51 protein-coding genes, 1 tRNA gene and 6 pseudogenes (1 of these 58 only partly in view) are annotated in these 55,395 nt (G+C 71.2%); 30 read left to right on the forward strand and 28 right to left on the reverse strand.

The genetic code is table 11. The annotated features are described in order from the left end of the window. Positions 1-91: 91 nt before the first annotated feature. Positions 92-887, reverse strand: a pseudogene (locus tag ACWC5O_RS14170) (methyltransferase domain-containing protein). 185 nt (positions 888-1,072) lie between these two features. Here ACWC5O_RS14170 and corA point away from each other — a divergent pair. Then, complete coding sequence (gene corA / locus ACWC5O_RS14175; RefSeq protein ID WP_450587446.1) at positions 1,073-2,200, forward strand: magnesium/cobalt transporter CorA; 1,128 nt, start codon at positions 1,073-1,075, stop codon at positions 2,198-2,200. 4 nt (positions 2,201-2,204) lie between these two features. On the opposite strand, the gene ACWC5O_RS14180 is transcribed toward corA, so the two are convergent. Further along, entirely contained in the window at positions 2,205-2,510 is a 306-nt protein-coding gene (locus tag ACWC5O_RS14180) for a PPOX class F420-dependent oxidoreductase (protein WP_450587445.1), read from the reverse strand. A 57-nt stretch (positions 2,511-2,567) separates the two neighbouring features. Beyond that, on the reverse strand, positions 2,568-3,200 hold the full coding sequence (locus ACWC5O_RS14185) for a uridine kinase (RefSeq protein WP_450587443.1): 633 nt from the start codon (positions 3,198-3,200) through the stop codon (positions 2,568-2,570). 503 nt (positions 3,201-3,703) lie between these two features. Here ACWC5O_RS14185 and ACWC5O_RS14190 point away from each other — a divergent pair. From ACWC5O_RS14190 to ACWC5O_RS14200, 3 genes are all read left to right on the forward strand, one after another. Continuing rightward, positions 3,704-4,396, forward strand: a complete 693-nt coding sequence (locus ACWC5O_RS14190; RefSeq protein ID WP_450587442.1) for a DUF2293 domain-containing protein — start codon at positions 3,704-3,706, stop codon at positions 4,394-4,396. A gap of 147 nt (positions 4,397-4,543) precedes the next feature. Beyond that, complete coding sequence (locus tag ACWC5O_RS14195) at positions 4,544-5,023, forward strand: anthrone oxygenase family protein (RefSeq protein ID WP_450587457.1); 480 nt, start codon at positions 4,544-4,546, stop codon at positions 5,021-5,023. A 185-nt stretch (positions 5,024-5,208) separates the two neighbouring features. Next, a complete protein-coding gene (locus ACWC5O_RS14200) occupies positions 5,209-6,696 on the forward strand; it encodes a glutamate synthase subunit beta (protein ID WP_450587456.1) in 1,488 nt (495 codons plus the stop codon). Positions 6,697-6,837: 141 nt separating this feature from the next. Here ACWC5O_RS14200 and ACWC5O_RS14205 read toward each other — a convergent pair. Further along, positions 6,838-6,989, reverse strand: a pseudogene (locus ACWC5O_RS14205) (carboxymuconolactone decarboxylase family protein); the annotation flags it as partial. Between the two features lie 30 nt (positions 6,990-7,019). On the opposite strand from ACWC5O_RS14205, the pseudogene ACWC5O_RS14210 reads away from it, so the two are divergent. After that, positions 7,020-7,175, forward strand: a pseudogene (locus tag ACWC5O_RS14210) (PLP-dependent aminotransferase family protein); the annotation flags it as partial. Positions 7,176-7,219: 44 nt separating this feature from the next. Here the strand turns inward: ACWC5O_RS14210 and ACWC5O_RS14215 are convergent. Then, positions 7,220-7,474, reverse strand: coding sequence for a DUF397 domain-containing protein (locus ACWC5O_RS14215; protein WP_145875008.1), 255 nt, complete (start codon positions 7,472-7,474; stop codon positions 7,220-7,222). Beyond that, the gene (locus ACWC5O_RS14220) at positions 7,475-8,335 is read right to left on the reverse strand and encodes a helix-turn-helix domain-containing protein (protein WP_450587440.1); all 861 of its coding nucleotides are present in this window, start codon (positions 8,333-8,335) and stop codon (positions 7,475-7,477) included. 221 nt (positions 8,336-8,556) lie between these two features. Between ACWC5O_RS14220 and ACWC5O_RS14225 the strand changes: the two genes are divergently transcribed. From ACWC5O_RS14225 to ACWC5O_RS14235, 3 genes and pseudogenes are all read left to right on the forward strand, one after another. After that, positions 8,557-9,195 carry an ATP-binding protein gene (locus tag ACWC5O_RS14225; RefSeq protein WP_450587438.1) on the forward strand — a complete coding sequence of 213 codons (639 nt, stop codon included), beginning with the start codon at positions 8,557-8,559 and terminating at the stop codon, positions 9,193-9,195. Further along, positions 9,192-9,620, forward strand: a complete 429-nt coding sequence (locus tag ACWC5O_RS14230) for a hypothetical protein (RefSeq protein ID WP_450587436.1) — start codon at positions 9,192-9,194, stop codon at positions 9,618-9,620. The genes ACWC5O_RS14225 and ACWC5O_RS14230 overlap by 4 nt, the downstream gene beginning before the upstream one ends. 263 nt (positions 9,621-9,883) lie before the next feature. Next, positions 9,884-10,279 (forward strand): annotated as a pseudogene (locus ACWC5O_RS14235) (ABC transporter ATP-binding protein); the annotation flags it as partial. A gap of 181 nt (positions 10,280-10,460) precedes the next feature. On the opposite strand, the gene ACWC5O_RS14240 reads toward ACWC5O_RS14235, so the two are convergent. The 4 genes from ACWC5O_RS14240 to ACWC5O_RS14255 form a co-directional block, all read right to left on the reverse strand. Continuing rightward, positions 10,461-10,634 carry a hypothetical protein gene (locus ACWC5O_RS14240; RefSeq protein WP_450587434.1) on the reverse strand — a complete coding sequence of 58 codons (174 nt, stop codon included), beginning with the start codon at positions 10,632-10,634 and terminating at the stop codon, positions 10,461-10,463. Positions 10,635-10,809: 175 nt separating this feature from the next. Continuing rightward, positions 10,810-11,454: a DUF899 domain-containing protein gene (locus ACWC5O_RS14245; RefSeq protein ID WP_450587432.1), complete on the reverse strand. Its 645-nt coding sequence runs from the start codon at positions 11,452-11,454 to the stop codon at positions 10,810-10,812. 121 nt (positions 11,455-11,575) lie between these two features. Then, positions 11,576-12,928, reverse strand: coding sequence for an amidohydrolase (locus ACWC5O_RS14250; protein ID WP_450587430.1), 1,353 nt, complete (start codon positions 12,926-12,928; stop codon positions 11,576-11,578). Between the two features lie 56 nt (positions 12,929-12,984). Beyond that, the gene (locus ACWC5O_RS14255; protein WP_450587428.1) at positions 12,985-14,853 is read right to left on the reverse strand and encodes an FUSC family protein; all 1,869 of its coding nucleotides are present in this window, start codon (positions 14,851-14,853) and stop codon (positions 12,985-12,987) included. A 510-nt stretch (positions 14,854-15,363) separates the two neighbouring features. Between ACWC5O_RS14255 and ACWC5O_RS14260 the strand changes: the two are divergent. Together ACWC5O_RS14260 and ACWC5O_RS14265 are read left to right on the forward strand one after the other, a co-directional pair. After that, positions 15,364-15,816 (forward strand): annotated as a pseudogene (locus ACWC5O_RS14260) (MFS transporter); the annotation flags it as partial. 37 nt (positions 15,817-15,853) lie between these two features. Then, positions 15,854-16,093 carry a hypothetical protein gene (locus ACWC5O_RS14265; RefSeq protein ID WP_450587458.1) on the forward strand — a complete coding sequence of 80 codons (240 nt, stop codon included), beginning with the start codon at positions 15,854-15,856 and terminating at the stop codon, positions 16,091-16,093. 20 nt (positions 16,094-16,113) lie between these two features. Here the strand turns inward: ACWC5O_RS14265 and ACWC5O_RS14270 are convergent. After that, a pseudogene (locus ACWC5O_RS14270) lies at positions 16,114-16,215 on the reverse strand (nucleotidyltransferase domain-containing protein); the annotation flags it as partial. Between the two features lie 543 nt (positions 16,216-16,758). Here ACWC5O_RS14270 and ACWC5O_RS14275 point away from each other — a divergent pair. Together ACWC5O_RS14275 and ACWC5O_RS14280 are read left to right on the forward strand one after the other, a co-directional pair. Next, positions 16,759-17,175: a RidA family protein gene (locus ACWC5O_RS14275; RefSeq protein WP_450587426.1), complete on the forward strand. Its 417-nt coding sequence runs from the start codon at positions 16,759-16,761 to the stop codon at positions 17,173-17,175. Continuing rightward, a complete protein-coding gene (locus tag ACWC5O_RS14280) occupies positions 17,172-17,627 on the forward strand; it encodes a GNAT family N-acetyltransferase (protein ID WP_450587424.1) in 456 nt (151 codons plus the stop codon). Before ACWC5O_RS14275 ends, ACWC5O_RS14280 begins: the two co-directional genes overlap by 4 nt. 25 nt (positions 17,628-17,652) lie before the next feature. Here the strand turns inward: ACWC5O_RS14280 and ACWC5O_RS14285 are convergent, their stop codons facing one another. Next, positions 17,653-18,378 carry an aspartate/glutamate racemase family protein gene (locus ACWC5O_RS14285; protein WP_450587422.1) on the reverse strand — a complete coding sequence of 242 codons (726 nt, stop codon included), beginning with the start codon at positions 18,376-18,378 and terminating at the stop codon, positions 17,653-17,655. 5 nt (positions 18,379-18,383) lie between these two features. Continuing rightward, entirely contained in the window at positions 18,384-19,847 is a 1,464-nt protein-coding gene (locus ACWC5O_RS14290; protein ID WP_450587420.1) for an NCS1 family nucleobase:cation symporter-1, read from the reverse strand. A gap of 187 nt (positions 19,848-20,034) precedes the next feature. Between ACWC5O_RS14290 and ACWC5O_RS14295 the strand changes: the two genes are divergently transcribed. Then, positions 20,035-20,709, forward strand: a complete 675-nt coding sequence (locus ACWC5O_RS14295) for a GntR family transcriptional regulator (RefSeq protein ID WP_450587419.1) — start codon at positions 20,035-20,037, stop codon at positions 20,707-20,709. A gap of 4 nt (positions 20,710-20,713) precedes the next feature. On the opposite strand, the gene ACWC5O_RS14300 is transcribed toward ACWC5O_RS14295, so the two are convergent. After that, positions 20,714-21,412 (reverse strand): uracil-DNA glycosylase, encoded by a 699-nt coding sequence (locus tag ACWC5O_RS14300; protein ID WP_450587418.1) that lies wholly within the window; start codon positions 21,410-21,412, stop codon positions 20,714-20,716. Positions 21,413-21,721: 309 nt separating this feature from the next. Between ACWC5O_RS14300 and ACWC5O_RS14305 the strand changes: the two genes are divergently transcribed. Further along, a complete protein-coding gene (locus ACWC5O_RS14305; RefSeq protein ID WP_450587417.1) occupies positions 21,722-22,378 on the forward strand; it encodes an RNA-binding S4 domain-containing protein in 657 nt (218 codons plus the stop codon). Between the two features lie 120 nt (positions 22,379-22,498). On the opposite strand, the gene ACWC5O_RS14310 is transcribed toward ACWC5O_RS14305, so the two are convergent. Together ACWC5O_RS14310 and ACWC5O_RS14315 are read right to left on the reverse strand one after the other, a co-directional pair. Continuing rightward, on the reverse strand, positions 22,499-22,951 hold the full coding sequence (locus ACWC5O_RS14310; RefSeq protein WP_450587415.1) for a DoxX family protein: 453 nt from the start codon (positions 22,949-22,951) through the stop codon (positions 22,499-22,501). Positions 22,952-23,026: 75 nt separating this feature from the next. Further along, a complete protein-coding gene (locus tag ACWC5O_RS14315; protein WP_450587414.1) occupies positions 23,027-23,707 on the reverse strand; it encodes a class I SAM-dependent methyltransferase in 681 nt (226 codons plus the stop codon). 572 nt (positions 23,708-24,279) lie between these two features. Between ACWC5O_RS14315 and ACWC5O_RS14320 the strand changes: the two genes are divergently transcribed. Continuing rightward, positions 24,280-24,600: a DUF6343 family protein gene (locus ACWC5O_RS14320; RefSeq protein ID WP_450587412.1), complete on the forward strand. Its 321-nt coding sequence runs from the start codon at positions 24,280-24,282 to the stop codon at positions 24,598-24,600. A gap of 96 nt (positions 24,601-24,696) precedes the next feature. Here ACWC5O_RS14320 and ACWC5O_RS14325 read toward each other — a convergent pair whose 3' ends face one another. From ACWC5O_RS14325 to ACWC5O_RS14335, 3 genes are all read right to left on the reverse strand, one after another. Next, positions 24,697-25,077, reverse strand: coding sequence for a tetratricopeptide repeat protein (locus ACWC5O_RS14325; protein WP_450587410.1), 381 nt, complete (start codon positions 25,075-25,077; stop codon positions 24,697-24,699). A 49-nt stretch (positions 25,078-25,126) separates the two neighbouring features. Next, positions 25,127-25,774 carry a dephospho-CoA kinase gene (gene coaE, locus ACWC5O_RS14330; protein WP_450587409.1) on the reverse strand — a complete coding sequence of 216 codons (648 nt, stop codon included), beginning with the start codon at positions 25,772-25,774 and terminating at the stop codon, positions 25,127-25,129. A gap of 75 nt (positions 25,775-25,849) precedes the next feature. After that, positions 25,850-26,788, reverse strand: coding sequence for a PAC2 family protein (locus ACWC5O_RS14335; RefSeq protein ID WP_450587407.1), 939 nt, complete (start codon positions 26,786-26,788; stop codon positions 25,850-25,852). Between the two features lie 204 nt (positions 26,789-26,992). Between ACWC5O_RS14335 and ACWC5O_RS14340 the strand changes: the two genes are divergently transcribed. After that, positions 26,993-27,952 carry a right-handed parallel beta-helix repeat-containing protein gene (locus ACWC5O_RS14340; RefSeq protein ID WP_450587405.1) on the forward strand — a complete coding sequence of 320 codons (960 nt, stop codon included), beginning with the start codon at positions 26,993-26,995 and terminating at the stop codon, positions 27,950-27,952. A 156-nt stretch (positions 27,953-28,108) separates the two neighbouring features. Here the strand turns inward: ACWC5O_RS14340 and rpsA are convergent, their stop codons facing one another. Beyond that, a complete protein-coding gene (gene rpsA / locus ACWC5O_RS14345) occupies positions 28,109-29,599 on the reverse strand; it encodes a 30S ribosomal protein S1 (protein WP_097255253.1) in 1,491 nt (496 codons plus the stop codon). 370 nt (positions 29,600-29,969) lie between these two features. Between rpsA and ACWC5O_RS14350 the strand changes: the two genes are divergently transcribed. After that, positions 29,970-30,797 (forward strand): class I SAM-dependent methyltransferase, encoded by an 828-nt coding sequence (locus ACWC5O_RS14350; protein ID WP_450587454.1) that lies wholly within the window; start codon positions 29,970-29,972, stop codon positions 30,795-30,797. A gap of 71 nt (positions 30,798-30,868) precedes the next feature. Then, positions 30,869-33,394, forward strand: coding sequence for an ATP-dependent helicase HrpB (gene hrpB, locus ACWC5O_RS14355; protein ID WP_450587403.1), 2,526 nt, complete (start codon positions 30,869-30,871; stop codon positions 33,392-33,394). Here the strand turns inward: hrpB and ACWC5O_RS14360 are convergent. From ACWC5O_RS14360 to ACWC5O_RS14370, 3 genes are all read right to left on the reverse strand, one after another. Further along, complete coding sequence (locus ACWC5O_RS14360; protein WP_450587401.1) at positions 33,384-34,376, reverse strand: DUF3068 domain-containing protein; 993 nt, start codon at positions 34,374-34,376, stop codon at positions 33,384-33,386. The genes hrpB and ACWC5O_RS14360 overlap by 11 nt on opposite strands. A gap of 27 nt (positions 34,377-34,403) precedes the next feature. Then, the gene (locus ACWC5O_RS14365; RefSeq protein WP_316753571.1) at positions 34,404-34,538 is read right to left on the reverse strand and encodes an SPW_0924 family protein; all 135 of its coding nucleotides are present in this window, start codon (positions 34,536-34,538) and stop codon (positions 34,404-34,406) included. A gap of 155 nt (positions 34,539-34,693) precedes the next feature. Further along, the gene (locus ACWC5O_RS14370) at positions 34,694-36,400 is read right to left on the reverse strand and encodes a lytic murein transglycosylase (protein WP_450587399.1); all 1,707 of its coding nucleotides are present in this window, start codon (positions 36,398-36,400) and stop codon (positions 34,694-34,696) included. A 320-nt stretch (positions 36,401-36,720) separates the two neighbouring features. Here ACWC5O_RS14370 and ACWC5O_RS14375 point away from each other — a divergent pair, with 320 nt between their 5' ends. After that, complete coding sequence (locus ACWC5O_RS14375; protein WP_450587397.1) at positions 36,721-37,578, forward strand: DUF4184 family protein; 858 nt, start codon at positions 36,721-36,723, stop codon at positions 37,576-37,578. Here the strand turns inward: ACWC5O_RS14375 and ACWC5O_RS14380 are convergent. Together ACWC5O_RS14380 and polA are read right to left on the reverse strand one after the other, a co-directional pair. After that, positions 37,496-37,903 carry a hypothetical protein gene (locus ACWC5O_RS14380; RefSeq protein ID WP_450587395.1) on the reverse strand — a complete coding sequence of 136 codons (408 nt, stop codon included), beginning with the start codon at positions 37,901-37,903 and terminating at the stop codon, positions 37,496-37,498. The two genes, ACWC5O_RS14375 and ACWC5O_RS14380, sit on opposite strands and share 83 nt — an antisense overlap. Positions 37,904-38,175: 272 nt before the next feature. Next, complete coding sequence (gene polA, locus ACWC5O_RS14385) at positions 38,176-40,902, reverse strand: DNA polymerase I (RefSeq protein WP_450587393.1); 2,727 nt, start codon at positions 40,900-40,902, stop codon at positions 38,176-38,178. Between the two features lie 211 nt (positions 40,903-41,113). On the opposite strand from polA, the gene ACWC5O_RS14390 reads away from it, so the two are divergent. The 9 genes from ACWC5O_RS14390 to ACWC5O_RS14430 all read left to right on the forward strand — a co-directional run bounded on the left by ACWC5O_RS14390 (position 41,114) and on the right by ACWC5O_RS14430 (position 51,133). Then, positions 41,114-43,474: an FdhF/YdeP family oxidoreductase gene (locus tag ACWC5O_RS14390; RefSeq protein ID WP_450587391.1), complete on the forward strand. Its 2,361-nt coding sequence runs from the start codon at positions 41,114-41,116 to the stop codon at positions 43,472-43,474. A gap of 48 nt (positions 43,475-43,522) precedes the next feature. Continuing rightward, positions 43,523-44,014 carry a hotdog fold thioesterase gene (locus ACWC5O_RS14395; RefSeq protein WP_450587390.1) on the forward strand — a complete coding sequence of 164 codons (492 nt, stop codon included), beginning with the start codon at positions 43,523-43,525 and terminating at the stop codon, positions 44,012-44,014. A 55-nt stretch (positions 44,015-44,069) separates the two neighbouring features. Beyond that, entirely contained in the window at positions 44,070-44,498 is a 429-nt protein-coding gene (locus ACWC5O_RS14400) for a hypothetical protein (RefSeq protein ID WP_450587389.1), read from the forward strand. Then, complete coding sequence (locus ACWC5O_RS14405) at positions 44,495-45,103, forward strand: Tat pathway signal sequence domain protein (protein ID WP_450587387.1); 609 nt, start codon at positions 44,495-44,497, stop codon at positions 45,101-45,103. Before ACWC5O_RS14400 ends, ACWC5O_RS14405 begins: the two co-directional genes overlap by 4 nt. A 291-nt stretch (positions 45,104-45,394) precedes the next feature. Beyond that, entirely contained in the window at positions 45,395-46,633 is a 1,239-nt protein-coding gene (locus tag ACWC5O_RS14410; protein WP_450587385.1) for a branched-chain amino acid ABC transporter substrate-binding protein, read from the forward strand. 108 nt (positions 46,634-46,741) lie between these two features. Then, positions 46,742-47,674: a branched-chain amino acid ABC transporter permease gene (locus tag ACWC5O_RS14415; RefSeq protein WP_145875065.1), complete on the forward strand. Its 933-nt coding sequence runs from the start codon at positions 46,742-46,744 to the stop codon at positions 47,672-47,674. 5 nt (positions 47,675-47,679) lie between these two features. Continuing rightward, positions 47,680-49,503, forward strand: a complete 1,824-nt coding sequence (locus tag ACWC5O_RS14420) for a branched-chain amino acid ABC transporter permease (RefSeq protein WP_450587383.1) — start codon at positions 47,680-47,682, stop codon at positions 49,501-49,503. Between the two features lie 5 nt (positions 49,504-49,508). Then, positions 49,509-50,420 (forward strand): ABC transporter ATP-binding protein, encoded by a 912-nt coding sequence (locus ACWC5O_RS14425; RefSeq protein WP_145875068.1) that lies wholly within the window; start codon positions 49,509-49,511, stop codon positions 50,418-50,420. Further along, positions 50,417-51,133, forward strand: a complete 717-nt coding sequence (locus ACWC5O_RS14430) for an ABC transporter ATP-binding protein (RefSeq protein WP_393466651.1) — start codon at positions 50,417-50,419, stop codon at positions 51,131-51,133. Before ACWC5O_RS14425 ends, ACWC5O_RS14430 begins: the two co-directional genes overlap by 4 nt. A gap of 69 nt (positions 51,134-51,202) precedes the next feature. Here the strand turns inward: ACWC5O_RS14430 and ACWC5O_RS14435 are convergent, their stop codons facing one another. Continuing rightward, the gene (locus tag ACWC5O_RS14435) at positions 51,203-51,859 is read right to left on the reverse strand and encodes an ANTAR domain-containing response regulator (RefSeq protein ID WP_450587380.1); all 657 of its coding nucleotides are present in this window, start codon (positions 51,857-51,859) and stop codon (positions 51,203-51,205) included. Between the two features lie 100 nt (positions 51,860-51,959). On the opposite strand from ACWC5O_RS14435, the gene ACWC5O_RS14440 reads away from it, so the two are divergent. Beyond that, positions 51,960-52,034 (forward strand) — tRNA-Leu (locus tag ACWC5O_RS14440). Between the two features lie 86 nt (positions 52,035-52,120). On the opposite strand, the gene pyk is transcribed toward ACWC5O_RS14440, so the two are convergent. Beyond that, complete coding sequence (gene pyk / locus ACWC5O_RS14445) at positions 52,121-53,557, reverse strand: pyruvate kinase (RefSeq protein ID WP_450587378.1); 1,437 nt, start codon at positions 53,555-53,557, stop codon at positions 52,121-52,123. A gap of 154 nt (positions 53,558-53,711) precedes the next feature. Further along, a complete protein-coding gene (locus ACWC5O_RS14450) occupies positions 53,712-54,407 on the reverse strand; it encodes an SIMPL domain-containing protein (RefSeq protein WP_450587377.1) in 696 nt (231 codons plus the stop codon). 149 nt (positions 54,408-54,556) lie between these two features. Here ACWC5O_RS14450 and ACWC5O_RS14455 point away from each other — a divergent pair, with 149 nt between their 5' ends. Further along, on the forward strand, positions 54,557-55,395 hold the start of the coding sequence (locus ACWC5O_RS14455; RefSeq protein WP_450587376.1) for a bifunctional metallophosphatase/5'-nucleotidase. The gene runs 967 nt beyond the window's last position; 839 of the gene's 1,806 nt are visible here — the first part of the coding sequence; its start codon is at positions 54,557-54,559; its stop codon lies off the right edge, out of view.

The raw sequence follows: 55,395 nt of genomic DNA on the forward strand, positions 1-55,395 counted from the left end.
CCGCTACGAGAAGACCGCGACCATCTACCTGGCCGGGCTCCACATCGCGGGCATCTTCCTCTGGTCCGCTCGATGATCCAAACGAAAGCGCCTAGCCCTTGCGTCCCCACGCGGAGATCATCGGCGCGGTGGCCAGGTCCATGCCACCCGCCTCCACGTTGGCCAGGTGGCGGTCGATGTCCTCGTCGGTGGCGAGGCCCGCGGCGACGAGCCGGCCGCGGACCTGGCGGACCGTGGCGGACTCCAGGGCGGCGCAGGCGGGCGAGGTGACGGGGAAGTACGCGTCGGCAGCCACGTCGTGCAGTCCGGCCTCGCGGAGCAGGCGCGGGAGCTTGCGGCCGTAGGACAGGTCGGCGCCGCGGTCGGCGAGCAGCTTGCGGAAGCCCTGCCGCAGGCGGTTGGCGAGCCGCTGCTCGGGGCCGTGTTCGTCGGGGCAGATCAGGGGCTGAAGGGCCGGGTCTGCGTCCTCGATCAGCAGCGTTCCGCCGGGCCGCAGTGCCCTGATCATGGAGTGCAACGCCCTTTCCCGGTCCGGGACATGGACGAGGACCAACCGGGCGTGCACCAGGTCGAAGCCGTCCCCCGGCGGCTCCTGCGCGCCCACGTCATGGGTGCGCACCTCGACCGGAGGGCGGGTCACCGCGGCGAGCCGCGAGGTGTCGATGTCGGTCGCCACGACCTGGCCGGTGGGTCCGACCTGCCGGGCGAGCCAGGTCACCACGGAGGTGCCGCCGGCCCCTACTTCCCAGCAGCGGCTGCCGGGCCCGAGCCCGAGTCCTTCGAGGTGCCGGAACGTCACCGGATCGAAAGAGGGAGGCGAAGGCGTCGAAGCGCTCTCCCGCCTCGTTCTGCCGGTTGTTCAGGAGGTACCCGTCGGATGGCGTCATGCCGCGATCATCCCAGTCGCCATGCTCGCCCGAACCGGTTGAACCGGCCGACGCTCCGTCCACAGGCGGGAACAAAGCGGAACGGGCTGTTCCCACAGGCTTACCCGCACTTTGCACCGGGCTGGCACACTTGCCGGGCAAGGCGCGAAAGCGATGTGCGAGGAGATCCACGCGAGGAGATCCAGATGTCCATGGCAGGGAATCTGCGGAAGGTCACGGGGCTGGGCAGGGTCGGCAGCCTGCGCAAGGTGGCGCGGCTGGCCCGGCGGCGGCCGCGCGTGGACCTGAGCCACCCCGCCCGGTCACCGCTGGGTTCCTCCGTGGTGAACTGCGTGACGTACCAGGACGGCGCCCGCGTGCCGGGGTGCACCGACCTGGTGAATGCCGTGGAGATGGTGCGCAAGAGCGGCGAGGGGTTCGTCTGGCTGGGGCTGCACGAGCCGACGGACAGCGAGTTCGCGGGCATCGCCGAGCTGTTCGACCTGCACCCGCTGGCGGTGGAGGACGCGGTGGAGGCCCATCAGCGCCCGAAGCTGGAGCGGTACGGGGAAACGCTCTTCGCCGTGTTCAAGACCGTCTGCTACGTGGAGCACGAGCAGTTGACGGCAACGAGCGAGGTGGTCGACACCGGCGAGATCATGGTGTTCGTCGGCGAGGACTTCGTCATCACGGTACGGCACGGTCGGCACGGCTCACTCGGCCCGCTGCGCGAGGAGTTGGAGACGGATCCACAGCAGCTCGCCAAGGGACCGGCGGCGGTGCTGCACGCGATCGCCGACCACGTCGTGGACGACTATCTGACCGTCACGGACGCGGTGCAGGCCGACATCGACCAGGTCGAGACGGACGTGTTCTCGGAGAACGGCGCACGGGCCGACCCGGGGCGCATCTACCAGCTGAAGCGTGAACTCCTCGAGTTGAAGCGCGCGGTGGTGCCGCTCGGCCGCCCGGTGGAGGACCTGGCGACCCGGCCGATCCGGGTGATCGACCCGGAGATACAGGCGTACTTCAGGGACGTGTTCGACCATCTGATGCGGGCCAAGGAGCAGATAGCCGCGTTCGACGAGCTGCTCAACTCCATCCTGCAGGCGCACCTCGCGCAGGTGACGGTCGCGCAGAACGAGGACATGCGGAAGATCACGGCCTGGGCGGCGGTGATCGCCGTACCGACGATGGTGTGCGGGGTCTACGGCATGAACTTCGACCACATGCCGGAGCTGCACTGGCGGTTCGGCTATCCGCTGGTGATGGGTGTGATGGCGGCGGCCTGCCTCGTGCTGTACCGGGGATTCAGGCGCAACGGCTGGCTGTGACCTCTCACGCCGAGAAGGCCACGACCTTCCGCGGGACGACCTTGATGATCACGCGGACCTCGTTGTCCTTCTCGGCCGGCGAGTCGACGCCGAGATACTTGCGCGACAGCTCGCGCGGGAGCCGTTTGCCCTCGTCCGGCACGATCTCGGCGGACTGGTAGGCGGTGTCGCCCTCGCGCTTGATCCAGACCACCGAGTTCTGCGGGGCGCCGCCGGGGCCGAGGGTGGCGACGCCGGCGAATTCCTTGCCGTCGAGAAGGGCGCGGACGGAGTCGCCGAAGGCGACGGGAGCGCCGGAGCAGATGGTCATGGCGCCACCCCAGTTACATGCATGCACATATAAAAGGGGGCGGCCGAACCGCTTGGATCATCCACTCCAGGCTGGGTGGCGAGGATCGTCGGCGCGTACGAGGACGTCGGCCGTGCCGGCCGGGTCGGTCTCGCCTTCGTAGCGCTCGAAGGCGGGGAGCGTCCAGTGGTCGGCCTCGGGGGTACGGCGGCGCAGGGCGCCCTGGGAAAGGAGGACGTGGACGGTCAGGTCGAAGGGGAACCAGTGCCGCAGGAGAAGGGGGCCATGGAGCAACAGGATCCCGCCGGGCGGGAGTTGGACGTAAGGGCTGCGGGTGGCACGGTCGGTGACCGGGTCCCACAGATCGGGCAGGACACGGCCGCTGCCACCGGGGTCGAGCGGGCCGAAGACCTCGCGCCACAGTGCGCCCGTGTCGAACCAGCCGCCGTAGTACGACTCCGCGTCCCGGCGCCCGTGTTCCAGACGGAGAGACGCAGGGCGCAGAAAGCCCTCGGCGCCGATGACGAGCGAGGGCCGGCCGCGCACACGCAGCGCCTCGGCGACGCGCTCGGCGAGGTCCGCCGGATGTGCGGCCGGCGCCCCGTCGAAGCCGACGCGCGGCCAGGCACCCCCGTCGGCCGGCTCGAGCTCGAGCAGCCGGTCGGCGAGCAGCTCGGCGAGCCGGTCCCAGGTGATCGCTTCGAGTCGCACAGCCCCATGATGCCGGGAGAGGTCGGCGGGCGAGGGCGGCAGGGTGGGCGGCGACCACCGGGACGGCCGCCCGGCCCCACACCCGGGCCGCACGCGCACACCACCGATCTCCACCGGCTGCCGGAACGCGGTGGCGAAGCCGACAGAGTCGGCGACGACCACCAGGACAGCCGCCCGGCCCCACACCCGGGCCGCACGCGCACACCACCGATCTCCACCGGCTGCCGGAACGCGGTGGCGGGACCTCGACCCGGCGCTGCGCGCGCCCCGCCGGGCACGTGGGCCACGGCGGGGCGCGAACCGGCCGGTACCGCGTGGGCCGAGAGCGGATCCCGGGCGGCGAGTCCGGCTGTCGTACGCGGACCCCGCGGTGGCCGTGGTGGAAGAGGTCGCCACACCGGTAGGCACCGTACGCGGGTGTCGGTGTTCAGCTTCCGGGAGAAGGCGAGGGTGCGGCAGGCGGGGCGTGGGAGCGGTGGGCGGAGACGGGGAAAGAAGCGCGTATGGCACCTTCTTCAACTCCCCGGGTCCCCAGCGGACTTGTCGCCGTCCAGCCGCTGCGGGGCAAGCGCTGCGCCGGGTGCCGGCGTGGGCCGCTCTCGCTGCTCGTGCTGGAGGACGGGGCGCCGCGCTGCCTCCACTGCGCCGACCTGGGGCATCTGGTGTTCCTGCCACGCGGCGACACCGCGTTGACCCGCCGGGCGCGGGAGGAGAGCACGCTGTCGGTGGTGGTCGTGCGGTTCAACCGGCGCAAGAGCCGGTACGAACGGCAGGGCATTCTCGTGGAGGAGGCGGCGCTGGCCCGGGCCGAGGCACGGTGCCTGGCGGACGCGGAGGCGCGGCGCCGGCGGCGGGCCCGGGACGCCCGGCGCAGGGCAGCGGAGGACGAGCGGTTCGCGGCGGCGTTCGCGGCGGAGATCCTGCGGCTGTTTCCGGGGTGCCCGGCCGAGCGGGCCCGGGCGATCGCGGCGCACGCGTCGGTGCGGGGCAGCGGGCGGGTCGGGCGCAGTGCGGCCGGGCGGGCGCTGTCGGAGGGGGCGGTGATCTCGGCGGTCGTGGCGGCCGTACGGCACGTGGACACGCCGTACGACCAGCTGCTGATGAGCGGGGTGTCGAGGGTCGAGGCGCGGCGGCGGATCCTCGCGGCGGTGGAGAGCGTGCTGCGGGGGTGGGCCGAGGAGGCCGACGTCGGCTGAGGACGCCGGCGGAAGGGCAGGGAGCTGGACGCTCGCGTATGCCCCCGCGTCCTTCGGCCATGGTCGCCTCGGGGTCCTGCGCCTTCACTGGAAGGGAGCGCTGAAGCCGGGTCTCGGCCCGGGACGGGCTGGAAGTGGGGTGTGACCGTGATCGATGGGCCGTTCTTCGTGCTGGCCGTGCTGGGTGCGCTGGGCACCGGACTGGTGGCCGGGGTGTTCTGCGGGTTCTCGACCTTCGTGATGCGCGGGCTGGCCGCGCTGCCTCCCGCACAGGGCGTCGCCGCGATGAAGGCGATCAACGTGGCCGCCGTGCGGCCCGCCTTCATGCTGGTGTTCATCGGCTCGGCGGCGCTGTGCGCGATGACCGCGGTGGTGACGTTCGTGGTGTGGCCGGACGAGGGGAAGGTGAAGCTGCTGCTGGGCAGCGCGCTGTACCTGTTCGGCTCCTTCGGTCTGACCATGGTCGCGAACGTGCCCCGCAACGACAGGCTGGCCGGGACGGCCCCGGGCAGCCCCGAGGCCACGGCGTACTGGCCGCAATACGTGCGCGAGTGGACGTACTGGAACCACGTCCGCACGGTCGCCTCAGCCGCGGCCGCCGTCGTGTACCTGCTGGCCCTGGCCTGAGCCTTCCCTGCGCGGGATCGGGGAGCCGGCGGCCCGGGCGCTGAGGGAATCTCTTCAGAAAGCGCTGTCCGCGACTCTGCGTGAGTGTCGGGGTGGACGTATCGTGGCCGAAAGAGTGCCGCCCGATGACGCACGGCCCGTCGTACATCGAGTACCTCCGGTACACGTACGCGAGGAAGACGACCATGGCCGATCCCAAGGGGTTCATGACCACGCCGCGCCAGGAGTGGCCGCGGCGGCCCGTCGAGGAACGGGTCCGGGACTGGGACGAGGTCTACGTCCCGGGAGCGCTGCTGCCGATCATCAGCAAGCAGGCGGACCGCTGCATGGACTGCGGCATCCCGTTCTGCCATGACGCCTGCCCGCTGGGCAATCTGATCCCCGAGTGGAACGACCTGGTCTCCCGCGAGGACTGGCGCGCGGCGAGCGACCGGCTGCACGCGACGAACAACTTCCCCGAGTTCACCGGGAGGCTGTGTCCGGCGCCCTGCGAGGCCGGGTGCGTGCTGGCGATCAACCAGCCGGCCGTCACCATCAAGAACGTCGAGTGCGCGATCGCCGACCGGGCGTGGGAGGAGGGTTTCACCCCGCCGCGGCCTCCGGACCGGCTGTCCGGGAAGACCGTCGCGGTGATCGGCTCCGGGCCGACCGGGCTCGCCGCGGCGCAGCAGCTGACCCGGGCCGGGCACACCGTCGCCGTGTACGAGCGGGACGACCGGATCGGCGGGCTGATGCGGTACGGCATCCCCGAGTTCAAGATGGAGAAGCGGCATCTGGACCGGCGGCTCGCGCAGATGCGGGCCGAGGGAACGAGGTTCCGCACGTCGACGGTGGTCGGGCGGGATGTCCCGGCGGACCATCTGCGGACCCGCTACGACGCGGTGGTGGTGGCCACGGGAGCGACGGCATGGCGGGAACTTCCGGTGCCGGGCCGGGAGTTGACCGGGGTACACCAGGCGATGGAGTACCTGCCGCTGGCCAACCGGGTGTGCGAGGGGGATCTGGAGGCCTCGCCGCTGTCCGCGGCCGGAAAGCATGTGGTGATCGTGGGGGGCGGCGACACCGGGGCGGACTGTCTGGGGACCGCGGTGCGCGAGGGGGCCGCGTCGGTGACCCAGCTGGACATCTACGCGCAGCCGGGTACCGAGCGCGACGAGGAGTCCGAGCCGTGGCCGACGTACCCGAAGCTCTACCGGCTGTCCGCCGCGCACGAGGAGGCGCGGGACCTGCGGACGGCTCCGGCGGCGGACGCGGACGCGCGGCTGTTCGCGGCGTCCACGCTCCGCTTCGTCGGGGACGACAGCGGGCACGTGCGGTCGCTGCACCTGGTCGAGGTGGATGAGCGGCGGCGGCCGGTGCAGGGCACCGGCCGGACGCTGCCCGCCGACCTGGTGCTGCTGGCCCTCGGCTTCTCCGGGCCCGACCGGGAGGACGGGCTGGTCGACCAGCTGGGGCTGATGATGGAGCCACGAGGCACGATCGTCCGCGACGGCGGCTTCGCGACCAACGTCGCCGGCGTGTTCGCCGCCGGGGACGCGGCGCGTGGGCAGTCGCTCATCGTGTGGGCGATCGCGGAGGGGCGGGCGGTGGCGGCAGCCGTGGACCGATACCTGACGGGGAGTTCACGGCTGCCGGCGCCGATATCTGCGCATGACCGGCCGATGGCCGTGTGACAAAGCGGGAGTTGCGGTTCGTTCGGCACCGCTGGCTGCCGCCGTCGCGGTGACGCGCCGTTGCGGCGGGGTCAAGTGGGTGATGGCTCGAGGGAGCCTCGGCGCCGGAGGCACGTCGCCGAGGCCACCGGCGGCAGGGCGTCAGCGGCGCCTCTCGTCCGTCCCCGCCACCTCCCGGTCGCCGGCGCCACCCGGTTCCACGTGTTGACGGTGAGGATCAGGGCCAGGACCTGGGCCGGTTCCGCCTCGTCGAACTGGGCGGCCGCCTGGGCGCAGACCTCGTCGGGGACGCCGGGTCGTACGACCGTCACGTACGGCGCATGCGGCAGGGGGTCGCTCCGGACGGACCGGCCGCGTTCCGGCACCCACGGACGCGGATGACGACGGCCGACGGCTTGGTGGTCGGGTACGCCACGACTCCGGAACACGCCTGCGGCGCGGCGCTGGAGGCGTTGTGCGGGGCGATGCCACCAGGGTGAGAGTCATGGGCAGGTTGAGCAAGAAGCAATAAACATCAGGCAGTTCAGGAGAGCAGGAAGTCGGCCTCCCCCGCCTTGGCGCCCTCGATGAACGCGGTCATCTCGTCCGTGGTGTAGATCAGCGCCGGTCCGTCGGGGTCGGTCGACTGCCGTACGGCGATCCGGCCGTCGGCGAGCTTCATCGCCTCCAGGCAGTTTCCACCGTTGCCGCCGCTCCAGGGCTTGTGCCACCCCTCGCTGCCCAACTCCCGCGCGGGCATGCCGTTGTAGACGCGAGTGCGCGGCTCTATGTGATCCATTCACAGCTCCTTGCGGAGATCCTGGAGGATCTCCTTCGTGCGTTGTGCCGTGGCGGCCTGCGCCGCCATGCGGTCCATGACCTCCAGGTGGGTCGCCACCTCGGAGCGCGCGTCCAGGTACACCGCGCCGGTCAGGTACTCGCTGTAGACCATGTCCGGGAGTTCCGGCATGGCGAATCGGAACAGGACGAAGGGTCCGTACGTCCCCGGGTGGGGGCCGTTGGCGAACGGGGCTACCTGGAGCGTCACATTCGGCAGTGTCGTGGCCTCGAGCAACTTCTCGATCTGCGTACGCATCACCTCCGGGCCGCCGACCGGGCGGCGCAGGGCCGTCTCGTCCATCACCGCCCAGAAACGGGGGGCGCCGGTACGAGTGAGCAGTTCCTGGCGTTGCATGCGCAGCGCGACATGGCGCTCGATGTCGTCGGGGCTCGTCTGGCCGATGGCGCCGGACTTCAGCACGCCGCGCGCGTAGTCCTCGGTCTGCAGCAGGCCGGGGACGAAGTGCGGCTCGTAGGAGCGGATGAGGCCGGCCGCGCCCTCCAGGCTGACGTACATCGAGAACCAGCCCGGCAGGATGTCGTGGAACCGCTGCCACCAGCCGGGCTTGTTGGCCTCCTCGGCCAGTTGGACGAAGACGTCGGCCTCGGCGTCGGGAACTCCGTAGGCCTTCAGCAGCAGTTGCAGGTACGGGACCTTGAGGGCGACCTCGGCCATCTCCATACGGCGGATGGTGGCGGGGGCGACGCGGAGCACACGGGCGGCCTCCTCGCGCTTCAACCCGGCGCGCTCCCGCAGGTCCAGCAGGCGTCGGCCGAGGACCACCTGGCCCACGGTCGGCGCGGACCGCGGCTCGCTCACGCTCCCACCTCCGACACAAGAGTCCGCTCCGGCAAAAGAATCCCGACAGCCCTGCGGCGCCGTTCGAAGACTCATTCGAAGATCCGGCCGGATCGACGACGGTCCCAATTGGCGCCGCTCGAGGTGCTGTTGCGAGCAGTGTGCCACGGTCGTTGACCGAGTCACACAGCACTCTGCAATTTTCAGAGTGACACTTGCCAAGTGTCCACGCCGGGGAGATAGTGGCAAGCGTGATTCCGTCCGCGCCCTTAGGAACAGACGCCGCCGCAGACCGTCTTGGTCCAGGTACGGCAACGGGAGCAGCCCCTGGTGGGGGCGCTGCCGAGCGCCGGTTCCGCTTCGAGCTGGCCGCACATCCGGGTTCCCCCGCCCAGGCGAGACGCCTGACGCGCGCCCGGCTGACCGGCTGGTCGGTGTGCGCGGACACCTGCGACAACGCGGCCCTCGTCATATCCGAGCTGGTCACCAACGCCATCGTGCACACCGCGAGCAGTCGCGTGGTGTGCGAGCTGCACGACCACGACGACATGGTGCGCATAGCCGTGCGGGACGAGGGTTGTGCGCCCGGCGAGCCACACCCGTCCCCGCAGCGCCCCGATGAGGAGCACGGGAGGGGGTTGCTCCTCGTCGACGCCCTGTGCCAGGCCTGGGGTGCGCAGGAGCACGGGCCGGGACTGCTGGTCTGGGCCGAGCTGGCCCGCCAGACCGACGCGGCCCGCGGCACCGTGGAGCCGTGCAACGACCTGGGCTGGGGCGCCCGCCCCAAGCCGGGCGGCCCGCCGCCCGGTCCGGGCGAGGAGGAAGAGGCACAGGCCCGGCACCGGGCCCCGGAGCAGCGGCGCGCGTGGGAGGAGCCGTGAGCGGCGCCGACGAGTCCGGCCGCCCGCTGGGCCTGGACACCCTGGTCCGCCTCGGACGCCGTCGGCACCCGTCGGCCACGGTCCGTCGCCTGCCGGTTCCGGAGGGCATGACGTCACCGCTGGGCTGTGACGCCGTGGCCGTACCCGACCGCCTCGGACCGCTGATCATCCCGCGGCTGCCGCGGGTGGGCTGCGTGTACGCCGACGGCGCGCACTGGTGGTGGATCGTTCCGTCGGAATCCGACTACGCCCTTCCCTGGCCGGCCCCCGCCCAGTACGTCCCCGGCGCTCTGGTCCCCGCCACCGCCCGCCTGATCCACCGCCCCGAGGGCACGGTCCCCTACACCCCGCCGATCCCCCTGTACCTGGCCCTGTGCCGGGTGACGGGGACCACGCCGGACTGGTCCCGAGCCGTCTCGGCGTGAGGCTGCGCCGGCTTCGGCCGGTGGGGTGGGCCGAGCTGCGGAACTCTTGACCGGCGCCTCCTCGCTCGGCGGACGCCGCAGCCGTGGGCCCTCCTCACTTGCCCGGGGCAACAGCCCCACGTCCCGGCCCGACGGCCCACGCCCGCCACCCCTCCACCGCCGCACCCCCATCGCGCCCCCGGTACTCCCGCTCGCGCCCTGCCCCACCGCCGGCCCGCCCGCGATAGTGGCCGTTCGGTCATGGGCCGGGGTGGAGGGGCGCGGTGGGAGAGAAGCGCGAGGCGGGCGGGTCCGAGGTCTCGGGGTCGGAGCGGCCGCTGTTCGGGGGGCCGCTGCGGTACGACATGGGGTGGAACGAGCATGCGGACGCCTTTCTGGAGCTGAGCTTCCGGGCGATGGTGGTCCGGTTGCCCGGCATGCTGGCGTCCAGCCTGCGGCTGGCCCGGCAGGCGGACCCGCGGGCGGCACGGATCGTGCTGGCCACCGAGGTGGGCCGGGGCGCGGCCCAGGCGGTGAGCCTGCTGGCCGTGAACAGCGCGCTCGGGAAGCTGCTCACCGGACCCGACATCGCGCAGCGGCTGCGCGCGGCAGCCCCCGCCCTGGCCGTCGTGGCCGTCGTGATGCTGGTCGCGGCGCTGCTGCGGGCCGCGTCGACCTATCGTTCTGATCACCCACCGGCTGGCCTCGGTCCGCCACGCCGATCTGGAGCACGGGCGGCTGGTGGAGTCAGGCACCCCGGAGGAACTCCTGGCCAGGGGCGGTGTCTACGCGGAGCTTTACGCGCTGCAGGCGCAGCAGTTCACGGCGAAGGTGCCGGCCCCGAAGCCGGCCTGAGCCGTCTCAGTCCGTGGCGTCGCCGCGCACGATGACCAGGAAGGTGTCCGTCGCGAGGTCCATGACGACCTCGGCGGGCAGCCCTTCGAGCCGCCGGGCGTGCGCGAACTCCTCCGCCGGCCACGATCCCCGCGGACCACCTGCGGGAAAGCGCTCGAGCACGGTTCGCCCGTTCACCATCTCGCACCTCCAGAAAAGCGTCGTACTTCTTGGAGTTAACGCCCTGGAGAAGGCCAACGGCTCGCTCGGTGACGGGACTGAGACATTGTTGACACTCGGTCAGCGCGGACCGTGAGGATCCGTTCACTTTCCGACAGGAACGGTACATTCAGCCACGGTCCTGTCACGTTCTGTGTCACTCCTCGTACTCGTCGTGGTACCGGAGCCGGTCGCTGCCCTCCGGGTTACGGCCGAGCGCGGTGAGGTCGAGCAGGCCGGTGGCGGCGCCGAGGCCGTCCAGGCCGTCGTCGTGGACCGAGTAGGTGTGGAAGACCTGGTCGCGCTCGCGCAGGAAGCAGCTGAGGCCGGGGCGCTCGACCGGCTCCCCGTCCCGCTCCACGGTCGCCTCGAAGTCCCGGTTGAAGTCGCTGTGGCGGGACGAGTACCACGGCACCGCCCAGCCCATCCGTGCCTTGAACGGCAGGAGCCGGGTGAACGGTGCCCGGGACACGGCCGCGAACGAGGTGTTCCGGGCGCGCAGATGGGCGAGGTGGCCGACCTGGTCGAGGAAGGCCGCGCAGCACGGGCAGCCCGCCTCCCACTCCGGCGCGAACATGAAGTGGTGGACGACGAGTTGGGTCCGGCCCTCGAAGAGGTCGAGGAGGGTGGCCTTGCCGTCGCCGCCCTCGAAGACGTACTCCGGGTCGACCTCGACCATGGGCAGCCGCCGCCGCTCGGCGCTCAGGACGTCCCGCGCCCTGCTGACCGCCTCCTCCTTGCGCAACAACTCCTCGCGCGCCGCGCGCCACTGCTCGCGCGAGACGATCTCCGGAAGCGACATGAGCCCTCCTGTGCACCGGTCGGTTCGAGGTGGTGACCGCCCGCGGGAGCGGAACTCATCGGAGTACGGCGCCGCATTCCAAGATTTTTCCGGCGCCGCTCAGGCGTGCCCCGGAGCGGACTCAGGTGTCGTACTCCTGGATGCGCCGCCCGTGACCCCGGTCGACCAGGGCGGGCAGCCGCTGGTCCAACTCCCGTACGACGGCGGGCACGTCGAGCGTGAGCAGCTCGCGGTCCCGCATCAGGACGCGGCCGTCCACGATGGTGGTGCGGACGTCGGCGGCGCGGGCGCTGTGCACGAGGGTGGCGGCGAGGTCGTGGACGGGCTGGGTGTGCGGGCCGGTGAGGTCGACCAGGATGAGGTCGGCGCGCCGGCCTGGGGCGAGGGTTCCGACGCTGCCGCCGAGACCGACCGCGCGGGCGCTCTGCAGGGTGGCGTGATGCAGGGCCTGACGGGAGGTCAGCCAACGCGGGTCGCGCTCGGTGGACTTCTGGATCAGAGACGTCAGCGCCATCGACTCCCACACGTCGAGGGAGTTGTTGGAGGCGGCACCGTCCGTGGCGAGGCCGACGGGGACGCCGATCGCGCGCAGGGCCCGTACCGGGGTGGTGTCGGGCCAGGCGAACTTGAGGTAGCCGCGGGGTGCGGTCGCCACCGCCGTACGGCCGCCCGTGCGGGCGAGGAGCGGGAGGTCGGTCTCGATGATGCCGGTGCCGTGGGCGATGAGCAGGTCGGTGTCGAGGAGTCCGGTGCGGTCGAGGACCTCGACGGGGGTGACGCCGTGCCGGGCGAGGCTGGTGTCGGTCTGTTCGCGGTTCTCGGCGGCGTGGAGGTGGACGGGCAGGCCGTGCGCGCGGGCGAGTTCGGCGGTGGCGGTGAGGTCGGCGTCCGTGACGGTGTAAGGGGCGTGCGGGGCGAGGGCGGTGGTGATCCGCCCGCCGGCGGTGCCCCGCCGACGCAGCGCGAACTCCAGGGACCTCTCGCGCCCTTGGGGGCCCTGCGAGGAGAAGTAGGCCTCGCCGAGGTGGGCCCGCATCCCGCACTCGGTGACGACGTCGGCGACCACGTCCATGTGGAAGTAGTGGTCGGCGAAGCAGGTGACCCCGCCGCGGATCATCTCGGCACAGGCGAGCCGCGCGCCCAGTTCCACGTCCCTCTCCGTCAGGTTGGACTCGACGGGCCAGACGACGTCGTTGAACCACTCCTGGGTCGGCAGGTCCTCCGCGAGCCCGCGCAGGGCGACCATCGGCGCGTGCGTGTGGCAGTTGACGAGTCCGGGCATCGCGACCTGCCCCCGCGCCTCGATCCGCTCCACGGCCGCCAGGTCCGCCGCGGCGGCCGCGGTGGTCACCGCTTCGATCACGCCTTCGCGTACGACGATCGCGGCGCCCTCGCGGAAGGCGATCCGCTCCTCCTCGTCGTGCACGAGGACGGTGCAGCCGGTGACGACCAGGTCGGCGGGAGAGGCGCTCATGGGCCCAACGTACGACGGTCCCGTACCGCGAGGTGAGCGGAACCACCCATCCGGCGCTATGCGGCGGCAGGCGGCCGGACCCACTCCTGGCCGTGCTCCAACTCGTCGAGCAGTTCCTGTAGTTGACGGGTGTGCCGTGGGGTGAGGCGGGCGGTGTCGTCGAGGTGCACGGCGCAGGCCGTGGTGGTGTCGACGAGGCGTTCCAGGACGGCCGCGACGGCGTCCGTGCCCTCCGTGTGCCGGGCGAGGGCAGGCAGTTCGGCGGCGGCGAGCGCGATCGCGGTACGGGCCTCGGCGAGGGTGCGGTAGGCCTCGCGGCGCAGCGCCCACCGCTCGGTACGGTCGCCGGACTCGCTCAGGACGTGCACGAGATAGGCGTGCGCGGCGCTCGCGGCGGCGGCGAGCCGGGCCCGTACTCCGCCGCCTCGCTCCCCCGGCATCGGGAGATGCCCGACGATCAGCACGATCACGCAGGCCAGCAGGGTCTCGCCGATCCGGCTGACGGAGGCCTGCGGCTCACCGCCGACCATCACCAGGGCCAGGACGAGGACGGTGACGACGGTGGTCAGGGCGCCGAAGTTCCGGGTGGCGACGGGGACGAGCGCCCCGCACACCGCCACCAGCACGATCAGCCCCTCCGGGCGCGGCAGCAGTGCGGCGAGCCCGGCGAACACCAGCGCGCCGAGCACGGTCCCGGCGGCCCGGCTCAGCACGCGGGAGGCGAGCGGCCCGAGGTCCGGCTTGACGAGGAAGACGGCGGTGGCGGGCAGCCAGTACCAGTGCTGGTGCTGCCCGTACCAACGGGTGTGGTGCAGGGCCTGGGCGACGGCGGCGCTGGCCCCGAAGCAGAGGGCGACGCGCAGCCCGTACTCCCGCCCGCCGGTGCCGAGCGCGGCTCGGACGGCGTCGCCGGGGCTGCGCCGCCGGGCGAGCGGCCTGTGTGCGCCATCCGCGGTCCGGTCGAAGGTCTCCGCGGCGCGCAGCAGGGCGTCGTCGAGGGCGCGCAGGGCGGGCGCGGACCTGCTGGGGGCGGGCAGCGGGCCGGTGCCGGTGTTGCCGCGGACGGCGGCGGCGAGCCGCCGGGGCCCTTCCGCCGCGCGCGCGGAGACGGGCTCGCCCGCCCAGGCGAGGGCGGTGGCGGCCTCGGCCAGGGGCAGTGCGGCGGCGTACTGGGTGTGCAGCCTGCGCTCGGCGGCGGAGCCGGCGTACCGGCGCAACCGGGGTCCGGCGAGGGCGTCCTGGGCGTGGTCGAGGGCGGCGGTGAGCGCGGCCCGGCGGGCGGTGGCGGTGTCACCGCCCACGGCGTCGAGCAGCGCGGCTACGGCGTCGTACACGTCGGCGACCGCCTCCCGTTCACCGTCGAACCGGAAGTCCCCGGCGAGCGAACCCGGCGTGGGCAGCGCCAGCCGCAGCAGGAGCAGCCAGCCGGCGCCCGCGAGGAAGGCGAGGGCTCGTTGCCAGCCGCTCTCGGCCGCCGGCATCCCGGCGCCGATGGCGGCGGCGACGAGCAGCTGGGTACCGGAGGCGGAGGCGACGGGCCCGACGGCGCTCATCCCTCCGGCGGCCAGCCCGAGCACGGTGAGGAGCAGGGTCAGCGGTACGGCGGACAGCAGCTGCCCGGTGCACGTCCCCACGAGCAGCCCGAGTGCCCCGGCCAGCGCGGGCACCCCGAGCCGCCGGACGGAGGCCCGTCTGCTGCCGGGCCGGTCGTTGATGCCGGCGAGCATCGCGGCGATGGCGGCGATGACACCGTCGGCGACCCGGCCGCCGAGCACACCGACGAGCAGCAACGGCCCGGCGGCGAGGGCACCCCGCGTCACCGCGCTCCAGGGGACAGGGCCGCGCTGGGTGCGCAGGGCGTGGGCGAGCCAGGGGGGCAAGGCTGGTGAGGGTGCGGCGGAACGCGGCACAGGGCTCCTGTTCATACGAGGGCGGGGTGGGCCTTCGGACGACGGTGGCCGGGCTGTGGGGGGTACCTCCCAGGGTAGATCACGTTCCCCGGGCAAACGGGACGATCACGTTTCGGGGAGGTGAAAGGCGCCGGGACGGGCCGTTTCTTTATGAACGCAATTCCTGCGGTCGTCGGTTGACAGTCGCCGTCCTGCGGTGGCCGTCCGCCGCCGTCCCGGGGCCCTCCGATGACGGTGCGACGGCCACGGTACGCAGACGTCGAGTGCGCCATACGGCGCATCCCGGCAAAGCCGCCGTGCGCGACGCGTGCATCCTGGACGACAAGGGAGACAGGCACGTGAGCCGGCTGGGTCCAAGGCCAACTGCCTCGCGGAGAACACCGGGTCACAGGGCGGGTCGTGGGACGGCGGAACAGAGCACGGCGCTTCGACGGGCCGCACGGGGACGGACACGGACCGGACGTCGGCGCGCTGTTCCTCCCCCTCGCCCTGCAGAACGTCGTGATGACGTACACCTCGACCGCCATGAACGTGGCGCTGTCGGCCATCGTCCGTGATCTGCACACCACGCTGACCGGCGTGCAGTCGGCGATCTCGCTGTACGCCCTGGTGGTGGCCGCCTTCCTGATCACCGCCAGCAAGCTCGGGGCACGCCACGGGTACCGGCGTACCTTTGTCTTCGGCGCGCGGGTCTTCGTACTGGGCTCACTGATCACCGCCCTGGGACCGAGCCTGGTGTTCATGCTGGTCGGCTGGTCGCTGCTGGAGGGAATCGGCGTGGCGCTGATGCTCCCGGCAATGCTTTCCCTGCTCACCGAGACTCTCACGGGGGCCACCCGGACGAGGGCCCTGTCCGCGCTGGGAGCGCTCGGGGGGATCGGCGCGGCGGCCGGCCCTCTCCTGGGCGGCGTGATCACCCACTACCTGAGCTGGCGGGTGTCGTTCCTCCTGGGAACCGTGGTCACGGTGGCCGTGGTGCTGCTCATGCGGCGGGTTCCGGACTCCGAGACCCGGCGTGCGCGCCCCCAAACAGCGCTTCGACGTCCTGGGGGCGGTGCTGTCCGCCGCCGGATTCGGACTGCTGGTCGTCGCGACCCTGCTCGCGGGGCGGTACGGCCACGTACGGATCAACGCCCGGGCCAGGGAGCAGGCACTGACTGTCGCGGTCACCGGTATGGCCCTCCTCGCGTTCGGCGGGTACCTGCTGGCCCGGCGGCTTCCCCGGGTCACTGCGGGTGGCCGGCGTCCGACGTAGGTCCACCGCCGGCGTTCGGGGGCGCGGATCAAGTAGGTCGGGATCCCGGCGAGACGGAACAGCGGTGGCTCCACCCGGAACCGCCCTGCTTCCGCCTCCGCCAGCTCGTGCTCGACCCCGTCGCGGCAGGGGCCGGGCGTGCGGCGACCCGATTGTCAGTGGGGCGCGTTATCAAGGAAGTCGTCACTCATTGTCACGACGAGGGAGGTCATGGTGACGGCTCGGGAGAACAGCGCGCAGGAGCGCCGCGCCCATGTGTCGTCGGCCGGGCTGCTTGCTCGGGGGTGGACCGTGGAGCTGGTGCGCCGGTTGCTGGGCCGGCCCGATCTGCTGCGCGTCAATCCGTACTCGGCGTCGGCCCCGCGGACGCGGCTCTACCGCGTCGAACGGGTCGCAGCGGCGGAGCAGAGCGCCGAGTTCAGAGCCGTAGCTGCGGCCGCTGTGCGGCGGTCCATCGCAGTAAGGGCCACCGTACGGCGCAGGCGGCGGGAGGTGCGGGCGCGAGTCGCGGAGGCGCGGCGAGTCGCGGAGGCGCGGCGGGCTGCGGGGGACGGCCTGCCCGGTCGGTCTTCCCGGGTCGCCGGGGACCCGGAAATTCGGGTGCGTAAGCCCGGGCGGACCGCCGATGATCAGGAGGTTGCCCGTCCATCGGACCAGGAGCCCCCATGATCCGACGCGTGACCACCCCCGCGCTCTTCCCACCGCCCACCTACTCGCACGCCTCCGTCGTCGAGGCCGGCACGAAGCTGGCGTTTCTCGCGGGAGCCGTGCCGCTCGACGAGAAGGGGGAGGTGGTGGGAGTGGGGGATCCCGTGCGGCAGGCGGAGCAGGTGGTCGCCAACCTTCGGGAGCAACTGAGCGCGGTGGGCAGCGACTTGGAGCATGTCGTCTCGACCGACGTGTACGTCGTGAGCGGCGAGCCGTCCGTGCTGTCCGCGGTGTGGGAGGTCGTCGAGGCCTCGGGGCTGAGCCGGGGGCCGCACTCGTCCACGCTGCTCGGTGTCGCCTGCCTCGGATACACCGGGCAGCTGGTGGAGATCACGGCGACGGCCGTGGTGCCGGAGCGGGAGGAGGGCCGGTGACGGCCGAGGTCGTGCTTCGCCGGGCGGTGGCGGCGGACGCCCGTGCCGTCGCCGACGTGTGGCTGCGGTCCTACACCGCCGCGCTGCCCACGGTCGTGCGGGCGCACTCCGACGACGAAGTGCGCGACTACTTCCGGGAGGTCGTGGTGCCGTCGCGGGAGACCTGGGTCGCCGCGACGGGAGACGGCGGCATCGTGGGCATGATGGTGCTCGCCGGGGACGAGCTGTCCCAGCTGTACCTCGACCCCGGCTGGCGCGGCAGGGGCATCGGCGACCGGTTCGTCGCGCTGGCCAAGGAGCGCAGCCCGGGCGGGCTCGGCCTGTGGACCTTCCAGGTCAACAAGCCCGCCCACCGCTTCTACGAGCGGCACGGATTCGTCGCCGTCGAATACACGGACGGCGGCGGCAACGAGGAGCGGGAGCCGGACGTGCGGTACGTGTGGCGGTCCTGAAGGACGTCCACGTGAAGGGCGTCCCTCACCTCCTCGGGCGCCCTCCCCACGTCCTGCCCTTCGGCAGTGGTTTCGCATAGGTGCCCGCCCGGCTCGTCGTCAGCCCCAGCGACACCAGCGACTCCGCCAGCTTCACCGCCGCTCCGACCCCGTCGACCACCGGAAGCCCGAGCTTCTCCCCCACCGCCCGCTGCAGTCCCGTCATCCCGGCGCAGCCGAGCACCAGGACCTCGGCGCCGGCCTCGCGGGCCCGTTCGGCCGCGGCGAGGAAGGCGGCCTCGGTGCGGGCCGGGTAGTCGGCGAGGTCGAGGACGCCCAGGCCCGTGCCGATCACGGCGGCGCAGTTGCGGGCCACGCCGGCGGTCTCCAGGCTGTCCTCGATCTGGCCGCGGGACCGGTCGAGGGTGGTGACGACGCCGTACCGCCGCCCGAGGAGGCAGGCGAGGTGGGCCGCGGCCTCGGTGATGTCCACGACGGGCACGTCCACCAGCTCCCGTACGCCCTCCCGGCCGTGCTCCCCGAACCCGGCCAGCACGACGGCGTCGTACGACGGGCCGTCGTAGGTGCGCAGTGCGTCGAGGACGGCCGCGGCCGAGAGGTAGCTGTCGAGCCAGCCCTCGGCCGACTCGGGGCCCCACGCGGGGGTCAGCCCGGTCACGGTGGTGCCCGGGCCTGCGGCGGCCCGGGCACCTCGGACGATCTCCTCGGTCATCTCCTGCGTGGTGTTGCAGTTGGTGACGACGATCCGCACGTCCGTCAGACCTCCGCCCCGGCCGTCCGGGCCCGCTCGCCACGGCACAGCACCGCGTACAGCCCGGCGGCCAGCGCCGTGCCGATGAACCAGGAGTACGGCGCCACGTCGCTGAAGGACTTGCCCAGCGCCAGCACCGCGGCGACGGCGGCCGAGGGCAGGAACGCCCACAGCGCCTTGGGGTTGACGCCCTTGCGGTAGTAGTAGCGGGAGCCGGGCGTGGCGTCGAAGAGTCGGTCCACGTCGACCCGGCCGCGCTTGACCGCGTAGTAGTCGACCATGATCACGCCGAACAGCGGGCCCAGGAAGGCACCGAGGCCGCCGAGGAAGTAGTTGACCACGGTCGGGTTGGAGAAGAGGTTCCAGGGGGTGACGATAAGGGCGGCCACCGTGCTGATCAGACCGCCGACCTTGAAGGTGATCTTCTGCGGCCAGACGTTGGCCAGGTCGTACGCCGGTGAGACGAAGTTGGCGACGATGTTGACGCCCATGGTGGCAATGGCGAAGGTCAGCGCGGCCAGCACCAGCACCCAGGTGTTGCCGACCTTGGCGACCAGCTCCGCCGGGTCCGTGATGGCCTCGCCCCAGACCTCCAGCGAACCCGCCGTGACGATGACGGAGACGACGACGAAGGCGGTGGAGTTGATGGGCAGGCCCCAGAAGTTGCCGCGCCGGACCGTCCTGTAGTCGGGTGCGAAGCGGGAGAAGTCGCAGAAGTTGAGCATCAGCGTGCCGTAGGTGGCGAGGATCAGGCCGATCGCGCCGAACCACTGCCGCCACTGCTCACCGACGGAGACCGGGTGCGGGGTGGAGGTGAGCGAGATGCTCCAGTGGGCCTTGGCCAGGACCCAGACCGCCAGCGCGATCATCACCAGCCAGATCGCCGGGCCGCAGAAGTCCTGGAACTTCCGTACCGATTCCATGCCCTGACTGATGATCAGCGCCTGGATCAGCCAGAGGGAGACGAAGGAGATCCAGCCGAGGGCGTCCAGGCCGAGGAAGGAGCTGCGGGTGAGGGACTCCAGGCCCGGCCAGGCCGCCAGCAGCATCACGTTGACGGCGACGGAGGCCAGATAGGTCTGGATGCCGTACCACATGATGGCGATCACGGCCCGGATCAGGGCCGGGATGTTGGCGCCCCAGACGCCGAAGCTGATGCGGCTGACGACGGGGAAGGGGACGCCGTGGCGCTGGCCGATCCTCCCCATCCAGTTCATGCCGACGTAGATGAGCACGAACCCGACGAGCAGGGAGGTGAAGACCTGCCAGACGTTCATGCCGAGGACCAGCAGGCCGGCGGCGAAGGTGTAGTTGCCGAGGTTGTGGACGTCGGACATCCACATGGCGAACAGGTCGAAGACCTTCCAGTTCCGCTGCTCGGCGGGGGCGAGGTCCTCGTTGGTGAGGCGGGGGTCGGGGACGAACGCTGGAGCGGCGCCGGTGGCTTCGGCGCGGTCGGCGAGGGACACGGGGCCTCCATGGGCGAGGGGACGGAGGAGGAGGGCTGCATTGTCCGGAGTACCGGACTGTGGGGGGTGCCGAGCGCCTCGTTTGGTATACCAAACTGCCGTCATGGTCCCGCCGTCAAGCGTTCGGACCGATGTCGTCGCTGTTACTTCTCCGTAAAAGCACCGCCGGGTCGGCGAAGATGGCCCCATGAGCCCCACGACGACGAAGACCGAACCCCTGGGCGCGGTGCGCGAACGGGTCCTCGCGACCCTGCGGCAGGACATCATCGCGGGGCGTCTCGGGCCCGGTGAACGGCTCGTCGAACGGGAGCTGGCCGAGCGCTTCGGCGTCTCGCGGGTGCCGGTGCGGGAGGCGATCCGCGCCCTGGTCGCCGAGGGCTTCGTCCTGTTCGAGTCGGCGCGCCGTACAGTCGTACGCCGGTTGACCCCGACCGATGTGAAGGAACTCTTCGAGCTGCGCGAGGCGTTGGAGGTGTACGTGGCGGGACTGGCCGCGGCACGGGCGACGCCCGAGGCGCTGGCGGAGTTGCGCGGGCTGCTGGCCGAGGCCGCGGCGGCGACGCAGGAGGGGGACGGCGAGTCGATCACGGACATCAACACCCGCTTCCACGACCGCATCCTGGCCATGGCCGGCAACAGCCTGCTGATCTCCGTCATGGAACCGGTCGACGGCCGGCTGCGCTGGCTCACCCGGCAGAACGAGGAGTGGCCCCAACTCCTCGACGAACACCGCGAGTTGTACGAGGCCATCGCCTCCGGCAACCCGGACCGCGCCCGCGCCCACGCACTCGGCCACGTCCGCGCCAACTACCGCTCGACGGTACGGCACCTGTTCGGGACCGAGCCCGCCGAAGCCGGCTGAGGCATCACTGCGGCAGTCCGGCCGCGTCGGCCGCCGTGCGCAGCACCTCGCGCAGCATCAGGGGGGTGAGCCGACCGGTGAAGGTGTTGCGCTGACTGACATGGAAGCAGCCGAAGACGTCCAGGCCGTCGAGGGTGACTCGGGTGCCGTGGGCGAAGACGGGGCGGGGCCGGGGCACGGGCCAGCCCGCCTCGGCGAACGCGGGCAGCGCCGCCTGCCAGCCGAAGGCGCCGAGCACCACGGCCGCCCGGAGCGTCGGGCGCAGCAGCTTCAGCTCCTGGACCAGCCAGGGGCGGCAGGTGTCGCGTTCCCCGGGGGTGGGCTTGTTGGCGGGCGGGGCGCAGTGCACGGGCGCGGTGACGCGCACGCCGTACAGCTCCAGGTCGTCGTCGGCACGCACGGAGGTGGGCTGCGAGGCAAGCCCCACGTCGTACAACGCCTGGTACAGCACGTCTCCCGAGCGGTCCCCGGTGAACATACGACCCGTGCGGTTGCCCCCGTGCGCGGCGGGGGCCAGCCCGATGATCACGAGGCGGGCGTCGGCCGGACCGAAGCCGGGCACCGGCCGCCCCCAGTACGTCCAGTCGGCGAACCCGGCCCGCTTGGTCCGGGCCACCTCCTCGCGCCACTCGACCAGCCGCGGACAGGCCCGGCACTCCGTGACGCGCCGGTCAAGCCGAGCAAGGGCGCAGCTGTCGTCCATAAGGTCACCGTATGCCCAGTCCGGGACAGCGCCTCCGGCTCGCCTGGCGCGTGAGGCCGCGTTTCCCGGGTGGGGCCGCCTGCGGTGAGGGCGGGCAGCGGGCGACGGGAGCTTCCGGGCCGACGAGGTCTCGGGGGCGGGCGTCCTTCGACGCTCTCCGAGCCCGGGGCCCGGAAAACGCCCCGACTCGCCCGGCCCGACTCATCCGGCCCGCCGGGTTCCGATGGCGCGCTTCGGCACTTCCCCGAGGACGGGCGCCCCCCGGAAAACGCCTCCGGACCGCCCAGCCCGCCGGGTTAAGGTCAGGACATGGCTTCCGAGGATGCGGACGAGAACGTGCAGCGTGACTCCGGCGGATCGGGCGACGTGGCCTCCGTCCAGGACGCCGAGGGTTCTGGAGCCGCCGGTGCCCAGCCGGTCGACCCGAAGATCGCCGCAGCGGTGGCTGCCGCCGAGGCCGCCGGGCCGGCGAGCGGCGAGACCGTGCGGATCGACAGCTGGATCTGGGCCGTCCGCCTGATCAAGACCCGCTCCCTGGGCGCGACCGCCTGCCGTGGCGGGCACGTCCACGTCAACGGCGAGCGGGTGAAGCCCGCCTACTCCGTGCGCGTCGGTGACGAGGTGCGCCTGCGGCACGAGGGCCGGGAGCGGGTCGTGATCGTCAAGCGGCTGATCCGCAAGCGCGTCGGCGCCCCGGTGGCCGCCCAGTGCTACGTCGACAACTCCCCTCCTCCCCCGCCCCGCGAGGCCGTGGCCCCCGTCGGCCTCCGCGACCGCGGCGCCGGCCGCCCCACCAAGCGGGACCGCCGCGAGATGGAACGACTGCGCGCACTGGGCGGCATGGGTGGACTCGGCGGGCCGAGCGGGCCGACCGGGCTGGGTCGCCCGGGCGGGTCAGGCGGGACAGGCGGGTCAGGGAAGGCACCAGGACCTGGCGGGCAGGGCGGGCGGCCGCGGGGGCGGTGAGCCGCCGCCCGCGTGTGCCTCATCCCCATGTCCCTGCACACCAGTGACTGCGTCTGCGCACCGTGACGTCGGCCAGGCCCACGCGCCCCGGCCGACGTCACCGGCGGTGTCCAGCACGGGTCAAGCCCGTCGGCCCGCCCGCTTCAGCAGCCGCAGCAGTTCCGCGTTGTGCCCGCGCCGGGACCAGGCGATCAGCACGAGCGGCACGATCAGGATCAGCGGGGTCGCAGCGTACCGACCGTCGAAGACGGTGACCTGGACGATGAACGCGCCCACCATCAGGGCGCTCAGTGCGATCGCCGCCACCGACTGCAGCACCGGCACCAACAGCGCGACCGCACCGGCCAGTTCGAGCGCACCGATGGTGTACATACCCACACTGCCCCAGCCGATCTTGTCGAAGGATTCGACGGCCGACGGGTGCGCGATCAGCTTGGGCAGGGCGCTCGCGATCCCGTAGAAGAGGGCGAGCAGCACCTGCACCGCGCGCAGGGCGATCCGGGCGAGGCGACCGCGAGTGGTCACGGAAGCGGTGGAGGGAGCGGAAGCGGCGGGGGCGGTGGTCTCGGGCATGGGGGTCTCCTGGGTGAAGCGGTCCCGGTTGCTGTCACCGAGGTAGACCGCCCGCAGCCCGAGAACTCATCGCTCTTACACCACCGGTACCGCCCGCACCCACATCCCGTCGGGAGTGAGATAGGTGTCCACCTCCAGTCCCGCCTCTGCAAGCGCCTCCTCGAACTGCTCCTTCGTGAGGGGCCGGGCCAGGAACGTCTGGGTCCAGACCGCGTCCGGGAACACGTACTCGGCGCGCACCGAGTTCACCCCCTCGCCAGCCGGCTCCGACGACGCGATCCGCACGGTGAAGCCGCTCGGGTCGTCCCGCTGCCTCGGCACGTTGGTGTGGTAGTCCGCGCCTTCCCGCTGGATGAGCACGCAGCCGCCCTTCGCCACGTGCCGGGCGCAGGCGCGCAGCATGCCCCGCCTCACCTCGACGTCACCGTTGTGCACGAGGAACGACGCGAGCATCACCACGTCGAACCTCTCGTCCAGGTCCAGCCTCTCGATGGGGCCGCATATCGTGCGTGCCCCGCGGACGTGGGCGAGCATCTCGGCGGACTCGTCCACCGCCGTGACCGTGAAACCGCGCTCCAGCAAGGGGTGGGTCATCCGGCCCACTCCGCTGCCCAGCTCCAGGATGTGTGCCCTGGCGGGCACCGCCGCGGCGATGACGTCCGGCTCGTCCCCCACCGGGAGCCGCGTGTACAGCTCGACCGCGCAGCCGTCCGGAGTGATCGCACCGGGTCCGGTTCCGTCGTATCCCTCACGCATTTCGACTGTCATGCCCGAACAACGGGCGGCTTCCGCACGCCCGTTCCCGCCCAGCCCTGATTCACTCGTTCGAGTCATTCGCCCTGCAGCGGGAACCTCTGGAGCGGGAACCAGCCGTGCCCGATGTACCAGTACCCTCCGGCCCGCAGATGGCCGGTCGCAGGCGGACGGCGTCAGCGGGCCGTGGAAGTCGGGGATGTGCAGGTTCAGGCAGGGTGTGCCGGGTGCCGCTTCCAGGTGACGCCCCAGGTCGGCCAGGGTGCGGCGAAGGTGCCGTGCAGCGCGGGCGGAGCGGACGCGAGCAGCTCGCCGAGGTCGGGCGTGCGGCCCGTCCGGCCCAGGTCCCGGAGCAGCTCCTCGACGCCCTCTCGAGAAGGCGCCGCGCGCCCGGGTCACCCGGCACCGTGCGCCGCGGCGACACCAGTTCGTTGATCTCCTCGTGCCGCACGGCCAGGTCGAGGAGCACTTCGGGCAGGTCGTCGGCGTCCGGCAGCACGGCGCATCCCCCTTCGACGAACGTCGTTGATGAACGTCCCCGACGAAGAGTACGTTGAAGGAGGAGTGGTGATCCGATGCGTACGGGCAGTGAGCCGGCGACCGCGCGCAGTGCGCTGCGAGCGCGCTTCTGGCTGAGCGTGTGGGGGCTGGTCTGGGCGATCTTCGGCACGGCGGCGTTCGCGCTCGTCGGACGCCCCGGCTGGGCGGCCGTCTGCGGGGTGCTGTGGTTGGTGGCCACCATCGACATGACCATGATCCTCAGACACATCCGGCAGGGCCCGCACTACCAGCCGGGCCGGGACGTACCGCCGTACCGGCCGCCGGACAACGGCCCGCCCTACCCACGGCCGAGCAGCCGTCCCTACCCGCGCCCGTCTCGACCGCACCACCCGTGACGGCGGCCTGCGGATCCTGATCCCTCGGCGCGCCTCCAGCGCGGACGTCGGCGCGGACCCGTCGGCGTGGACTCCCCGGCGCGGACCGGCCGGCGGTCAGGACTCGAAGCCGGCCGCCTTCAGGTACTGCGGGTTGGGGTCGAGCGCCGCTGCCAGCCGGAAGTGACGCTTGGCCTGGTCGGCGCGGCCCTGGCGTTCATAGGTGCGGGCGAGCGCGAAGTGCGCGAACGCGTTGTCCGGCTCACGCTCCAGCACGATGGTGAACTCGAGTTCGGCGGGCCTCAGTTGCGCGGCAGCGAAGAAGGCACGCGCACGCAGCAGCCGGGCCGCGGTGTTCTCGGGATGTACGGCGATGACCCCGTCCAGCAGCTTCACCGCACCCCGCGGATCCCGCGCGTTGAGCAGCTGCTCGGCGGCGCGGAAGTCTATGACATGCGTCTCCGGACTACGTCCGGTCGAACCGCTGGTCTCGGGCACGGCAAAGTCCTTCCCTCACTGCGGCGGTTCAACGCCCTGACGCGGTCGGCTATTCCGCGCCGCCGTCGCCCGACCGCCCGTCCCCGGATGCCGCCCAGGGCTCGCGTGCCCGGCGCACGAGGTCGTCCCAGACCTCCGCCACGCGCTTGTGCAGCGCGTCCAGGGGTACGTCGTTGTCGATCACGATGTCCGCGATCTCCCGGCGCTGCTCGCGGGTCGCCTGCGCGGCCATGCGCGCGCGTGCGTCGTCCTCGGTCATCCCGCGCAGCCGGACCAGCCGGTCGAGCTGGGTCTCGGGGCTCGCGTCGACGACGACCACCAGGTCGTACAGCGGCGCCAGGCCGTTCTCGGTGAGGAGCGGCACGTCGTGGATCACGACGGCGCCCTCGGTCGCGGCGCTCTCCAGCTCGTGGGAGCGGGCTCCCACCAGGGGATGCACGATCGAGTTGAGGACGGCCAGCTTCTCGGGATCGGCGAAGACGATGGAGCCGAGTCTGGGCCGGTCCAGGCTGCCGTCCGCGGCGAGGATCTCCTCACCGAAGGCCTCCACCACGGCCGCGAGCCCGGGCGTCCCGGGCGCGACGACCTCGCGCGCGATGCGGTCGGCGTCGATCAGCACGGCCCCGTGCTCCACGAGCAGCCGCGACACCTCGCTCTTGCCGGCGCCGATGCCGCCGGTCAGGCCCACTTTCAGCATGAGCGGAAGCTTAGGCCCTGCCACTGCCAGGGCCACCCCTGGCGCCAGATCCACGACCGGGCCCACCGACCGGGCCTAGTTCTCACCCTCACGCTCCGCCAGGAACCGCTCGAACTCCCGCCCGATCTCGTCGGCCGACGGAATCTCGACCGGCTCGGCGAGCATGTTGCCCCGGGTCTCGGCGCCCGCGGACGCGTCGTACTGGTGCTCCAGGCCCTGAACGAGCGAGGTCAGCTCCTCGTCGCCCTCCTGGATCTGCCGGTCGATCTCGGTCTGCGTGCGGTGCGCGTCCGTACGCAGGGAGTGCGCGATGCCCGGCAGCACCAGCCCGGTGGCGGCGGTGACGGCCTCCAGGACGGTCAGCGCGGCGTCCGGGTACGGGGAGCGGGCGATGTAGTGCGGGACGTGCGCGGCGACGCCCAGGACGTCGTGTCCGGCCTCCATGAGACGGTACTCCAGCAGCGACTCGGCACTGCCGGGCACCTGGGCCTCGTCGAAGGGGCTGCGGTGGCCCGGGATCAGGTCGGTGCGGTTGCCGTGCGGGGTGAGGCCCACGGGGCGGGTGTGCGGGACGCCCATGGGGATGCCGTGGAAGTTAACGGACAGGCGGACGCCGAGCCGCTCCACGATCTGCCGTACGGCGGCCGCGAACCGCTCCCACTCCACGTCCGGTTCGGGCCCGGACAGCAGCAGGAAGGGGGCGCCGGTGGCGTCCTGGACGAGGTGGACCGTGATGGCGGGCTCCTCGTAGTCGGTCCAGCTGTCCCGCTTGAAGGTCAGCAGCGGGCGGCGGGCCCGGTAGTCCACGAGCCGGTCGTGGTCGAAGCGGGCCACGACCTGGTGGGGCAGTGAGTCGAGGAGCCGGTCGACGATCTGGTCGCCCGTTTCACCCGCGTCGATGTATCCGTCGAAGTGGTAGAGCATGACAAGTCCGGCCGACTCCTGGGCGAGCGCCATGTCGACGACGGCCAGGCCCTTCGGCTCCCATGCGTACAAACCCTGCGGATCAAGCACTGTGACCGCTCCTCCTCGTGTTCCTCTTCGACAACGTCCCCTGGGGCGTGGGCATTCCCGCGTCAGGCCGCTGATCAGGCGCCTCGCTCCGCACACCTTGACGCCCCGTCAACTGGTCCGTACCTTCACGAAGACCGGAGTTCATATTCACGCACAACGTTCATGTATGAGATCTCGTGTCCGTACGACGGGAAGGCACCCCTCATGCGCACGCGCACGCTGCTCACCTCCCTGCTCGCCGCGACCACCGCCACCGGCGGTCTGCTCCTGTCCGCGGGCCCGGCCCCGGCCGCCTCGACCATCGAGGTCGGCACCGCGGCCCAGCTCAAGACCGCGCTCGGCAACGCGAAGCCGGGCGACACGATCCATCTCGCGGACGGCACGTACACCGGCAACTTCAAGGCGACCACACCGGCCGGCGCCACGGCGCGCATCACCCTCACCGGCTCCCCCAAGGCCGTACTCACCGCGAGCGGCGGCTACGGCCTGCACCTGAACGGCGCGTCCTACTGGACGGTCAGCGGGCTGACCGTGACCGGCGGCCAGAAGGGCATCATGATCGACTCGGCCAAGGGTGTCGTGGTGGACGGCGTCACGGTGCACGGGCTCGACATGGAGGGCGTGCACTTCCGCAACTCCAGCACGGACGGCGTGATCAGGAACTCGCGGATCTACGACACCGGGAACGACGGCCGGGGCATGGGCGAGGGCGTCTACGTGGGGACCGCGAACACGCTCTTGGACAAGAGCGACCGCATCCAGATCCTGAACAACACGATCGGCCCCGGCGTCGGCGGCGAGAACGTCGACATCAAGGAGGGCACGACGGGCGCGCAGATCGTCGGCAACACGTTCGACGGCAGCGGGCTGACCGGCGCCAACTACGACGACTCCTGGGTCGACGTGAAGGGCGACAACGTCCTCGTCCAGGACAACACCGGCCGGAACACCAGCAACGACGGCTACCAGACCCACACCCAGCAGTCCGGCTGGGGCTGCGGCACGGTTTTCAAGAACAACAAGTCAACTTTGACCGGCGCCACCGGCTCGACCCGGCTGGCGATCGACGTGACGAACTACAGCACAAGCTGCAGGACGACGGTCTACAGCACCAACACGGCGACCGGCGGCAAGGGCCTGACCAACATCCCGGTCACTTCCTGACACGGGCGACCCGAACTCCCCAAGGGGCGCGGGGAACTGCGCGACCAGACGGCCGGCGACAGAACGACGACCGGCAGGCTCCCGAACAAGTCTGAGGGGCCGCACCTCGAAAGGTACGGCCCCTCAGAACTATCGGCTAAGCCCAGCGGCTAGCGCTCAGCTCTGGCCACCGGCCAGCTTCTCGCGAAGCGCGGCCAGCGCCTCGTCCGAGGCCAGGGCACCAGAGGTGTCCGCGCCCTCGGAGGAGTACGAACCGCCGGTCGCGGCCGGAGCGGCGGCCTCGCCACCCTCGGCGGCAGCGGCAGCGTCGGCCTCGCGGGACTTGATGACCTGCTGCTGGTGCTGCTCGAAGCGGGACTGCGCCTCGGCGTACTGGCGCTCCCACTCCTCGCGCTGCTTCTCGTAGCCCTCGAGCCAGTCGTTGGTCTCGGGGTCGAAGCCCTCGGGGTAGATGTAGTTGCCCTGGTCGTCGTAGGACGCGGCCATGCCGTACAGGGTCGGGTCGAACTCGACCGAGGCCGGGTCGGCACCGAAGGACTCGTTGGCCTGCTTCAGCGAGAGGCTGATGCGACGACGCTCGAGGTCGATGTCGATGACCTTGACGAAGATCTCGTCGTTGACCTGGACGACCTGCTCCGGGATCTCCACGTGGCGCTCGGCCAGCTCGGAGATGTGGACCAGACCCTCGATGCCCTCGTCCACGCGGACGAACGCACCGAACGGAACCAGCTTGGTGACCTTACCCGGGACGACCTGACCGATCTGGTGGGTCCGGGCGAACTGCTGCCACGGGTCTTCCTGGGTCGCCTTCAGCGACAGGGAGACACGCTCGCGGTCCATGTCGACGTCGAGAACCTCGACGGTGACCTCCTGGCCGACCTCGACAACCTCGGACGGGTGGTCGATGTGCTTCCAGGACAGCTCGGAGACGTGGACCAGACCGTCGACGCCACCCAGGTCCACGAAGGCACCGAAGTTGACGATCGAGGAGACGACGCCGGAACGGACCTGACCCTTCTGGAGGGTCGTGAGGAACGTCTGGCGGACCTCGGACTGGGTCTGCTCGAGCCAGGCGCGGCGGGACAGGACCACGTTGTTGCGGTTCTTGTCCAGCTCGATGATCTTGGCCTCGAGCTCCTTGCCGACGTACGGCTGGAGGTCGCGAACGCGGCGCATCTCGACCAGGGAGGCCGGGAGGAAGCCACGGAGGCCGATGTCGAGGATGAGACCACCCTTGACGACCTCGATGACGGTACCGGTGACGATGCCGTCCTCTTCCTTGATCTTCTCGATGGTGCCCCAGGCACGCTCGTACTGGGCGCGCTTCTTCGAGAGGATCAGGCGGCCTTCCTTGTCCTCCTTCTGGAGGACCAGGGCCTCGATCTCGTCGCCGACGGCGACGACCTCGTTCGGGTCGACGTCGTGCTTGATCGAGAGCTCGCGGCTCGGGATGACACCTTCGGTCTTGTAACCGATGTCGAGCAGGACCTCGTCCCGGTCGACCTTCACGATGACGCCGTCGACGATGTCGCCGTCGTTGAAGTACTTGATCGTCTCGTCGATCGCTGCGAGGAAGGCTTCCTCGTTACCGATGTCGTTGACCGCTACCTGCGGGGTGGTGGCGGTGGTCTCGGTGCTGCTCGTCATGTGGGAAAGGGCTCCGGTACGGACATTGAAGTCGTAGGTACTGCTTACGCCGGGAGCCCGTTTCGCTCTGCAGAAGCCGGACAGCCAAGGAAGCGCCCCACCAGAGACTGGTGATGGCGCCTCGACAACCGAGGGGACATACAACAGATGCGAGCGCAGCCTGCTACGTCTGAGGTGCGCAGGCCCGCAGCGCAACTTGTAGCATACGGGGGCAGCCGGGCAGGGTCAATGCGCGAAGGCGCACACCCGGGGCGGATCGCCGCATACCCGGCACAAGAATCGTCCCAGGAGGCCACGCAGGGGCCGTGGGACCCCTTCCGCGACGCACTCGCCCGGGCGGGTTGCACGGAAGAGTACGACGAGGGAGCCGATCATCCAAGAGTCCGAAGCGCTCGACCCTGAGGGGTTCGAGCCGGAAGCCACCCGACGTGACGCCGGGGTCGCGGAGAGCACCCGGGCCAACCGTGGCTGGTGGGACCGAAACGCCGACGAGTACCAGGTCGAGCACGGCACGTTCCTGGGCGACGACCGCTTCGTGTGGGGCCCGGAGGGCCTGGACGAGGTGGAGGCCGAACTGCTCGGCGCCCCGGAGGACCTGAAGGGCAAGGACGTCCTGGAGATAGGCGCGGGCGCGGCCCAGTGCGCGCGCTGGCTCGCCGCCCAGGGCGCCCACCCGGTGGCCCTGGACCTCTCGCACCGCCAGCTCCAGCACGCCCTGCGCATCGGCCGATCGTTTCCCCTGATCTGCGCCGACGCCGGCGCGCTGCCCTTCGCGGACGGCTCCTTCGACCTGGCGTGCTCCGCGTACGGGGCGCTGCCGTTCGTGGCCGACCCACGGCTGGTGCTGCGCGAGGTGCGGCGGGTACTGCGGCCGGGTGGCCGGTTCGTCTTCTCGGTGACGCACCCGATCCGCTGGGCGTTCCCGGACGAGCCCGGCCCCGAGGGCCTGTCGGTGTCCGCGTCCTACTTCGACCGCACGCCCTACGTGGAGCAGGACGACGAGGGCCGCGCGGTGTACGTCGAGCACCACAGGACGCTCGGCGACCGGGTCCGGGACATCGTGGCCTCGGGCTTCCGGCTCGTGGACCTGGTGGAGCCGGAGTGGCCGGCCTGGAACACCTCGGAGTGGGGCGGCTGGTCTCCGCTGCGCGGGAACCTGATCCCGGGTACGGCGATCTTCGTCTGCGAGCGGGACTGAGCGGCGTCGCTCACTGAACGCCCCGCACGCGCGCGTGCGGGGCGTTTTCGACGTCGTACGACACTAGGGGCGTGATCCGTTACGACGCCCTGGACGCGCTGCCCGTCCGTGCCGCCCTGCCCGCCCTGAGCGACGCCCTGGAGGGGCACGGCACCGCCGTGCTCGTGGCGCCGCCCGGTACCGGCAAGACGACGCTGGCACCGCTCGTGCTGGCGGGGCTGGTCGGCGGCGGCCCGGCGCGGCGGGTCGTGGTGGCCGAGCCGCGGCGGATCGCGACGCGCGCGGCGGCCCGGCGGATGGCGTGGCTGCTGGGCGAGAAGCCCGGCGAGAGCGTCGGCTTCACGGTGCGCGGCGAGCGGGTCGTGGGGCGCCGCGCGCGCGTGGAGGTGGTGACGACCGGTGTGCTGTTGCAGCGGCTGCAACGGGATCCGGAGCTGGCCGGCGTCGACGTGGTGGTGCTCGACGAGTGCCATGAGCGGCATCTGGACGCCGACACGGTGGCCGCCTTCCTCTGGGACGTACGGCAGACGCTGCGGCCGGAACTTCGGCTGCTGGCCGCTTCGGCGACCACGGACGCGCAGGGCTGGGCGCGGCTGCTCGGCAACGCTCCGGTGGTGGAGGCCGAGGGGGTCTCGCATCCGGTGGACGTGGTCTGGGCGCCGCCCGCGCGTGCGGTACGGCCGCCGCACGGCATGTGGGTCGATCCTGCGCTGCTGGGGCATGTGGCGTCGGTGGTGCGGCGGGCGCTGGCCGAGCGGGAGGGGGACGTGCTGTGTTTCCTGCCCGGAGTGGGCGAGATCGCGCGCGTGGCCGGGCAGCTGGGCCATCCGGGTGAGGTCGAGGTGCTGCAGGTGCACGGGCGGGCGCCGGCCGCCGTCCAGGACGCGGTGCTGGCTCCCGGCGAGCGGCGCCGGGTGGTGCTGGCCACGTCCGTGGCGGAGTCGTCGCTGACGGTGCCCGGGGTGCGGGTGGTGGTCGACTCGGGGCTGGCACGGGAGCCGCGTGTGGACCACGCGCGCGGGCTGAGCGGACTGGCGACGGTGCGGGCGTCGCGGGCTGCCGGGCGGCAGCGGGCGGGGCGGGCCGGACGTGAGGCACCGGGTGTGGTGTACCGGTGCTGGACGGAGGCCGAGGACGTGCGTCTGCCGGCCTTCCCGGCGCCGGAGATCAAGGTGGCCGACCTGACCGCGTTCGCCCTTCAGGCGGCCTGCTGGGGCGATCGGGACGCCTCCGGGCTGGCGTTGCTGGATCCGCCACCCGGTGGGGCCATGGCTGCGGCGCGCTCCGTGCTGACAGCGGTGGGGGCGGTGGACTCCGCCGGCCGGGCCACCGATGTCGGTGTGCGGCTGGGGCGGTTGGGGGTGCACCCTCGGCTGGGGCGGGCCTTGCTGGACACCTCCGGTGGGGGTGCCTCGGTTGTCGCTCTGCTTTCTGAAGAGGTGCCGCGGGATTACGGGGATGATCTTGCGGGTGCGTTGCGGCGTGCTCGGCGTGGCGGTGACGCCTACGCGGGGCGGTGGGCTGCGGAAGTACGGCGCCTGCGGGCCGTATCGGAGGAGTTTTCGCACCCGCCCACCCACGACCGTCAGTCACACGTGGACGTCCAGGCCGGGCCCGGCACCGGTGACGACCGGATCGCCGGGCTGGTCGCCGCGCTCGCCTTCCCCGAGCGGGTCGCCAAGCTCGACGGTGGTTCCTACCTCATGGCGTCGGGGACCAGGGCCGAGCTGGACGACGGGTCCGCTCTGCGCGGCGCACCCTGGATCGTCGTCGCCGTCGCCGACCGACCCGGCGGAAAGGGGCACGCGCGGGTGCGGCTCGGAGCCGCCGTGCACGAGGACGTGGCGCGAGCGGCGGCCGGGGCCCTGCTCGAGGAGCGGGACGAGGTGCACTGGGCCGACGGGGATGTCGTAGCCCGGCGGGTCGAACGGCTCGGGGCCATCGAGCTGGCCGTACGGCCCCTGAAGGACGTCGAACCCGGGCTCGTGCGCGGCGCCCTCCTCGAAGGGCTCCGCCAGGAGGGGTTCGGGCTGTTGCGGTGGTCGCCGGAGGCGGAGGTGCTGCGGCAGCGGCTGGCGTTTCTGCGTGCGCACCTCGGGGAGCCGTGGCCGGACGTGTCGGACGAAGCGCTGCACGCGCGCGCGGACGAGTGGTTGGAGCCGGAGCTGAGCCGGGCCCGGAGACGGGCCGATCTCGGGCGGATCGACGCCGGACAGGCGCTCGCGCGGCTGCTGCCCTGGGCGAGCGGGGAGGCCGCCCGGCTGGACGAGCTGGCGCCCGAACGGATCGCCGTACCCAGTGGGTCCAGAATCCGGATCGACTACGGGGACCCGGAGCGGCCCGTCCTCGCGGTGAAGCTGCAGGAGATGTTCGGGTTGCAGGAGACCCCGGCGGTGGCCGGGGTTCCGGTGCTCGTCCATCTCCTCTCCCCCGCCGGACGGCCCGCCGCCGTGACAGCCGACCTCGCCTCCTTCTGGAAGGACGGCTACAAGGGCGTGCGCGCGGAGCTGCGCGGGCGCTATCCGAAGCATCCGTGGCCCGAGGACCCGGCGACCGCCGAGCCCACCCGGCACACCAACGCGCGGCTCAGGCGCTGACCGGTTCGGGTTCCGTCGCCTGTGCGGGTGCCGGGCCCTCGGGGCGGCGTCCGCGTGCCTCCAGGCAGAGGGAGAGCGCGAGGAGCAGGAGGCCGAGGCTCAGGAAGCTCCAGGGCAGGTAGGAGGTCATCAGCAGGACCAGGGTGCGGTTGTGCTTGACCAGGGCGACGGTGTGCTCGATGTAGTCCTCGCGCATCTTCACGTCCCCGGCGAACGCCGTTACCTTGGCGCGGCCGCCGAGGAGGGTGCCGCCGCGCAGCTCCTCCTTGTGGAGCTCCTCGCCGTAGACGGGCGCTCCGGTGACGGGCTCGACCCAGAACCTCCGGACCGTGCTGTACCAGCGGGTGGTGCCGGTCTTGGCCACCGACTCGGGGGTGATGCCCTGAACCGGCATGGCCTTGGGCATGGCTACCTTGGTCCAGGGGATGGTCTGTTCGAAGTAGTAGACCTTCAGGCCGCGGAAGGTCTGGGTGCCCTTGTAGTGGATGGGGCTGGTGGTGCGGGCCTGCGCGTCGAAGTACTCGTAGTCGCGCTTCTGGGTCAGGAAGGGCCACTTGAACTCGATGCCGTCCCGCTTGACCGGGTCGCCGTCGACCGACTCGCCGGTGGCGTGGACGGGGTCCTGGCTGTGGGCGTCGAAGATGTAGCGCTCCGGGATCCGGGAGACCATCTTGCCGTCGGGGCCCTGGACGTAGGACAGCCCGTCCCAGACGACGACGGGCCGTCCCGCGGTCTTCTCGATCCGCTCGGCGGCCTCCACGTCGCCCTTGAGGGTCTGCACGATGGTCACCCTGGAGACCTTCTTCGCGCGCATGGTGCCGTAGTCGAGGAGGGTCGCGCCCCTGGCCTCCAAGACCATGTCCTGGTACTGGTTCGCGGGGATCCTGGCCAGGCGCGGGAAGGCGTACCAGCGCAGCAGCGGGGACAGCGCCGCGAAGAACACGGCGCAGGCGAGCAGGACCAGGCTTGCCTTGCGGCGCATTCCGGCCTCCCTCCCGGACGGGCGCTGCTACGGGTGCGCGGGCACCGTCGTCAGCAGCGGCTTGGGGGACGTCCGGCCCGTCGGCGCACCCATGGCGGTGATCGCGAGGACCAGGGCGAGCGCGAGGGCGAGACCGGTCGCGGCGGCGATCAGGGCGCGCATGCGGGGCCTCCCGGCGGACGGTTCCTGATGGGTCGTCAGGTTCGGCACCGTAGCAACGCGCGCGTGAGATGAGAACACGTCGCGCACACAGACAAGGGCGCCCCCTCCGCCATGACGGAAGAGGCGCCCTGCCGCCCGGGGTCGGGTCCGTGCCGTCAGGACGTCGCGGACGGGCTCGGCGAGGGGCTGGCCGAGGCGTCGGCCGCGGCGACCTTCAGCTCGACGGTGAGGGTCGCGCCGCCGGTGGTGGTGATCCGGAGCAGGAAGGTGCCGGTGACGTCGTCCGCGTACAGCTTCGGCAGCGTCAGCAGGCCCTTGTCGTCCGTCTGGAGGCCGGTGAGGGTGCGTACGGCCTTCCCGTCGGCGTCCTTGAAGTAGGGGCCCTTGTCGTTCTCGGTGGCGTCGTCGGCCGACTTGATCAGTGTGGCGGTGGCCGCGACCTTGTCGGCGACGGTGCCCTTGTACGTCGCCTTCACCTGGACCTGGTCGGCGAACTCGCCGCCCGGGGTGCAGGTCAGCGGGGTGTCGCTGGTGCGGGCGAGGGTGTCGGCGGCGCGGGCGGTGACGGTGGCCGTGTAGTCGACCCCCTTGACCTGGCGGCCGACGACAGCGGTGGTGATCTTGAAGTCGCCGGTCTTCTCGCCCGCCTCGAGCGCCGGTGCGAGCGCCACGCCCTTGGCGTCGGTGGCGATCGTGGCCACGGTCTCGCCGCCGGCGAACGTGGCGTCGGTGTCGCCGGTGATGGTGAACCGGATCCGGACCTTGCCGACGGCCGCCCCGGCCTTGGTCTCGGCGCGGGTGCTGATCCGCTGGGCGAACGCGTCACCGGCCATCGCGGTGAGCTTCGCGGTGCCGGTGCTCGCGTCCTCCAGGTGGTCCACGGTGTCGGAGGGGGTGGGCGGCTTCGGCGGCTTCGGCGGCTTTGGCGGCTTCGGGTCGTGGTGCCCCTTGCCGCCGCCGGGCTTGTCCGGGTCCGGCTTGGTCTTCGGCGGGTCGGAGGGCTTCGTGGTGTGCTTCGAGCCGTCGTCGCTGCGGCGGGAGGGCACGCCGCCGGTGCCGTCGGGCACGGAGTGGGAGCCCTTGCGGTAGTACTCCAGCCAGTTCAGGACCAGGTTCAGGTAGTCCTGCGAGTTGTTGTAGCTGAGGATCGCGCTGTGCAGGCCGGCGTCGCTGGACAGGTCCCAGTCGTTGCGGCACAGGTAGTGGCCCGCGGCGAGCGCGGCGTCGTAGACGTTGTTGGGGTCCGCCTTGCCGTCGCCGTTGCCGTCGCGGCCGGCCCAGGCCCAGGTGGACGGGATGAACTGCATCGGGCCGACGGCCTGGTCGTAGGCGCTGTTGCCGTCGTACTTGCCGTGGTCGGTGTCCTTGATGAGCGCGAAGCCGTTGCCGTCGAGCTGCGGGCCGAGGATCGGGCTCAGCGTGGTGCCGTCGGCGTCGACGCGGCCGCCGCGGGCGTGGCCCGACTCGACCTTGCCGATGGCGGCCAGGAGTTGCCAGGGCAGGTTGCAGCCCGGCTTGGAGGTGCGCAGCTCGGCCTCGGCCTTCTTGTAGGCGTCGAGGACGGTCGCGGGGATACCGGCCTCGGCCGGGTCCCGGGAGACGGGCGTGCCGATGGTGGGCGACGGGCTGGGGTTGGGGCTGTTGAGCGGCGGCAGGTCCGTGTAGTACGGCGAGTTGCCGGTGGCGTTGCCGTCGGTGGCCACGTCCGGTACCGGGGCGCTGGCGCCGGCCGCGGACTGTCTGCCGTGGTCCTCGCCGGTGGCTCCCGGAGCCTGGGACGCGGACAGAGCCGCGACCGCCGCCGCGGCCACGGCGGTGGTCGCCGCTCCCTTGCGCAGCCGCCTGCCGATGTGCGCCGCCATAGAGTGAACCCCTCCCGTGGACGCCTGTGCGTCCGTCTCCGTCCGTGTGCCTCGCTCTGGTCTGACGGTTGACCCGGTGCTCTGGTTGCCCCCTGTTCCCGCCTTTCCATCCGCGCGACGTACGTTCGAACGTGCACCCGGCACTGCGACCCAGGTGACCCTACGACACCTTCCTTTGAGCAGGCACCGGTTCGCGCCCGGTTTTCACCGGTTGGCCAACTTCCGTTGGTGTGACGGGCGTCGAACGGTACTCACGCATACTGGACGCGCATGATCACCGGTTCCGGTGCCACGGCCGACGACCGCTCCAGGGGGCTCTGTTGCCGTTCACGCTCAGCCATGCGGCGGCCGTGCTGCCCGCCATCCGCCGGAACGGCGGCGGCCGGGGCCGGCTGGTGCCCTCGGTGCTCGTCGCGGGCTCCTTCGCGCCCGACATGACCTACTACGCCGCGAGCGTCCTGCCGGGCGGCATGGAGTTCGGGGCGGTGACGCACTCCTTCGCCGGTGTGGTCGGCGTCGACGTGCCCATCTCCTGGGCGCTGGTGGGGCTGTGGCTGCTGGTCCGGGAGCCGCTGGTGGCCCTGCTGCCCCGGGGCCGGCAGGGGCGGCCGGCCGCTCTGCTGCGCTGCGGTGCGCCACACGCGCGCGTGCGGGCCGTCTCGGTGCTGTGGTGGTACGTCTCCGCGGTGCTCGGCGCGCTGACGCACGTCGTGTGGGACGCGTTCACGCATCACGACCGGTGGGGGTCCCGGCTGGTTCCGGCCCTCGGCCGGGGTCTGGCGGGCATGCCGCTCTACTCGTGGCTGCAGTACGGCACGTCCGCGGTGGCCGCCGTGGTGATCGCCGTGTTCCTGGTACGTGCGCTGCGGCGGGCGCCGGCCGGCGAGCCGGTGGCGGTGCCCGCGCTGTCCGTACGGGACCGTCGGTGGGCCGCCGCAGTGCTCGGCGGCTGCGCCCTGGCGGGAGCGGTGCAGCGGGCGACGCGGTGGTGGGAGTACTGGGGTGCGCACGAGAAGCCCTGGGACCTGGTGCCCACCCTGTGCTTCGGTGTGGGCGCCGGGCTGGTCCTCGGGGTGCTGGTGTACGCGGTGGGGGTCAGGGTGTGGCGCCCTGCCCCGGTTCCGGGCAGTCCCGCAGCGGCGGTCGGTGCCCGGCGGGACCGGCCGGCCGCTCGATGACGGGGGCCACGAACACGGTGAGGGTGCGCCGGGGCCTGGCTCTCGGGATCAGGGTGAGCAGCAGCGCGAGGTAGCCGCGGGCGAGATCGGGCCAGGCGCGCCAGTCGGGGGCGCGGCGGGTGCGGGCGGCCACTCGGCGCCGGAGGTCCACCGCGGCCCTGCGTACGGTCGTGGCCAGGTCGGCGGGGATGCGGGCGGTGCTTGCGTCGGCCGCGAGGGCCGGGACCGGCGAGGCGGGCGTGGCCCGGTCCGGGGCGGTGTCCGCTGGGGCCGGGGTGCCGCCCTGCGCCTCGGGCGTCCGGCGGTGGAGCATGCGTATACCCATGCTCGCAGTGTTGCGGTTACGGGGCCCGGGGGGCGTTTTGGCGGGGGCCACGTGAGTGAAACGCCCTCCGGGGTCCGGCCGGGATTGGTGCGGGTGGGTGGGGTGGCCGTGCAGGGCACGGTTGGTTCGGCACCACCGAAGTGCGCCGACGGGATGCGGCGGGTGCGGCGGAGAAGTGACTGGCGCCCTGTGCAGAAGGAGCGACCGTCGGACGGCGGAGGGGCGTTGTCCAGCCCTTGGCTGAAAACGCCCCTCCGCTGAGTCGCCGAAGGCTAGTGCGCCGCCGACTCCCAGTCCGGGCCCACGCCCACCGAGACGTCGAGCGGGGCCCTCAGGTGGACCGCGTTCGCCATCTCGTGGCGGACGATCTCCTCGGTGGCCTTGCGCTCGCCGGGGGCGATCTCCAGCACGATTTCGTCGTGGACCTGGAGGAGCATGCGGGACTTGAGGTCCGCCTCGCGCAGGGCCCGGTCGACGTTGAGCATGGCGATCTTGACGATGTCGGCCGCCGTGCCCTGGATCGGCGCGTTCAGGGCCATGCGCTCGGCCGCCTCGCGGCGCTGGCGGTTGTCGCTGTTGAGGTCGGGGAGGTAGCGGCGGCGCCCGAAGAGCGTCGCGGTGTAGCCCGTCGCCCGCGCCTCGTCGACCGCCCGGCGCAGATAGTCCCGGACACCGCCGAAGCGCTCGAAGTAGGTGTCCATCAGGGCGCGTGCCTCGGCCGCCTCGATGTTCAGCTGCTGGGAGAGACCGAAGGCGGAGAGACCGTACGCCAGGCCGTAGGACATGGCCTTGATCTTGCGGCGCATCTCCGCGTCCACCGCGTCCCGCTCGACCGAGAAGACCTGGGAGGCGACCGTGGTGTGCAGGTCCTCACCGGAGGTGAACGCCTCGATCAGGCCCTCGTCCTCGGAGAGGTGGGCCATCACGCGCAGCTCGATCTGGCTGTAGTCGGCGGTCATCAGGGACTCGAAGCCCTCGCCGACCACGAAGCCGCGGCGGATCGCCCGGCCCTCGTCGGTGCGGACCGGGATGTTCTGCAGGTTCGGGTCCGTGGAGGACAGCCGGCCGGTCGCGGCCACCGTCTGGTTGAAGGTGGTGTGGATACGGCCGTCGCCGGCGACGGTCTTGATCAGGCCCTCGACCGTGACGCGCAGCTTCGCCTGCTCGCGGTGCCGGAGCATGATCACCGGCAGTTCGTTGTCGGTCTGGGTGGCGAGCCAGGCGAGGGCGTCGGCGTCGGTGGTGTAGCCGGTCTTGGTCTTCTTCGTCCTGGGCAGGGCCAGCTCCCCGAAGAGGACTTCCTGGAGCTGCTTGGGGGAGCCCAGGTTGAACTCGTGGCCGGCGGCCGCGTGGGCCTCCTTCACGGCCTGCTGCACGGCACCCGCGAACATCTGCTCCATCGCCTCGAGGTGCGCGCGGTCGGCGGCGATGCCGTGGCGCTCCATGCGGGCGAGCAGGGCGGAGGTGGGCAGCTCCATGTCCCGCAGGAGGTCGGCGGCACCGACCTCCTGGAGGCGTGCCTCGAAGGCCTCGCCCAGGTCGAGGACGGCGCGGGCCTGGATCATCAGCGCCTCGGCCTCGGCGCCGTCGTCCGCGCCGAAGGCCAGCTGGCCGTCGGCCGTGGCGGCGGGGGCCAGCTCGCGGTGCAGGTACTCCAGGGACAGCGCGTCCAGGTCGAAGGAGCGACGGCCCGGCTTGACCAGGTAGGCGGCGAGGGCCGTGTCCATGGCGACGCCCTCGACGCTCCAGCCGTGCTCGGCGAAGACGCGCATCGCGCCCTTGGCACTGTGGAACACCTTCGGACGGCCGGTGTCGGCCAGCCAGGACGCGAACGCGTTCTCGTCGGTCTCGTCCAGCTCGGCGGGGTCGAACCAGGCGGCCGCTCCCCCGGCCGCCGCCAGGGCGACCTCGGCGACCGAGCCGGTGCCCAGGGCCCAGGTGTCGACCGTGGCGACGCCGAGGGTCCCGGTGCCGTGCTCGGCCAGCCAGGGGGCGAGCTCGCCGGTGCCGAGGATCTTGCCGTCCAGTTCCACACCGTCCGTCGCGACCGGGGTGGTCTCGGCCTCCTCGGTGCCCGGGTCGACGGCGAAGAGACGCTCGCGCAGGGAGGGGTTGCGGATCTCCAGGGTGTCCAGGACCATCGCGACGGTCTTGCGGTCGTACGGGCCCCGCTCCAGGTCGGTGACCGTCCTCGGCAGCTCGACCTGGCGCTCCAGCTCGGTGAGGCGGCGGTTGAGCTTGACCGCCTCCAAGTGGTCGCGGAGGTTCTGCCCGGCCTTGCCCTTGACCTCGTCGACGCGCTCGACCAGCTCCGCGAACGAGCCGAACTGGTTGATCCACTTCGCGGCGGTCTTCTCCCCGACTCCGGGGATGCCGGGGAGGTTGTCGGACGGGTCGCCGCGCAGGGCCGCGAAGTCGGGGTACTGGGCGGGCGTCAATCCGTACTTCTCGAAAACCTTCTCCGGGGTGAAGCGGGTCAGCTCCGAGACGCCCTTCGTCGGGTACAGCACGGTCGTGTTCTCGGTGACCAGCTGGAAGGAGTCGCGGTCGCCGGTGACGATCAGCACCTCGAAACCCGCGGCCTCGGCCTGGGTGGCGAGGGTGGCGATGATGTCGTCGGCCTCGAAGCCCTCGACGGCGAAGCGCGGCGCGTGCATGGCGTCGAGCAGCTCGCCGATCAGCTCGACCTGGCCCTTGAACTCGTCGGGCGTCTTGGAGCGGTTCGCCTTGTACTCGGTGAACTGCTCGGAGCGCCAGGTCTTGCGGGAGACGTCGAAGGCCACCGCGAAGTGCGTGGGGGCCTCGTCACGCAGGGTGTTGGCCAGCATCGACGCGAAGCCGTAGATCGCGTTCGTCGGCTGGCCCGTCGCGGTCGTGAAGTTCTCCGCGGGCAGCGCGAAGAACGCGCGGTAGGCCAGCGAGTGCCCGTCCATGAGCATCAGCCGCGGACGGGTGCCGCCGGGGTTCTTGTCGGTCTTCTTCGATGCTGTCTCTGCCACGCCCCCGATCCTGCCACGCCCCACTGACACTCCGGGCCGCGGCGGGTTCGGCACCCCACGGGCCGGAAGCCCGCGAATCCCGGCCGGAACCCCGCAGACCCCGGCACAGGCACTGCTCCCGTCGCCCGGCAGGACCGGGGCTCACCGCTGTCGGTGCCCCGTGGGAGGATCGGAGGCGTACTTCTCACACGCAGTCGAAGGGGACCGTGCGATGGCGACCAAGCCGCCCAAGGGTGATCCGGTTCAGGACGCGCCGCAGGTCGCGGAGCCGAAGCACGCGGCGGCGGGGCTGCCCGCCATCGGGCACACCCTGCGCATCGCCCAGCAGCAGATGGGCGTGAAGCGCACCGCGCTGACCCTGCTGCGGGTGAACCAGAAGGACGGCTTCGACTGCCCCGGCTGCGCCTGGCCGGAGCCGGACCACCGGCACAAGGCGGAGTTCTGCGAGAACGGCGCGAAGGCGGTGGCCGAGGAGGCCACCCTGCGCCGGGTCACCCCGGAGTTCTTCGCCGCGCACTCGGTGGCCGACCTGTCCACCAGGAGCGGGTACTGGCTGGGGCAGCAGGGGCGGCTCACGCATCCCATGCATCTCCCCGAGGGCGGAGATCACTACGAGCCGGTCAGCTGGGAGCGTGCCTTCGACATCATCGCGGAGGAGATCTCCGCCCTCGGCTCGCCCGACGAGGCCGTCTTCTACACGTCGGGGCGGACCAGCAACGAGGCCGCGTTCCTGTACCAGCTCTTCGCGCGCGAGCTGGGCACGAACAACCTGCCCGACTGCTCGAACATGTGCCACGAGTCGTCCGGCTCGGCGCTCTCCGAGACGATCGGCATCGGCAAGGGCAGCGTCCTGCTGGAGGACATCTACAAGGCCGACCTGATCGTCGTCGCCGGGCAGAACCCCGGGACGAACCACCCGCGCATGCTCTCCGCGCTGGAGAAGGCCAAGGCGAACGGCGCGAGGATCATCAGCGTCAACCCGCTGCCCGAGGCCGGCCTGGAGCGGTTCAAGAACCCGCAGACCCCGCAGGGCATGCTCAAGGGCGCCGCCCTCACCGATCTGTTCCTGCAGATCCGTATCGGCGGCGACCAGGCCCTGTTCCGTCTCCTCAACAAGCTGATCCTGGCTGAGCACGACCGCGCCCCCGGCTCGGGCGCGGTCGACGAGGAGTTCGTCCGCGAACACACGCACGGGTACGAGGAGTTCGCCGAGGCCGCGCGTGCCGCCGACTGGGACGAGACGCTCAAGGCGACCGGCCTGTCCCGGGAGGAGATCGAGCAGGCCCTCGGCATGGTGCTCGCCTCCGAGCGGACCATCGTCTGCTGGGCGATGGGCCTCACCCAGCACAAGCACGCCGTCCCGACCATCCGCGAAGTGGTCAACTTCCTGCTCCTGCGCGGCAACATCGGCCGCCCGGGCGCGGGAGTGTGCCCGGTGCGCGGCCACTCCAACGTGCAGGGTGACCGCACGATGGGCATCTTCGAGCGGCCCGCCCCGGCGTTCCTGGACGCGCTGGAGAAGGAGTTCGGGTTCGCGCCCCCGCGCGAGCACGGTTTCGACGTCGTACGGGCCATCCGCGCGCTGCGGGACGGCGAGGCGAAGGTGTTCTTCGCCATGGGCGGCAACTTCGTCTCCGCCTCTCCCGACACGGACGTCACCGAGGCGGCCATGCGGCGCGCGCGGCTGACCGTGCACGTGTCGACCAAGCTCAACCGCTCGCACGTCGTCACGGGCGCGCGTGCCCTCATCCTGCCGACACTCGGCCGTACGGAACGCGATCTGCAGGTCGGCCCGAACGGGAGACGCACAGAGCAGTTCGTCACCGTCGAGGACTCCATGGGCATGGTGCACGCCTCGCGCGGGCGGCTCGCGCCGGCGAGCACGCAGCTGCTGTCCGAGCCGGCGATCGTCTGCCGGCTGGCGCGCCGGGTGCTCGGCGCGGACAGCAAGGTGCCGTGGGAGGAGTTCGAGCAGGACTACGCGACGATCCGCGACCGCATCGCGCGCGTGATCCCCGGTTTCGAGGACTTCAACGCGCGCGTGGCCCGCCCTGGTGGCTTCACGCTGCCGCACGCGCCGCGCGACGAGCGCCGCTTCCCGACGGCGACCGGCAAGGCGAACTTCACGGCGGCGCCGGTGGAGTACCCGGAGCTGCCCGACGGCCGCCTGCTGCTGCAGACGCTGCGCTCGCACGACCAGTACAACACCACGATCTACGGCCTGGACGACCGCTACCGGGGCATCACCAACGGCCGCCGGGTGGTGCTGGTGAACCCGGAGGACGCGCGGGCCCTGGGGGTCACCGACGGGTCGTACGTGGACCTGGTGAGCGAGTGGAAGGACGGCGTGGAGCGGCGGGCGCCCGGCTTCCGTGTCGTGCACTATCCGACGACGCGGGGCTGCGCGGCGGCGTACTACCCGGAGACCAACGTGCTCGTGCCACTGGACGCCACCGCCGACACCAGCAACACCCCGGCCAGCAAGTCCGTCGTGGTCCGCCTGGAGAGCACGCTGGAGGGCCGCCCGGAGGCCCGGCCGGAAGCCCGTCTGGAACAATCGGCGACCGACTGAGCGTTTGCTCAGCCAAGAGACAGGTGTACGACGAACGGAGCCGGGCCCATGGGTGAGCAGCAGCAGGTGAAATTCCCGCAGGAGGTCATCGACGAGTACGCCGCGCTCGGCGTCGACCTGCCCGCGCTGTTCTCGGCGGGTCACCTCGGGACGCGGATGGGCGTGCAGATCCTGGAGGCGTCGGCGGAGCGGGTCGTCGGCACGATGCCGGTGGAGGGCAACACCCAGCCGTACGGGCTGCTGCACGGAGGCGCGTCCGCGGTGCTGGCGGAGACCCTGGGCTCGGTCGGCTCCATGCTGCACGGCGGCAGCTCGAAGATCGCGGTCGGCGTGGACCTGAACTGCACGCACCACCGCGGGGTCCGTTCCGGACTGGTGACCGGTGTGGCCACGCCGACGCACCGGGGGCGGTCGACGGCGACGTACGAGATCGTGATCAGTGACGAGGAGGGCCGCCGGGTGTGCAGCGCCCGGCTGACCTGCCTGCTCCGGGACGTGCGGACCGGCGACGAGGCGCACGTCCGGCGCGCCGGCGACTGACAGCGTCCCCGCCGCCCCGTTGCCCCCTCGCCGTCCCTCCCCTTAGCTTCGGCACATGGGACGGCATGGGGGCCCCCGGCCGGGGGTGAGGTTCCTGGCGCTCTCGCTGGCGCTGCTGTGGACGAGCGGCTGCGGCGGGACGGACGGCGCCGGGCCGGGCACGGGCGGATCCAGCGGCCCCGGGCACCCTGCCCACGGCTCGGCCACCGCCTACGCGTCGCAGACCTCCGACGCGAAGCTGTGCGCGAGGATCGTCGCGCACTGGTCGCGGAAGGTGCTCGACAGCGGAACCTACGGCGACTACCAGTCCATGGGGCTGTCCAACGGGCAGTACGGGATCCTGCGCGACGTCGTGGACGCGGCGCGGGCGGCCGAGCGGCGCCAAGGAGCCGCGGCCGCCGAAGAGTTGATCGTCCGTCAGGCCCGCAGAGCCTGCGCCGAGCGGTACCGGCACGGAACCCCGAGCGGAGGTCCGTGGCAATGAGCGGCATCGGCCCCCTGGAGCCCGGCGAGGGCACGCAGGCGTGGGACACCGCGCCGCAAGCGCCCCGCGACCGAAGGCGTGCACTGTTCTCGTCCCTGAACGCCCGCCACCGCCGGGCCGTCCTGGCCCTCGCCGCCGTCGCGCTCCTGCTCGCGGGCGGCGGCTATCTCTACGCGACCCGCCCGCAGCAACCGCCACCGCCCCAAGTGCCGTACCCCGCGCAGGTGGTGACGATGTCGTACCTGCGCGAGCGGACCGCCCCGCCCGGCACGCCGGCCCGCAGCTTCAGCTTCGAGGTGCTGTTGCGCGTGGAGTCGGGACCGCCGGTCACCGTGACCCGGGTCACCCAGCCGTACGCCGGCCTCTCGGTGGCAGCGGCGCCGCATGTCCCCTTCCGGGCAAAGGCAGGCGCTCCCCGCAAGATCACCATAATCATGCAAGTGACGGAATGCGGAAAGGTCCCGAAGGACGCCGGGATGCCTTTCCTGGAAGTAACTCTACGTAATACGCGCGCAATGCAGATTCAGAGTTTCATCCTCGGCCCCCACTACGCACAGCACCTCTCGCACGCCCTGAAAGTCGCCTGCAGCAACAGTGGTGTGTAATCACCAAAACCCTTGAGACACCTGAACGGATCATGGTGAGTTCCTGCGGGTTCTCACAATACGGACAGGGCGAATCGGCCTGAATTCCGGCGTACCCCCCACCGTGTACCGCTCTGCATTACCTCGTGTCATAACAAGAGCGTCACAGCATTGGTCAGACCCTCCTCCACGTTCCCCACACACGCCTAGAGTCACGGCCAGTCACCGCGCAGTCGGATTCTCACTTCGGCCAGGCGCGAGCGGCTCGACCGTTTCCACGGGGATGCGGTCGTCGATCGGAAAGGACTGATCGTGCGTCAACGTTCGCTCATCGCCATCACCGCCGCCCTGGCGGCGGGTGCACTCACCCTCACCGCCTGCGGCTCGCGCGACAGCGGCGACAAGGGTTCGGACTCCGGCAACGGCGGCGGCACCACCGTCACCATCGGCGTCGACGCCCCGCTGACCGGCGACCTGTCCGCGCTCGGCCTGGGCATCCGGAACTCGGTGGACCTGGCGGCCAAGACGGCCAACAAGAAGAACTACGTCAAGGGCATCACCTTCAAGGTCGAGGCGCGCGACGACCAGGCGCAGCCCTCCTCGGGCCAGACGAACGCCACCGGGTTCGTCGGCGAGAAGGACGTCCTCGGCGTCGTCGGTCCGCTGAACTCCTCCGTCGCCCAGTCGATGCAGAAGGTCTTCGACGACGCCAAGCTGGTCGAGGTCTCCCCGGCCAACACCAGCCCGGACCTGACCCAGGGTCCCGACTGGCGGAAGTCGAAGTCGCGCCAGTACAAGTCGTACTTCCGCACCGCGACCACGGACGCCATCCAGGGCCCGTTCGCCGCCCAGTACGTCTACAACAAGGCCAAGAAGACCAAGGCCTTCGTCATCGACGACAAGAAGACGTACGGCGCCGGCCTCGCCGGGACGTTCACCGACGAGTTCAAGAAGCTCGGCGGCAAGATCGTCGGCACCGAGCACATCAACCCCGACACCAAGGACTTCTCCGCGGTCGCCACCAAGGTGAAGAACTCCGGTGCCCAGGTGGTCTACTACGGTGGCGAGTACCCGCAGGCCGGTCCGCTCAGCAAGCAGATCAAGGCCGCCGGTGCCAAGATCCCGCTGGTCGGCGGTGACGGCATCTACGCCGACGACTTCATCAAGCTGGCCGGCGCCTCCGGCAAGGGCGACCTGGCCACCTCGGTCGGCGCGCCGGTCGAGACGCTCGACTCCGCCAAGGAGTTCGTCGCCAACTACAAGGCGGCGGGCTACAAGGAGGCGTACGCGGCGTACGGCGGCTACTCCTACGACTCGGCCTGGTCGATCATCGAGGCCGTGAAGAAGGTCGTCGACGACAACGGCGGCAAGCTGCCGTCCGACGCTCGCGCGAAGATCACCGCCGCGATGCAGAACGTCTCCTTCGACGGTGTGACCGGCAAGGTCTCCTTCGACGAGTACGGTGACGCGACCAACAAGCAGCTCACCGTCTACTCCGTCACGGGCAGTGCCTGGAAGGCCGTGGAGTCCGGCACCTACAACGGCAGCTGACCCACACCCGCACCAGCCGAGCCGCGCGGGGCGCTGTTCCATGGCGCCCCGCGCGGACTCGCATCCGGCCACATCCGTCGAACTTTCCGAACGCTCGGAGGACATGCGGTGAACGAACTGCCGCAGCAGCTGGTCAACGGCCTGCTACTTGGATCCATGTACGGGCTGGTCGCCATCGGCTACACGATGGTCTATGGCATCGTCCAGCTCATCAACTTCGCCCACGGCGAGATATTCATGACCGGTGCGTTCGGCGCGCTCACGGTCTACGCCTACATCCTTCCCGACGGCACCTCGATGTGGGTGGCCCTGCCGCTGATGCTCATCGGCGCCATCCTCGTCGCCGTCACGGTCGCCGTCGGAGCGGAACGGTTCGCCTACCGCCCTCTGCGCAGCGCACCCCGCCTCGCTCCCCTCATCACCGCCATCGGTCTCTCCCTCGCCCTCCAGCAGGCGGTGTGGGCCTGGTACCCGGGCGCCAAGTCCGCCCGCACCTTCCCGAGCATCCCGGGCGGCCCCTTCGAGATCGGCAACGTCACGATCCAGACCGGTGACATCTTCCTGGTCTGCGCGGCGCCGCTCAGCATGGCGTTCCTCGCCTACTTCGTGATGCGCACCCGTACCGGGCGCGGCATGCAGGCCACCGCCCAGGACCCGGACACCGCGAAGCTGATGGGCATCAACACCGACCGCATCATCGTGGTCGCGTTCGCCCTCGGTGCCACCTTCGCCGCCGTCGGATCCGTGGCCTACGGCCTCAAGTACGGCCAGATCGACTTCCGCATGGGCTTCATCCTCGGCCTGAAGGCCTTCACGGCGGCCGTCCTCGGCGGTATCGGCAACATCTACGGTGCCATGCTCGGCGGCCTCGTCCTCGGCGTCGCCGAGGCCCTTTCCACCGCCTACATCGCCGACATCCCCGGCATGGACAAGTTCGGCAGCCAGTCCTGGGCAGACGTCTGGGCGTTCGTACTCCTCATCCTCGTTCTGCTGTTCAGGCCCCAGGGTCTGCTCGGCGAACGCGTCGCGGACAGGGCGTGACACCGATGACCACACAGACCACCGCATCCGAGACCCCGAGCGCTCCCGCGGCCGCCCCGTCCGGCCTGATCGGCCTGCCCGCCCCGCTCGGCCGGGCCCTCGCCACCGGCGGCGGCGCCCTGACGATCCTCTCCACCTTCCTCGCCTGGACCTGGACCGCCGCGTTCCCCGGCGACCTCACCGTCTACGGCTACCCGGGCGGCCTTCAGGTCCTCGTCCTGATCGGCGGCATCCTCACCACCGTCTTCGGTCTCGCCTCCTACGGCGTCAAGGGCCTGAAGTGGCTGACTCCGGGCAGCGCCGACAGCGCGCTGAAGATGTCCGCGCTCGGCGCCTTCGCCACCGCCTGGTACACGGTCATCGCCATCAGCGCCAAGCTGGGCGGCCTGGTGAACCTGGAGGCCGGCGGCTTCATCGTGGCCGTCGCCACACTGGCGGCCCTGGTCGGCGCGCTGGCCCTGCCGTTCGAGCGCCCGGCCCCGGACCTCGCCGACCCGGACGACAGCGGCCTGGAGCGGTTCCGCCACCAGTCCCGGCAGAACTGGAACAACTTCAAGGCGGCCTTCGCAGCCAAGCCCCCGGCGCCGGCCGTCAAGCTGCCCGCCTACGCCGAGATCCTCGTCATCATCGCGGCGATGGCGGTCGGTCTGATCGTCTTCACCTACGGCATCGGCACCGAGTACGACCAGCTGTTCATCGGCTTCCTCATCACCGCCGGCTTCGGCTTCGGCGCCCTCGCCAAGGCCGGGATCGTGGCCCGGGTCTCGGCGATCACCGCGCGCCACCGCAACATCACCATGACCGGTGCCTTCGCCGCCGCGGCCGCCTTTCCGTTCACCCAGTCCGACGACCAGTACGCGACGATCGGCGTCTACATCCTGATCTTCGCCACCGTCGCGCTCGGCCTGAACATCGTCGTCGGCCTCGCCGGCCTCCTCGACCTCGGTTACGTCGCCTTCCTCGGTGTCGGCGCCTACACCGCGGCTCTGGTCTCCGGTTCGCCGTCCTCGCCGCTGCACGTCAGCTGGCCGTTCTGGGCCTCGGCGCTGTGCGGCGCGGCCGTCGCGATGGTCTTCGGTGTGCTGATCGGTGCCCCGACCCTGCGCCTGCGCGGCGACTACCTCGCCATCGTGACGCTCGGCTTCGGTGAGATCTTCCGCATCACCGTCCTCAACATGGACGGCACCTCGGGCCCGGACGTCACCAACGGCTCCAACGGCATCTCCTCGATCCCGAACCTGAACATCCTCGGCTTCGACTTCGGCCAGGAGCACCAGTTCCTCGGCGCCACCGTCGGCCGGTTCGCGAACTACTTCCTGCTGATGCTGCTCATCACGCTCATCGTGGTCGTGGTGTTCCGGCGCAGCAGCGACTCCCGCATCGGCCGCGCCTGGATCGCCATCCGCGAGGACGAGACCGCCGCGCTCGCCATGGGCATCAACGGCTTCCGGGTCAAGCTCATCGCGTTCGCCCTGGGCGCCTGCATGGCCGGCCTCGCCGGCTCCGTCCAGGCCCACGTCACGTACACGGTGACCCCTGAGCAGTACCAGTTCGCGCATGTCGTGCCGCCCAACTCGGCCTTCCTGCTGGCCGCGGTGGTCCTCGGCGGCATGGGCACCATCTCCGGTCCGCTGGTCGGTGCCGCGCTGCTGTACCTGATCCCGGCCAAGCTCCAGTTCCTGGGCGACTACCAGCTCTTCGCCTTCGGCGTCGCGCTCGTAATCCTGATGCGCTTCCGCCCCGAGGGCCTCATCCCCAACCGGCGCCGCCAGCTCGAATTCCACGAAGAGGCAGAAGCGCCCGCCGTCCTCAGCAAGGCAGGGGCGTGACCACCATGACCACCGACACCACCACCCAGGACGCCGCACCCGGCGCTTCCGCACCCGGCGAGGTCGTGCTCGACGCCCGCGGCGTGACCATGCGCTTCGGCGGTCTGACGGCCGTACGCAATGTCGACTTCACCGTCAACAGCGGCGAGATCGTCGGTCTGATCGGCCCCAACGGCGCCGGCAAGACCACGTTCTTCAACTGCCTCACCGGCCTGTACGTCCCCACCGAGGGCGAGGTCCGCTACAAGGGCCAGGTCCTGCCGCCGAAGTCCTTCAAGGTCACGGCGGCGGGCATCGCCCGCACCTTCCAGAACATCCGTCTGTTCGCCAACATGACGGTCCTGGAGAACGTGCTGGTCGGCCGCCACACCCGCACCAAGGAGGGCCTGTGGTCCGCGCTGCTGCGCGGCCCCGGCTTCCACAAGGCCGAGGCGGCCTCCCGCGCCCGTGCCATGGAACTCCTGGAGTTCGTGGGCCTGGAGGCGAAGGCCGAGCACCTCGCCCGCAACCTCCCCTACGGCGAGCAGCGCAAGCTGGAGATCGCCCGGGCGCTGGCCAGCGAGCCCGGCCTGCTGCTCCTGGACGAGCCGACCGCCGGTATGAACCCGCAGGAGACCCGGGCCACCGAGGAACTGGTCTTCGCCATCCGGGACAAGGGCATCGCCGTGCTCGTCATCGAGCACGACATGCGCTTCATCTTCAACCTCTGCGACCGCGTCGCCGTCCTGGTGCAGGGCCAGAAGCTGGTCGAGGGCGACAGCGCGACCGTGCAGGGCGACGAGCGGGTCGTCGCCGCGTACCTCGGCGAACCCTTCGAGAACGCTCCCGGCGACGAGGAGGTCGCCGAGGTCGAGGCGGCCGAGGCGCACGCCGAGGCCACGACGGACGCCGCGCCCGGCAAGGAGAACGACCGATGACCGCACTGCTCGAAGTAGAGGACCTGCGGGTCGCCTACGGCAAGATCGAGGCCGTCAAGGGCATCTCCTTCAAGGTCGACGCCGGCCAGGTGGTCACCCTCATCGGCACCAACGGCGCCGGCAAGACCACCACCCTGCGCACGCTCTCCGGCCTGCTCAAGCCGGTCGGCGGGCAGATCAGGTTCAACGGCAAGTCGCTGAAGAAGATCCCGGCCCACCAGGTGGTCTCGCTGGGGCTCGCCCACTCCCCCGAGGGGCGGCACATCTTCCCCCGCATGACCATCGAGGACAATCTGCGTCTCGGTGCGTTCCTGCGGAGCGACAAGCCGGGCATCGAGAAGGACATCCAGCGCGCCTACGACCTCTTCCCCATCCTCGGGGAGCGCAGGAAGCAGGCCGCCGGCACCCTCTCCGGCGGTGAGCAGCAGATGCTGGCGATGGGCCGCGCCCTGATGTCCCAGCCGAAGCTGCTGATGCTGGACGAGCCGTCCATGGGTCTGTCGCCGATCATGATGCAGAAGATCATGGCGACGATCGCCGAGCTGAAGTCCCAGGGCACGACAATCCTGCTGGTCGAGCAGAACGCCCAGGCGGCGCTCTCGCTCGCCGACCAGGGCCATGTCATGGAGGTCGGCAACATCGTCCTGTCCGGCACGGGCCAGGACCTGCTGCACGACGAGTCGGTCCGCAAGGCGTACCTCGGCGAGGACTGACCGCCGGGGCTGACGAAGAGGCCCGCGCCCCCTTCTCCGGGGCGCGGGCCTCTTCGTTCAAGTGCGGCGTCAGGCCTTCTTCGCGGCCTTCTTCTCCTCGTTGTCCGCGATGACCGCCTCGGCGACCTGCTGCATCGACATCCGGCGGTCCATGGAGGTCTTCTGGATCCAGCGGAAGGCGGCGGGCTCGGTCAGCCCGTACTCGGTCTGCAGGATGGACTTGGCACGGTCGACCAGCTTGCGGGTCTCCAGGCGCAGGGTGAGGTCCGCGACCTCCTGCTCCAGCTGCTTCAGCTCGGTGAAGCGGGAGACGGCCATCTCGATGGCCGGTACGACGTCGCTCTTGCTGAACGGCTTCACCAGGTAGGCCATGGCACCGGCGTCCCGGGCGCGCTCGACGAGGTCGCGCTGGGAGAACGCGGTGAGCATGAGGACCGGGGCGATGGACTCCTCGGCGATCTTCTCGGCCGCGGAGATGCCGTCCAGCTTGGGCATCTTCACATCGAGGATCACCAGGTCCGGCCGGTGCTCGCGGGCCAGCTCCACGGCCTGCTCCCCGTCCCCGGCCTCGCCGACGACGGTGTACCCCTCCTCCTCCAGCATCTCTTTCAGGTCGAGCCGGATCAGCGCCTCGTCCTCGGCGATGACGACACGGGTCGTCAGCGGAGGCACGTGCGACTTGTCGTCGTCGGGCACGTCTACGGGCTGGGGCGACTCGGCGGTCACGGGGGCTCCTCGTTCAGGGCAGGGGTACTGCTGACAAGAGCCTACCTAGCTACGGTATGGTGGACGCGCGGAGGGTCGGGGGAAACCTTGGATTCTGCGAGCCCCGGTAGCCCAATTGGCAGCAGGCAACGGATTCAAAACCCGTACAGTGTCGGTTCGAGTCCGACCCGGGGCACTTTTCCTTGGATTCCAAGGTCACTGAATTGGCGGGCCCCTCTCGGTGAGGGGCCCTTTTCCATGCCCCGGTCCATCCCTGGTCCGCTATTTGGGACTGTCGTCCTCGCCGATGTGGTGCACCCGGACCATGTTGGTCGAGCCGGAGACACCGGGCGGGGAACCCGCCGTGATGACCACGACGTCACCCTTCCGGCAGCGGCCGTACCTCAGGAGCAGTTCGTCCACCTGGTCGACCATGGCGTCCGTGGAGTCGACGTGCGGGCCGAGGAAGGTCTCCACGCCCCAGGTGAGGCTGAGCTGGGAGCGGGTGGCCGGCTCCGGGGTGAAGGCCAGCAGCGGGATGGGCGAGCGGTAGCGGGACAGCCGGCGGGCCGTGTCTCCCGACTGGGTGAACGCCACCAGGAACTTCGCCCCGAGGAAGTCGCCCATCTCGGCCGCGGCCCGGGCGACGGCACCGCCCTGGGTGCGGGGCTTGTTCCGCTCGGTCAGCGGTGGCAGGCCCTTGGCGAGCAGGTCCTCCTCGGCGGCCTCGACGATCTTCGCCATCGTCCGCACGGTCTCGATCGGGTACTTGCCGACGCTGGTCTCGCCGGACAGCATCACCGCGTCCGTGCCGTCGATGACCGCGTTGGCCACGTCCGAGGCCTCGGCGCGGGTCGGGCGGGCGTTGTCGATCATCGAGTCCAGCATCTGGGTGGCCACGATGACCGGCTTGGCGTTGCGCTTGGCGAGCTTGATGGCGCGCTTCTGCACGATCGGGACCTGCTCCAGCGGCATCTCCACGCCCAGGTCGCCGCGCGCGACCATGATGCCGTCGAAGGCGGCGACGATGTCGTCGATGCTGTCGACCGCCTGCGGCTTCTCCACCTTGGCGATCACCGGGAGGCGGCGGCCCTCCTCGTCCATGATGCGGTGGACGTCCGCGGCGTCCTTGCCGCTGCGGACGAAGGAGAGGGCGATGACGTCGAAGCCGGTGCGCAGCGCCCAGCGCAGGTCGTCCTCGTCCTTCTTGGAGAGGGCGGGCACGGAGACGGCGACGCCGGGAAGGTTCAGGCCCTTGTGGTCGGAGACGACGCCGCCCTCGATCACCCGGGTGTGGACCCGGGGGCCGTCGACGGCGGTGACCTCCAGGCAGACCTTTCCGTCGTCCACGAGGACGCGCTCACCCGGGGTGACATCGGCGGCGAGGCCGGCGTAGGTGGTGCCGCAGGCGTGGCGGTCGCCCTCGACGCCCTCCTCCACGGTGATGGTGAAGGAGTCGCCGCGTTCAAGGAGTACGGGTCCTTCACCGAAGCGCCCGAGCCGGATCTTCGGACCTTGAAGGTCGGCGAGGATTCCGACGCTGCGACCGGTTTCGTCGGCCGCCTTCCGTACGTGCCGGTAACGCTCCTCGTGTTCGGCATGGCCGCCGTGGCTGAGGTTGAAGCGGGCGACGTCCATTCCGGCCTCGACCAGTGCCTTGATCTGGTCGTACGAGTCGGTGGCGGGACCCAGGGTACAGACGATCTTTGCTCGGCGCATGATTCGAGCCTAGGCCTTACCCGCCGGTAGAGAATCCGGCCTACATGACCACTCAACAACCTTTGAGTAAAGGGCTATTGACAAGTGTTGAATTGCGCAGCAGCCCGCTCCTATGAGCGATTCTTTTCGGTCACAGCTTCTCCGTGTCCGGAATTCACAGCCGCGGCGGCACCAGTGTGAATTGGGCGCTGACCTGGGCGGTGACACGCAGTCGCGAGGGTTCCAGATCGAGGGGTTCGGCGGGCTCGGCCGCTTCGGCCATGCCCGCGCGGCGAACACCCCGCCCGAAGGCGGCCCCGCCGGGCCGCGGCCGCTCGGCGCCGGTGTCGGCCAGTTCGACCAGAGCGGCGATCGAGGTGCCGAGGGCCTCGGCGTACTCCCGGGCCCGCTGGAGCGCCTCGCCGACCGCCCGCCGCCGGGCCTCGGCGTGCACCGGCGAGCCGGGACGCAGGGACCACCAGGGGCCGTCGACCCGGGTCAGCTCCAAGTCGGCGAGGCGGGTGGTCAGTTCACCGAGGACGGTGAAGTCCGAGAACTCGGCACCGAGGTGCACCCGGCCCTGGTAGCTGCGCACCCGCTCGCCCCGGCCGCGCTCGGTCAGCTCCGGGGTGATGGAGAAGGCGCCGGTGGACAGTTCCTCCACCGCGTCCCCGTAGGACTTCACGAGGTCCAGGACGGCGGCGTTGCGCCGGGTGAGGTCGTCCAGGGTGGAGCGCCGGTCGCGGCCGCGGGCGGTCACGGTCACGCCGATGCGGGCGATCTCGGGCTCGACGTCGAGTTCGGCCTCGCCGCGGACCACGAGGAGGGGGGCGTCGGGGGTGCCGTACGGGACGGTCGACGGAGAGGTCATACGTCCCACTCTGTCACGCACCTCCCGCTTCGGCGGCCGGAGTTCACGCATGAGGTCACCAGATCGCAACCTCTTGGACCTGTTGCCGTCCGTCATGCCCAGGTCAGAATCTACGCGCGTTGTTGACCATTCGCCGAGGAGACCGAGAGATGCCGTTGAACCGCCGGAAGTTCCTGAAGAAGTCCGCCGCGACGGGTGCGGGAGTCGCGATCGCCGGTGCGGCGGCGGCTCCGGCGGCCGAGGCGGCCGAGCAGCAGACGCCCGGGAAGCACGTGAAGCGCCACTCGCTCACCGTCATGGGCACCACCGACCTGCACGGCCACGTCTTCAACTGGGACTACTTCAAGAACGCGGAGTACACCGACAAGGCGGGCAACGCCCAGGGCCTGGCCCGGATCTCGACGCTGGTCGACCAGATCCGCGCGGAGAAGGGGCACTGCAACACCCTGCTGCTGGACGCCGGCGACACGATCCAGGGCACCCCGCTGGCGTACTACTACGCCAAGGTCGACCCGATCACCGCCAAGGGCGGTCCGGTGCACCCGATGGCGCAGGCGATGAACGCGATCGGGTACGACGCCGCGGCGCTCGGCAACCACGAGTTCAACTACGGCATCGAGACCCTGCGCAAGTTCGAGGACCAGCTGGACTTCCCGCTGCTCGGCGCCAACGCGGTCGACGCGAAGACACTGCGGCCCGCCTTCCCGCCCTACTTCGTCAAGACGTTCCACGTGCCCGGCGCCCGTCCGGTCAAGGTCGCCGTGCTCGGTCTGACCAACCCCGGCATCGCGATCTGGGACAAGGCGTACGTGCAGGGCAAGCTGGCGTTCCCGGGCCTGGAGGAGCAGGCCGCGAAGTGGGTGCCGAAGCTGAAGGCGCTGGGCGCCGACGTCGTCGTGGTCTCGGCGCACTCCGGGTCCTCCGGTACCTCGTCCTACGGTGACCAGCTGCCGTACGTCGAGAACGCGGCCGCCAACGTGGCCAAGCA

Source organism: Streptomyces sp. NPDC001450, assembly GCF_053597295.1.

Bases quoted from the DNA above. Each gene is read 5' to 3' on its own strand.
- ACWC5O_RS14400 (WP_450587389.1), top strand. From the start codon at position 44,070: ATGGGACGGCATGGGGGCCCCCGGCCGGGGGTGAGGTTCCTGGCGCTC.
- ACWC5O_RS14340 (WP_450587405.1), top strand. From the start codon at position 26,993: ATGCGCACGCGCACGCTGCTCACCTCCCTGCTCGCCGCGACCACCGCC.
- ACWC5O_RS14310 (WP_450587415.1), bottom strand. From the start codon at position 22,951: ATGCCCGAGACCACCGCCCCCGCCGCTTCCGCTCCCTCCACCGCTTCC.
- ACWC5O_RS14390 (WP_450587391.1), top strand. From the start codon at position 41,114: ATGGCGACCAAGCCGCCCAAGGGTGATCCGGTTCAGGACGCGCCGCAG.
- ACWC5O_RS14315 (WP_450587414.1), bottom strand. From the start codon at position 23,707: ATGCGTGAGGGATACGACGGAACCGGACCCGGTGCGATCACTCCGGAC.
- ACWC5O_RS14450 (WP_450587377.1), bottom strand. From the start codon at position 54,407: ATGACCTCTCCGTCGACCGTCCCGTACGGCACCCCCGACGCCCCCCTC.
- ACWC5O_RS14320 (WP_450587412.1), top strand. From the start codon at position 24,280: ATGCGTACGGGCAGTGAGCCGGCGACCGCGCGCAGTGCGCTGCGAGCG.
- ACWC5O_RS14380 (WP_450587395.1), bottom strand. From the start codon at position 37,903: ATGGGTATACGCATGCTCCACCGCCGGACGCCCGAGGCGCAGGGCGGC.
- corA (WP_450587446.1), top strand. From the start codon at position 1,073: ATGTCCATGGCAGGGAATCTGCGGAAGGTCACGGGGCTGGGCAGGGTC.
- ACWC5O_RS14200 (WP_450587456.1), top strand. From the start codon at position 5,209: ATGGCCGATCCCAAGGGGTTCATGACCACGCCGCGCCAGGAGTGGCCG.
- ACWC5O_RS14250 (WP_450587430.1), bottom strand. From the start codon at position 12,928: ATGAGCGCCTCTCCCGCCGACCTGGTCGTCACCGGCTGCACCGTCCTC.
- ACWC5O_RS14430 (WP_393466651.1), top strand. From the start codon at position 50,417: ATGACCGCACTGCTCGAAGTAGAGGACCTGCGGGTCGCCTACGGCAAG.
- ACWC5O_RS14370 (WP_450587399.1), bottom strand. From the start codon at position 36,400: ATGGCGGCGCACATCGGCAGGCGGCTGCGCAAGGGAGCGGCGACCACC.
- rpsA (WP_097255253.1), bottom strand. From the start codon at position 29,599: ATGACGAGCAGCACCGAGACCACCGCCACCACCCCGCAGGTAGCGGTC.
- ACWC5O_RS14405 (WP_450587387.1), top strand. From the start codon at position 44,495: ATGAGCGGCATCGGCCCCCTGGAGCCCGGCGAGGGCACGCAGGCGTGG.
- ACWC5O_RS14255 (WP_450587428.1), bottom strand. From the start codon at position 14,853: ATGAACAGGAGCCCTGTGCCGCGTTCCGCCGCACCCTCACCAGCCTTG.
- ACWC5O_RS14360 (WP_450587401.1), bottom strand. From the start codon at position 34,376: ATGCGCCGCAAGGCAAGCCTGGTCCTGCTCGCCTGCGCCGTGTTCTTC.
- ACWC5O_RS14395 (WP_450587390.1), top strand. From the start codon at position 43,523: ATGGGTGAGCAGCAGCAGGTGAAATTCCCGCAGGAGGTCATCGACGAG.
- ACWC5O_RS14420 (WP_450587383.1), top strand. From the start codon at position 47,680: ATGACCACACAGACCACCGCATCCGAGACCCCGAGCGCTCCCGCGGCC.
- ACWC5O_RS14240 (WP_450587434.1), bottom strand. From the start codon at position 10,634: ATGGTGAACGGGCGAACCGTGCTCGAGCGCTTTCCCGCAGGTGGTCCG.
- ACWC5O_RS14190 (WP_450587442.1), top strand. From the start codon at position 3,704: ATGGCACCTTCTTCAACTCCCCGGGTCCCCAGCGGACTTGTCGCCGTC.
- ACWC5O_RS14275 (WP_450587426.1), top strand. From the start codon at position 16,759: ATGATCCGACGCGTGACCACCCCCGCGCTCTTCCCACCGCCCACCTAC.
- ACWC5O_RS14180 (WP_450587445.1), bottom strand. From the start codon at position 2,510: ATGACCATCTGCTCCGGCGCTCCCGTCGCCTTCGGCGACTCCGTCCGC.
- coaE (WP_450587409.1), bottom strand. From the start codon at position 25,774: ATGCTGAAAGTGGGCCTGACCGGCGGCATCGGCGCCGGCAAGAGCGAG.
- ACWC5O_RS14305 (WP_450587417.1), top strand. From the start codon at position 21,722: ATGGCTTCCGAGGATGCGGACGAGAACGTGCAGCGTGACTCCGGCGGA.
- pyk (WP_450587378.1), bottom strand. From the start codon at position 53,557: ATGCGCCGAGCAAAGATCGTCTGTACCCTGGGTCCCGCCACCGACTCG.
- ACWC5O_RS14425 (WP_145875068.1), top strand. From the start codon at position 49,509: ATGACCACCGACACCACCACCCAGGACGCCGCACCCGGCGCTTCCGCA.
- ACWC5O_RS14245 (WP_450587432.1), bottom strand. From the start codon at position 11,454: ATGTCGCTTCCGGAGATCGTCTCGCGCGAGCAGTGGCGCGCGGCGCGC.
- ACWC5O_RS14365 (WP_316753571.1), bottom strand. From the start codon at position 34,538: ATGCGCGCCCTGATCGCCGCCGCGACCGGTCTCGCCCTCGCGCTCGCC.
- ACWC5O_RS14215 (WP_145875008.1), bottom strand. From the start codon at position 7,474: ATGGATCACATAGAGCCGCGCACTCGCGTCTACAACGGCATGCCCGCG.
- ACWC5O_RS14300 (WP_450587418.1), bottom strand. From the start codon at position 21,412: ATGGACGACAGCTGCGCCCTTGCTCGGCTTGACCGGCGCGTCACGGAG.
- ACWC5O_RS14295 (WP_450587419.1), top strand. From the start codon at position 20,035: ATGAGCCCCACGACGACGAAGACCGAACCCCTGGGCGCGGTGCGCGAA.